Genomic DNA, 57,671 nt, shown 5'->3' on the forward strand with positions numbered 1-57,671 from the left:
GCCGTCTCCTCCGGAGACATGACGTGCCGTCACTACGTGACGGAACGTCGCACCATCGCTCCGCGACGGTTTGTAACGCCGCTCCGCGGCGTTACAGGCTGGCTAGGGGCCGGCCATGGCCGCCCTCGTCGGTCCGTTACATAAGGGGCTCTATTGACTCCTTGTACGCTTCTGACCTGCTAATTTAGCCTCTTAGGCGTGACTTGGAATTGAAACACCGCCCTCCGGCGCCCCCTCCTGCATCTGATGTGTACCCATTATGTACCGCTCTCGGGGTCGGTACATAATTTATGTAACGACTACTCTCCGTGTTGGAAGTGGTGGTCTATACCTATGCCGGAATGTCTCGCCCCTTGAAGTCGAGAGAAAGGCATATTTCTGGTTCATTCATTCGCGTCGCATCCTTTTCTGGTTAAGGGTTGGATATTCCTTCTGATTCCCTCCGGATAGTATTCTCCTAGTGGTCGGCGTGAGAATTACATGACCCTTCGTTACTCATGTCAGCCACGGTGGGCACCACCCATCAGCGTCACTCAGATGACGAGGGATAACGGGCACTTCCCTGCAGACCATCACACGCACAGCCGTAACAGCGCCCCCTCCGCCGCTGGGCGCGCGTGAGCAGCTGCTCGGCGCCGTCGTACGACGGTTCAGGCCTGGGCGGCGTCGATGTCGCCGGAGTTGACCAGCACTCCCTCAACGCCCCTAGCGCGGCGGGGTGTTCGTCTGCGGGCCGGGCTACGGCGGCGTCCAGGAGGGCGCGGGCGCTGCGCGCCAGAGGTCGGCCGCCGCGGCCAGTCGTTCGGCGGCGTCGGGCGGAACGGGGCCGTCGGTGCGCGGGGGGCGGGGTGCGGGTGGCGATGGCGGCCAGCAGCAGGCCGGCCGCGTCCGCTCCCCCGCTGCCAGTGGCCAACTCGGCCCACAAGACGGCCGGATCGCCCAGGAAGGCGGGTCCGCCAGGAAGGCGGCCGCCGTGTGGGCGGCGGCGCCGGGCGCCGGGCCGGGGGAGGCGTCGCGCAGCGCGGCGAGGAGCAACACCGCGGTGCTCCGGTCGTCGGAGGCCGCGGCGTCGGTGGCGGGGGCCGTCTCGTCGAGGCGTACGACACCGCCGTCGGGCCCGGACCGTGCACGAGCAGCGAGCAGCAGGACGTCCCGCGTACGAGAGCGCGGCCGGGCGTACGGCGATCCTCGGGCGGGCCGTCCGGGCGCAGCTGAACGGCCCTCGGGTGAGGTGAGACAGCGTGCGAGGGTGACGCTGCGCGATGCTCTTGGAAGAGCAGATTCTGAACGATGTACGGGATTTCCCGGTGGCACCGGACGGCCCCGAACACCGCGCTGAACACCACCAACCGCCCGGATCGTCGTCACCAGCAACGTCGGCCACAACGACGCTCCCCGCGGCACAGCGGCCGGTCGAGCAGTTGCGCGACGGCCTCGCCGCAGGCCCGGGGCGCGCGGGAGTCACCGCCGTCGCCCTGGACGCACGTCAGGCCGGCACCGAGAGCGGCGCCGGCCTGGCGTGGCGGCGGGCGCGGGCCAACGCGCCTGCCTGGAGTCCTGAAGCGGTGCGGGCTTGCGACCAGTAGCCGTCAGGAGGACACCGGCAGCCTCGCCGCCGGTGTCGTGCTGGGACCACCGTCTTGCTGATACGGCCTAGGCCGCAAGCCGGCCGGAACAAACGGTGGGCCGCCAGAGGGGCGGCAGGCACGCAACCCGTCGTCACCGGGCCGGTTTTGGCGGGCCGGCCGGGCGGCGGATTTTCACGGCGGGACGGGGAACACCGACAGGGCCAGCAAGCCGCACACCAGACAAAAGCCGCACCGGGGCGGGGCGGCGGGATACCGGATCGTGGAAGGCTGTGTGCCGCGCAGCCCGACTAACGGCAGGGCCAACTGCCTTAAGGGCTGCCTCACTTTGCGACCAGTAGCCCCGGCATGCCGTCGGCGGCGCCCGTCAGGATGGAGTCCTGCGCACCATGAGCCTTCCCCCTCTCCCCCACCCGGCCGGGCCCGCCCCGGCCTGCACCTGCGCACCCGCCGCGGAGGCGCCGACGGGCGGCGGCGAACCGGACGGCGCCGCCGGGCGGTTCGGGCCCACCCACGCGCTGATCCTGCTGATCGCCGTCCTCGGGCTCGGCAGCGGCCTGTTCCTCGCCGGCACCGAGCTGGAGACCGTCTTCGCCCTCCTGGGCGGCTGCGGGGCGATCGGCGCGGCCACCCTCACCGCCGCTGGCGGCGGCCGCCGCCTGATGAGCCTCTTCGTCGAGGCCGCCGTGCGCTCCGGCGCGGGCAAGTAGGCGCCGACATGCCCCGTTCCCCCGCCGTCGGCCCCGACCGCCACTACGCCCGCCTCGCCGAGCACCTCACCGCCCTGCGAGACGCCGCCCGGCTGACCCAGCGCGCCCTGGCCGACGCCGCCAACATCTCCCGCGGCGCCGTCCAGCGCGCCGAGTCCGGCACCGCCCCGCCCACCCCGGCCGTCCTCGACGCCTACCTCCGCACCTGCGGCGCTGGCCCGGCCGCCCAGGACAAGGCCCGCCGCCTGCACGCCCTCGGCCGCGCCGCCCAGCGCGGCAAGCTCCGCGCACTCCAGGCGCCGACCCCCGCCTTCATCCGCGACGAGCGCGACCTCGGCCTCGTCCTGGCCGCGGCGTACGAACGGGCCGGCGCTCCGCCCCTGCGCGACTTCGACCGGCCGGGCCGCGCCCCGGTGCCGCCCACCACCGCCTGGCGGATCGTCAACCGCAAGGCTCTGCCCACCAGCCGCGAGCAGCTGATCACGTTCCTCACCGTGTGCGGCATCCGTCCGGCCGCACAGTGCCCGTACCTCGACGCCTACAGCCACGTCACCGCCCAGCGCGGCACCCGCCCCGCACCCCCGCGCACGCAGCTCACACAGCGCGTGATCCGCCGCCCCCACCCGCTCCCCCTCGCCCACGGCGGACCGGACACCGGCGCCCACTACGACGTCGACCGACTCGCCGCAGGCATCAGACCCGCCATCGAAGCCCTCGCCGCACACCTCGCCCGCTACGACGTCACCCGGCTGGCCGCCGGCATCAAGCCGGTCGTGGAAGTCCTCGCCGCAGACCGCGGCCGCTACGACGTCGACCGGCTGGCCGCCGGCATCAGGCCGGCCATCGAAGCCCTCGCCGCGGACCCCGGCATCCGCAACGCCCCCACCGTCATGGCCACGGGCGTCCAGGTGTTCGCGGACACCCTCGCCGTCATGTACCGCTCGGCCAGCCGGGAAGCACACCGCAACGGCACCACCCCACCCGACTGGCTCACCGCCAGCCGCCTCCTCACCCACGGCACCGGCCCCACCCGGCCCGACACCGACGACCACGGCATCGACCTCATCGCACACACCCCCGACGGCGGCACGGTCTTCTACGAGACCAAGACCCACCGGCAACGGCCCGGCCCTCCCCCGGCGCTGGCACGCGCCCGCGTCCCGGCACCGCCACCGCCCACGACCGGCACCCACGCCGCCTGACCGCCACAGCAGCGCTCGGCGGTCAAACTTCCGGCCCCTCCCAGTCCGCCGGGCGCTCGCTGTGGTAGGTGCACGTCGGTCCGGCGTCGTCGAAGGCCACGGTCACACAACCGGCCTCGGCGCGGATGTGTGCGGGCTGTTCCTCATAAGCGCTTCGAATGTCCCCCTCGGTCAGCGGGGACTCGGTGCGGACGTCCGCCCGGCTGACGCCGAACACGGTGATGCGGACATACGGGTACTCGATGACAACCTCCAGAAAATCTCCAGCACGGGGCCGGCCGTTGGCCGGGGAGGCTGGTGGTCCGTGAGATTGGCATAACCCTTCGTTACTCATGTCAGCAACGGTGGGCACCACCCGTCAGCGTCAACCACCAGGTCACCACGCCTGCGCCACCAACACTCAGATGACGAAGGACAATGGGCACTTCCCTGCAGACCATCAGGTTGACGCTGATCGCGACGATCGCGCGGTCCGGGCGGTGGGTCTCTCGCCGTGTGGCGCGTGCTCAGGCGACACTGGGCTGCTCGCCGTCGAGGCCTTCCAAGTGGGCGTCCCGGGCTTCCTCCCACGGCACGCCCGACTCTGCGGCTGGGTAGCCGTTGTCCGCGATCTCCTCCAGCACGGAGGCGAGGACGTCGACCTTCGCGCGCCGGTCGGCCGCGTACGCCCGGACGGACGCGGCGGCATGCTCATCGAGGGGCTGGCAGTCGGGCGTGGGGGCCGACTGCTCGCTCATCCGGGGCTTCCTGGCATGTGCTTCCACGGTATCGCCAGACTTGGCCCCGGAGTGTGCCCGGTAGCGTATGTACTCAGTGCGCAAGCGAGTTCCTACGTGCGGCTTGCGCTGCCGCGACGGCCGCATCGAAGTCCACGTCATAGAAATACTCGCCGTCGCGGAACGTGCCGTCGAGCGCCCCAACGGCATTGAGAGCCTTCTCCTCCCAGTCACGCACCATGGCCTTGACCGGCCGCGAGATCCATCCGCGTACCAGGAAGCATCTGTAGGCGTTGGCCCTGCGCTCGTGGCTCTTCAGATACTTCAACACGGAGTTGTCCGGACTGCTGGGCTTCCGCGTGATCATGCCCAGTTTCAGATCAGGACCGGGGCCCACAAAGCCGAGCAGGTAGAGACGCCCTCCGGGAGCGTCCAATGGCGCGCCTGCGCGTTCCAGCTCTGCCCACGCCAGCCTCGTCGCCGCTCTCAAATCTTCGAAGTCGACGTCTGGGTGCGGAGCCCACTCGTGAGCTGCGTACGCTGCGGTGACGCGCTGGCGAGCCGCCGGCCCCTCTAACTCGTTGACCATGACTCCGGATTATCGAGCCTGGCACTGACAATGAGCCATGACTTCCTTGGCGCCTTGAGATCGCCGCGGCGCGCAGTGTGGCGCGGATACTCGCCATGATCGGCTTCCTGTACGTGATGCACGGGCTGCTGATGCCCGACAACCCCGTCCTCGCCCGCCTGCGGGCGAGGGTCGACGAGTCCGGGTTCGCCCCTGGTCGTCTTCTCCCAGCTCGTCCCTCAGGTGGTCAACCCGTCCGGTATCTCCCACGCACTCGTGATGTGTCTGGCCCCCCGAGATCGCCGCGCTCGCCGCCTGGCTGGAGGCGCCGCTTGCCGAACAGGCCGACACCGGACTGGGGCTGCTGCGGCTGCCCGGTGTCTAGGAGGCATCCGGCCGGTGACGGCGGCATAGCCGGGCAGCGGACCGGGACAGTCATGGGGCGGCGTGACAGAGTTCTGGAGGGGCAACCGCACGCCGCCTCAACGCCTGTGCGGTCCGCCCGGCGATCCCGGCGTGGAAGGGCGCTGCGAGCGTGGGTGGTGGCGCACGCAGATGGTGATGTTGGGGGGGCGGGGGAAGCGGGTTTGACGCCCTCGCATCGGTTGGTCGACGGCGGGGGTGCTGTCAGCCTGAAGCGGTGATTCTCCAATCGCACCGTCGAAGACGGCCGCGCCCGGCTGGTGAACTCGGCATGCCTGCCTCCTGCTTGTCCACGGCCGGGCCCTGTTCACCGACGGTGCGGCCTGCCCGCCTCGATCCCGGTGCGGGCAGGTTCCGGGCGGCAGGGAGAATGCCGTTGTGCCGCTGACCGGAGAGAAGTACACCCAGCTGAACCAGCCCGAGGCCACCACAGACGGTGAGGATTGTGGGCGGTGGATCGCCTGCGACGAGTCCGGCTGGGACGGGGAGCAACTCGTCGGCCGCCAGCGCCGGTTCATGGTCTACGCCTCCGTCGCCGTCGATGACGTCGAAGCAGCCGCGCTCATACAGCAGCTGCGGGACCAGGCTGGAATCCGGCAGGCCAAGGAACTGAAATTCGACCTGTTCAAGAACCGCACCAATCGGTGGTCGCTGCTGCAGCAGCTATGGGAGCCCGGCGGTGCGCTCCACGACAGGTGCTCGGTGTACGTGGCCGACAAGGAGTACGCGGCAGCAGCGAAAGTGGTCGACCTGCTGCTGGAAGAGAAGGAGCACGACGAAGGAGGGAACCTGTACGCCGACGGAAAGGCCCGTGCTCTGGCGCGCACGCTCGCGCTCGAAGGACCGCGGGCTCTGCGTGGCGCCCTGTTCCAGGAGCTGATGTCCGCGTTCGTGACGCTGGCCTCCCGGCGCGGCACGAGCCGGCAGGACGAGGCGCTCGGCGTGTTCGTGGCCGTCCTCGACCAGGCGTGGGCGGCCTCGACGAGGAAAGCGGTCACCGCTCTGTTGGCCAGGCTGCGCGGGACTCGCGACTACGCCGCCACCTTCCACGAGGACCCGGCCGACCCGGTGTTTCCGCAGCTGGAGATGCTCATCCCCGCAGTTGCCCAGACGGCCCGCCGGTGGGAGCGTCGTGTCGGCCGTGTCAGTGTCCTCACCGATGAACAGCAGATGCTCACCGACGACGCCCTGCGGACCGTGCGAGAGTACGCCTGCGCTCCTGTCGGCATGACCCTGCTGACACGGGAACGCGGTGCCGATGTCGCCGGCGTTGTCCGCGGCGACTCTGTCGACCACCCTTCCATCCAGCTCGCCGACCTCCTGGCCGGTGCGGCAGCAGCCGTCACCGAACGTCACGAAGGCAACCCCTCCGACGTGGGCGAGGGCCTGTGGCCCGTCATCACGTCCTTCGTCGAGCAGAGTTCCCTGCTCCCCTATGACGATCCCGCCGCTCAGCTCCGATCGGTCAAGGAGCGGCCTGTGCGCCGCTGAACCGGCATCCGGCCGCGCGGCATCTGGGCCGTCGGCCTGGGGCACAGTGCGGGCCGAGCCCCAGCCGGGCCGGTGGCTCGGGGACGGAGTGGGGTATCCGCTCTGCATGCGGCCTGGCCTGGATGGGAGGCGGCCGGTCGGGCCGACTGCGGGGGCGCCGGGCGGCTGGCCAACCGCTCGTGCCGGGAATGGCTCTCTTCCGGCGGAGGAGTCGGCAACCGCACCCACAGGGCCCGGGAGTCTTTGGGCCGCTGGACGCTTCTTGAGCCGGTCAGGCAGGCTGCAGGCGGTCGTGTCAGGCGCCGATGCCGATGTAGGAGACGTAGGTGTAGGCGCCCCAGTCGGAGTCGAGTTCGGCGATGATGTCGTCCCAGAGGTCTTCCATGGTGTCCAGGTCGCTGGCGACGAGGGCGTCGACGGCGTCGTCCCAGATGTAGCGGACCTGCCGGTGCTGGATCCTCAGATTGTCGCGGCGGCGTGGCTCGTCGACGGCTGCTTGGTTGACGGGGTGGATCTCGATGCGGGTTCCGCGGCCGCCTCGGTTGAGGTGCTGCTTGAGGGCGCCGGGGTTGGCGAGCACGTTGTGGGCGCGGAGGTTCCAGTAGGCGGTGTCGATCGCTTCGAGGTTGGCGGGGCGCGGGCGTTGGGTGCCGCGGGTCCAGGCGCGGATCGTTGTGGGGGTGGCGTGGATGCCGGCGTCGGCCAGGGCTTGGGGGCCGCCTTTGGTGGTGGTGAGGTAGCGCATGCGGGCTTTCAGGCCGCGGCGGGTGCCGACTGGGGATTTGATTCCGCCGTCGATGATCATGCGTTCGAGGGCGTCTTCGAGGGCGCGGGCGAGGGCGATTTTGCCGTGGACGTTTCCGGGGTCGCGGTCCGCGCCGTAGTTGCCGAAGTTTTTCCATCCGTCGGTCGACATCTATCGGGCGCTCTTCCTCGGCAGGGGGTACTGGTCTTTTTGTTTCATCTGGGTGGTGAGGCGGCCTTCGGTGAATACCGTGCGCCAGTCGCCGGCGACGTGGAGTTCGTCGGTGCCGCGGACGCGGACGACGGTCAGGCCGTTGCTGTGGGCCCGGTGGGATTTATACCAGAGGTTGGCGAATGCCTGGGAGCGGATGATGTGCATCCAGTCGGGTCGGCGGATGTCGCGGTTGACGCTTGACTCTCCGATGGTGGACGTGAATTTCGAGTACATGGCTTTGATGTATTCGACGGTCACCGTGTCGTCGGTTTCGAGGGCTTTGGTGCGGGCCTCGGTCAGGACGCGGCGGAATTTTTCCAAGAGGCCTTCGCTGGCGCCGGAGGTCCAGCATTCGGTGATGTGCGGGGCCTCGCACAGGCCGAGGTGGGCGCAGCGGATGAGGAGGCGGATGGTGGCGTCGTCGAGGAGGACGGGGCCGTCTTCGCGGCGGTTGCCGATCGGGTCGGGCAGGTCGGGGTGGTGCCAGGCGGGGCGGGCGGGGAGGCGGTAGATGCCGGAGCGTTTGGGGTCGAAGCCGCCGTGGGGGTCGTGGATCAGGGCGCCGATGGGCAGGTGGGTCTTGAAGGCGGACAGGAAGCTGGCGTTGGTGTCGAGGACGTTGACGGTGATCGGGGGGTGGGTTCCGTTTTGGAGGGCGTCCGTGAGGTGGGTGTTGGTCCAGTTGTGGCGGCCTTCCCAGATTTCGTCGGCGCCGTCCTTGGTTTTCTTGCGGAGGAATTCGAGGGTTTCCGGGTAGACGGTGTGCTCGTAGTTTCCGCCGACGCGGGTTGCTTCGAACAGGGCCATTGCGTTCGGTACCGCCTTTTTCACCAGGGCTTCGGTTGCGGCGGTGATGTCGCCGTCGTGGTCGTGGAGGGCTTCGTCGACGGCGCGGGTGATCATGCCGGTGAAGTAGCTGTAGTCCCGGTTTGCGTAGCCGCCTTGGGGCGGGGGTGGGGCGGTGGTGCGGTGGGGCGATGGCCTGGGCGCGGCGACGGTGTGGGCTGTTGGGGCGGGCCAGGTGGGCGTGGGGTCCGGGGGCGGGCTGGTGGGGGCTTGGGCAGGCGTCTGGGGGGTCTGTGCGGGAGTGTGCGGGGTCGCGGCCGGGGGTGGTGTCTGTGATGCCGGGGTGTGGATGGTGGGGCTGGCGTAGGGGTGGGTGGGGTCGGTGATGCGGGCGTGGGCGAGGTCGGCGTGGAGGGTGAGGGTGGCCTGCGGGCCGAGGTCGCGCTCGGTGACGGTGGCGTGGATCTGGTCGGCGTCGCGGGCCAGGGTGATGGTGATGTCGAGGCTGAGCGCGGCGATCAGGCGGGGGTCGTCGGTGTCGACGGCGGCGAGGACGGGGAGCTCGTGCGTGCGGGCCAGGTGAGCGAGGGCCTGGGCGGCGTCGGCGATCTGGGCCGGGCCGGACAGCGGCAGCCGGGGGTCCTCGGTGGTCTGCAGGCGGTCGACCACGACGAGGGCCAGGCCCGGCAGATCCGGGACGCTCTCGGCGATCGCATCGGTGGTCAGATCGGTGCCGTCGTCGATGTAGAGCGGGGCTTGGGCCAGGTGGTGGTGGAGGGCCGCGGTGTCGTCCTGCTCGGTGGGGGTGAGACGGCCGGCTCGCAGGCGGCGGTAGTCGACGGGCAGGTGCGCGGCGACGATGCGTGCGGCGATGTCGGCGCGGGTGAGTCCGGAGGCGGCATACAGGACGGGCTGGTGCTGGTCGAGGGCGCTGGTGCGCGCGGCGGCAGTGGCGATCAGGCTGGATCCGGCGCCCGGGGCGGCGGCGACGAGATAGAAGCGGCCGGGCTGGAGACCGCCGAGGACGTCGTCCAAGGTGCGGATGCCGGTCGACAGGCCCATCAGGGGTGCGGGGGTGGTGGTGTCACCGGTGAGAGCGGTGGTCGGGAGGACGGCGTCCAGGGCTTGCGCGAGTGCGGCCAGGCGTCGCGGGGTGCGCGGCGCAGGGGTAGCCAGTGGGACGCGCGTCGGCCAGGCGGGCTCGTGACCGGTGCCGGGCATCGCGGGAGCGGGGGCCGGCGGGCCCGGCTCGGACGGGGCCGAGGGGGGTACGGGGAAGGCGGCCGGCGGTGTGACCAGGGGCTGGAGTGCGGGAGCGGTAACGGCCGGCGAGCCGGTGGGGGCGGTCGGTTGGGCTGAGGTGGTGCCGGGTGAGGCGGGGGGCGTATCGGCAGGTGCAGGCGTGTCGTGGGCTGCCGGCGCCGGTTCCGGCTGCGGTTCCGAGGACGTGGTGGGGGCAACAGCCGCTTCGGCAGGGGAAGTTGCCGGCGCAGGGACGAAGTCTTCGGCGGCTTCGGCTGCCGGTGCGGTCGGAAGGGGATTCTGGACTGCCTGCAGGCCCTCAGGGGGTGGGGTGGAGTCCGCGGCTGATGTTGCAGCCGGGGCCGCTGTGTCAGGCGCGGGATCGGCATGAGCTGCGGGCGGGGCGGGGGTGCCGTCCGCGGCCGCGGCGATCAGGACGGCAACGGGGGTCCTGTGGCGGCACAGCACCTGGGGGTGCCCCTCGGCGCCGTACCGGATCAGATCCCCGAGCTGTTTGCGCGCGTCCGCGAAGCTGTGGGTGGGGGCTTGGAGGAGGTCCCAGCCCAGTTCGGTCGCATGGGCGGGGGTGGTGAGCAGAGCATGGTGCGGGCCGCGCGTCAGAGGCGTGGGGTGCCCTTGGATGGCGGCGTCGATCAGCTGCTTGAGTGTGCGGCGGGCCTCGTGCAGCGTCGCCGGGCCGGTGCGCGCCCGGGCGTGCGGTGTGCCCGCGTCAGGGGCGGTGGAGGTTGTTCCCGGCTTGGTCAACAGGGCCTCAACTGGCTCGGGTTGGCTGTCCTCGCCGTGTCGGTGTCCGGCGTCTTCGGAGGCTTCCTTGGCCGCTGCAAATGGGGCGGGAGACGTGGGGAAACTCAGGGGCCAGTTGCCCGCCCAACGCAGAGCCGGGGCGGACGGCTCCCTCGAGGCTGCGGGCGGGGCAGTGTGGGCGGGGTTGTCCGGCGCGGCAGCGCCGGAAGACGCCTCACCGTCGGTGCGGGATGAACGCGAGGAGGACACCCGGGGACTCCAAGAGCAGAAGCGGCAGGGGGCAGGTCGGGCAGTCGGCCGCCAAGCGGGTGCGGAGCGACCGCGCCGCCAAAAATGTAACGCTGCCACTCAGCCTAGCTGACGGTACATAATATTCGCCAGGGCTATGTAACGCCAGTCCCCGAATTATGTAACGTTACGTCGGGGGCTCGGGGGGCACAGAGCCTGGTCCTGCCTTCGGAGGGTGCCGGTGTACGACGGGCAGCAGGCCCTCGGCCCGGGAGTCGTCAGGCTCGAGCGGCGGCCTGCTCCATGGGGGACAGTTTTGCCACGGCCTTCAGCTGAGTACGGAGGGCAGTCTGCCCGGCGGTCTGCGTTTCCCCTTTCGGTCTCCGACCTCGGGCTCTTCGTCAGGGGCACAAACCGGAGACTCGGTCGCCCCCGAGCCGACTCGCTCGGGGCTGGGCCTTGGGCGGCCGCGCATGACCACTCCCCCCATAAGCCATCACAGCGGCGGGGCCACATGGTTGCTGCTCTAGCGGAAGGACAAAAGTCCGGGATCCGGCGACAGGTTCTGCCCCCTGGCCCCCGCGATGACGCTCAACTCCCGCTGACCGAAATGGCGTACGGAGTTCAGCTATTACGCTAAGCTCACCGTTCATCGCGCCCCGTACGGGCACGGTTCGGGATCGCCAGGTCCGGCCAAGGCCGGAATCGCACCCTGATGCCTCCGTGCGCGGCCGGCCCAGGCGCAGGCCCGGCTACGGCCGGGATCCGATCTGGCCGGGAGCACAGGAAAACCCTGTGCGCCCTTCCACGTCACGGACCGGGTAGCACGTGCTGCTCCGGTCCTGCCGACCGAAGGCAGAAACTCCGATGGACAGCACGGCCAACATGGTCCTGCCCACGATCCCCGAGCGGGCCCCTACGGACGCCACCGAGCACCTGCAGAAGAACATCCGCGGCTGTCCCGCCGTCTCCCAGGCGGACTGGACTCCAGACAACGACGGCAGCGCGATCTTCGCCCGAGCATGCGTGGAACCGGGCGCCGTACGCCCGCTGTTCCCCGCGGACTTCGCCGGCACCGGGGAGGAACTGGGCTTCCTCAACGGGGGCGTACTGGCCGGTGTCCGGCAGGTCCTCGCCCCCAGTACCCGGCTCTACACTCTCGATCTCCTGCTCGTCTCCAACATCCGGGACCTGGAGCAGAGCGACTACAGCGGCGCCGAGGAGATCCTCGGCGCACGGCCCTTCCCTGCTGCGACCGCACCGGACAAGACCGCAGTCCTGGAGCTCCTGGCCTCCGGCCCGCAGGCGCTGGACTGGACTGCGGCACGGCAGCGGTGGGCGCTCGAGCAGGTACGGCTCAGCATGTCGGGCCGCTCCATCGCGACGGTCACCACCGAAGGCCAGCGCCGACCAGCAGACGTAGCCCTGGCCCGCGTCGTGGACAGTTCCGGAAAGATCTTGGCAAGGGGCCTGCTGGTGATCGACGGCCACGGCCGGGTCGCCGCCAAGCTGGACGCCCTGTGCCGGTTCTGCCAGGAAACCGGTCTCCCCTATGACGTCCTGGCATTCACGACCCTGCCCGCCCAGGAGCAGATCCTCATTCTGGACCACCTCGGCGCGGCGGTACGCGCCGCGCGGGCTGCGCTGGACGAGACGGATACGTCGTCCGGCACTGTCGACTTCACCGTCCGGCACAAGGGCCGGGACCGGGAGGTCAGCATCCCGGCCAGGCTCGCTCTGGAGGCGGTGAACAGCTGGACCACCACGGCCTCCGTGGTGGTCGCCGGTTACCAGGAGCAGGAGCGCGCAGACTTCTCCGCGTCCATCACCCGGCGCTACGAGTCGATCCACAACGACGCCACCTCGCTGCCGGGCGGGACCGGGGCGGCGCGGCTCGCGGAGCAGGCCGTGGACCAACTCGCCGACGCCGGAGTCCTGGATGCCGTCCCCGGTTACGGCCGGACGATCGCGCGGTACCTCAAGCTTCCCTCCGGCCGCCCCGCCGGACTAGAGCTGGAGTACCTGGCCCTGCTCGCGGTGTGGGCGTTCAGCCGGAGGACAGCCGCCGCCCAGCGTGTCTACGAGGACCTTGGCCTGAACGGCGGCGCCGGCAGCCCGCAGGTGCACAACAGGGGTGAGGTCGTCGCACACCTTGTGCGGCGTTGCCTGCCCCGCGCGAAGGCCGAGTACCACGCGGCCGCGGCACAGTCCTTGCTGGTCGGTTCGAACAGCCTGCCCACGGAGCCCGTGCAGCGATCGTTCCACGAAGTGATCGACGACATCACCGCCAATCCGACGCCTCGGCTGCGGACGGCGGCTCTGGCCGAGGCGCGCGTTCGCACGCTGATCGCGGCAACCGCCAGCGGGATTCTGCAGGCCGCCTACGGCTCCCAGGCCAGCACCCGGCCGCGCGGCCAGGCCAGTGCCTTCGTCAACCGCATGCTCACCGACGGCGCCACTCCGCGAGCCGCATGGGGCCGACGCCAGGCCGAAGCCATCGTCGCCACCTACTGGCAGTTCCAGGGTGCTGTCATCCCGCCCCAGGTCGTCCAGGACAGCCCGCCGCCGAACGGCACCCGCTACGAGCCGGTCACCAAGAACGGCGAACCGGTGCCCGCCACCGACAAGTGGCTGCGTCATGCCTGGCACAACCGGCGCCCTGGGAAGATCATCACGAATGATCAGCACGAGACGAACGTCTCGGAGCAACTGGCCCTCGCTGATACGGCGCTGACCGCCTACGCGCTCCACCTCGGCCCGACCGGCACCGTGACCCAGCAGTGGCTCGATGGCACCCGCAACCAGCTCTTCGACCTCACCGGCACCGTGAGCCGCCTGCGCGCCACCTGATCTCTGGCCACACCTCACCTCCGGCCCGGGCGTCTGCTGGCCGCACCGCCTTCCTGCGGCACAGCGGCGGGTAGACACCCGGGCCGGACATCGGGCCACCGATGAGCACCATCGAGGAGCCACGGCCCGGCCAGACAACCCCGGGACGACACGAACGGCCCGGACCCGGCTGCGGCAGCTCGTGGACGGCGGCGCCGCCATCGCCTGCGCTCTCTCGCCCATACAGCGGGCCACGGCATCGTCCGCGGTGCCGTCGGCGCCCTGGACGCCAGCGCGACCGGCGGATTCTCCGGTGGATCCAGCAGCGCTGACCCGGCGCAGCTGATCGCGGATCCCACCGCCATGGGTGGCCCCGGTCCCCCAGACCGGGGCCACCCATTTCCATCACGGCGCCTCGAAGAACGGCAATCCGACGGCAGCGAGCTTCGTCTGAAGATTGATGTCTCTCGTGGCCACATAGACCGCAGAACCTGGGTGCCGGGACTGCAGCAACAATGTCGAGGCCACGAAGCGGTCGTCCGGCACGTCCAGGTCGAGCCAGTTCGGCAGGGTGTCGCCCTGGGGCTCGATGTGCTCGAAGATGGCGTGCACGTCACCGGCCACCCGTACGCCGCGCAGCACGTTGCCGTTGGTCCGCAGCCCCTTCAGGCGGCGGTCCGCCTTCTTCGCGGCGTCCCGGAGGTCCGGGGTGCGGCCGGCGAGCTTCTTGTCGTCCAGTTCCCGCAGGACCACCGGGAACAGGTGGACCATGTACCGCTTGCCGAGCGCGGACGTGTAGAGCGCCACGTCGGGGTCATCGATCAGCATGTTCGTGTCGACTGTGACGCGCACCGGCCATTCGTCCTCGGGCAAGAGCTCGCCCAGCTTCCGGAGCGTGGCCGCCGCTTCCTTGATCTTGTCGGCAGCCCCTTCGATGGTGGCAGGAATGGTGGTGTCCCGGGGGCGCTCAAGCCAGCGCTGCAGCAGGGCAAGGCTCTTGTCGAGGCGTTTGGTGACCTCCGGTGTCGGGTGCGGGAACAGGAGCCGGAACAGCGGTTCCCATTCACGAACTCGCCCCAGCAGCTCCATCCTTCGGGCTTCGAGTTCGGGACTGCTGGGTACCCAGCCCCACTTCGGCGCTCCGAAGTGAGCAATGCCGTTGGAGTGGCGGTTCGGATCAACGTTGCGAATCTGTGAGTCCGCGAGGACCTGCAGGAAGTCCGCTTCCATCAGGTCCAGGTCCGACCGGAGGCGATCCAGGTACGTCGGCGGGGCAGGTGTGGAGGCCATCTGCCGATGATGCCGCACGCCTCTGACAGGCCCCTCCCGTCGGCGCGTCGAGACGGCGACGGGCTGGTGCAGAGGCAGCGACGCCAGCGCGCAAGACCGGCTCCCCACAAGGCCCGTACGCCTGCGGTGACGTGGGCGAACTCCACGGCGGACATTCGGCTCGCAACAGTTGTCACGCCCGTGTACGCGGCAGTTGTCGCAGGTCGGCGCGCCGCGATACTCGGTGCGGACGATGGCCTCGAGCGCGTAGGCTCCGGCGGCATGGCCGCCGACAGCATGGTTCAGCTCGTCTCCTACCTCACCGCACAGCAGCCGTACGAGATCGTGGGCACTCCGGAGAGCGAGTGGGTCGACTTCAAGAGCGTCCCTCCCAACGGGCCGTACGACCTGAGCACCGACAAGGGCAAGTTCGAACTCGCCAAGGATGTAGCAGCGTTCGCGAACGCCGGCGGCGGTCTGATCGTGTGCGGCTTCAAGGCGAAGAAGCGGCCGAACGAGCTCTACGAGGTCGTGGAGAAGGTGACGCCCTTCGACAAGAAGGTGGTGAACACCGACTCCTACAAGGACGTCCTCACGGAGTACGTGCGCCCGCTGCTCAAGGTCAAGTTCTTCTGGTACGACCACCCCGAGGGCGACCCGGAAGCGGCCGGGCACTACTTCGTGCTCGAGGTGCCGGCGCTGCCCGAGTCGGAGCGGTGGGCACTCGTCACGCGCGGGATCAACGACGACGGCCAGTTCATCAGGAACAGCTGGACGATCCCGATCCGCAACGGCGACACCACCGCCTTCCTCCCGCCGGATGAGGTGTACCGGCTCGTGAACGACGGCCTGCGCGTGCGACATAGCCGACCTGGCTCCGCCGTGCCCGCTCCGGCCGCGGACCGCGTCAAGAGCCGGGAGGACCTGCGTGCCGCACTGGGTATGGAGGAGACGCCGGTGCTCTTCTTCCAGAGCGTCCCCGATCATCCGCGCGGGCTTGTCCCGGGCATGTATGCCGACGGTGGTCTGCGGGACGTCCTGGACAACCAGGACACGCTCCGGGACGCCAATGCCTTCAACTGGGCTTCTGTGTATAGGCGTCCGGAGCCTCGCGAGGGCGGTCTCCTGCTGGCCGACGCTCCCCGTCGCGGGCTGCTGGTCGAGTCGGACGGGGCGGTCACTGGGGCCGCGTCGGCGACCTCGGAAATGCTGGGTTGGGCCATGGAGCGCTACTACGACGGCGGAGCACGCAGGATCAGCGTGTTCGTGCTGACCGAGATCACGCTGGAGTACTTCCGCTTGGTCGACCGGCATGTGCTGCCGCTGGTCGACGGCTCATGGACACATCGGATCGTCGCCTCGGACTTCACTCAGCCGCCCGGACGCGTACTCGCCGCCGGTGATGACCCGGCCTTCCCGTTCCGGGGTGCTCCGCAGCCGGCCACGAGCGACGACTGGAACCACACCTGGCAGGCCCTGGGCGATCCGGAACGCGATGCCTACGAAGCACTACGCCACATCTACGCGCTCTTCGGCCTCGATGTCACCGGCAACCCGTTCGTCGACGCAGACCGCGTGAGCACGGCCAAGCTGCTGGCGAAGAGGTAGAGGGCCTCCGGCCCGGTCGCCCTCACCAGGTGGCGCACCATGACACCGGTGCCCGTTGAACCACGCGGTCCCAAGCCGGGGGCCCGGGGATGTGGTGGTTGATCCCCGGGAGTTTCGGTGTTGCCGGCGGGTCTACTGGGTCAACGCGGCGAGGGCCTGCTCCGCCATCTGGACGCCCATCGTGGCCGCGATGGTGGTACCGGCCTCCAGAAGCTTGTCCTTGAGCTGGGTGGCGAACCGACGCAGGCGGCCCGGCTCAGGGTTCTCGGAGGTCGCCTCAGTGTGGAGGTCCTGAGCGACGCGCTCCAGCTCGGCTCGGTCCGCGTCGGACATGCCCAGGGTGGTGCTGACCTGGCCGATGTACCCGGCAAGCTGGGCGAACAGCGTCGGGTCGACGCCGTCGGTGTTGTTCTGGGTGAAGTGCTGCTGCTCGCCGATGATGACGCCCTTGGCGTTCGGCATGTAGTTGTTGTACGTGGTGCCGGGGCGGGGCTGGTTGGTGTGGTCCTGCACGCTTCCTCCTGCCAGGGCGCAGCTGACGCCCTGGGGTGTGATGGCGACCGTGGCCGGGTCGGTGTCGATGAGTTCGATCAGCTTGTGCTCTACCAGGTGGGCGAGAGCCTCGTGCAGATCGTCGCTGGAAATGGCGGACCCGGCGAAATAGGCAGCAGGCGAGGTGAGAAAGAGGGCCGGGTCGGCGGGCTGCTGGTTGCCGGCGGTGTCGAACAGCCACCGTAGGAAGGCGTCCATGGTGCAGCGGAGACGAGCGGCGCGGTCTGTCCGCAGCTTCTTCAACCGGTGGATCGCGGCGCGTCCGGCGTCGGTGAGATGCACGTGAGGCATGCCCCCATAGGCGCGCAGCACTTTGACCAGGTCGTCTTTCTCCAACTCGAAGGCAAGCACCAACGGGTCCTCGCCATCCAGTTGGTGTTCCTCCACGAACCGAGTCACGTTGACGTAGCTTCCGGAACTGAGCTGGGCCTGCTCCTCCAGCCAGAGCAGGAGCCGGGACAGGACCGGAGCGCCTTCGGCGGTGTCACGGCCGGGCAACGCGCCTCCTTCTGCATACGCCTCCATCTGGATCGGCACGCGGATCGGGTTTCGCCGGGCCGCGCGTTCATAACCCTTGGCGATCTCCTTGAGGTGCTTCTCGATCGCGCGCTGATTGATGGAGTTGCGGGCCACGTTGCCCTCCTGTCGCAGATGACTCTGTGCCAAGGCTACGGAGGGGAACTGACAACGAGAGCGCGTGGATGGGCACGACGGGTCGGTGGTGCCAAGGCCCGGTTGCGTGCCCAGCGCCTGATGTGAGCGGGGCGCCGGCACACCGGCGCGGCCTCCGTCCCGGGTCCCCGCCGGTGTGCGCGGTCGTCCACGTCGGCCGACTCGGAGGCATCGCGGTGAGTTGCGTTCTGCCATCGAGAGTCTGTCTCGTGCTCGTAGCCGGGTCCAGGCCCGGCCCGGGTCTGGACCCGGGCAGCCCGTTTCGCCTGGCCGCGGCGTGCATGCTCCGACGGCTGGGGCGGCGAACGCAGCCACGTCTGGTAGTCGTCGGGCCCCGGGAAGTCGGCCAGTTCGTCGTAGGGGCAAGCGACGAAGAACTCGTGCCAGACGCCGCTGGCGAGCGCCTGCTCAACGAGGTGTATGCATGCATCGTCGGAGAGCATCGACTGGGAGAGCACGGAGCCTCAGCAACGCGCGGTGCGCGAGGATGGGCAATGGCTGACGGCCCCGCTGCCCCTGATGCGCGCCCGGTACAGATCCCTGTGCGGATCCACGCAGTGGGGCCGGGCTGGCGACATCTGCTGGGGCGTGAACAGATCCGCTCGGCCTTTCCCGGCTACCGTCTCCTCGATCTCAAAGAGAAGCTCGGCGGCCTGCGCGTCTACGTGGAAGGGCCGCCGGGCAGCGGCGACATCCTGGGGAGTCTGATCGCCCCGGCCGACGAGGAGGCGGAGCGCACCTGTGAGTTCTGCGGCGCGCTCGGCCGTATCCGCACCCGCGACGACTGGCAGGGAGGATGGCGCAAGAGCGTGTGCGACACCTGCCACAGTGACTGGTCGGCGCGTCGCATCATGATCGTTTGTGGTGTGGTGCGCGGCCGCGGGTGAGGCCACCGGCCCGGCGGCGTCCCGGAGAGGTGGTTTGACCGGGCACAGCAAGAGCCTGTTGGCCTGTCCTTCCGCCTCTCACGAACCACCGATCGAAGCATCGCCGCGCTTCGGCATCTGCAGTGCACAAACGGGAGCGGACGGCTCGTACGTGCTCTTTACACCGAACCGGGTTGCTCTCACCATCAATGGCCTAGGGGTGCGGCCGGCACATGCCCGCCCATCGACCTGGAGGGGGCCGGGATGGGTGTGTTATGGAAGCTGGAACCGGCGACAGCCGCCAAACACCGCCTGTATCAGCGCTACTTGGATGCCTGGTGGCCCATTCTGCTGCAGACGTCCCAGCGCACTGGTTATGCCCGCCCCCGCGTCACGCTCCTTGACGCGTTTGCCGGTCCCGGCCGCTACCAGGACGGCGAGCCGGGCTCGCCCGTCTTCATCCTCGAACGTCTGCTGAACCACAGCGCGGTCGACCGCATGCACCTCAGTCCGCGGCGCGTGCACCTGATCTTCATCGAGAAGGACCCTGCCCGGCACAAGCATCTGATGGGCGAACTCCACGCTCGCTTCGGGCCGTTGCGTGACCTGCCGGTCCACCTCGAGGTCCAGCGCGGCGACGCCGGCGCCGACAGCGTGCCCCTGCTGACCCGGCTGGGTGCCTGGGGCCACCCCATCCTCGGTATCTTTGACAGCTGGGGCAGTGTCAATGTTCCGCTGGACGTGATGAGGCGCATCGCCCGCAATCCCTCCAGCGAGGTCGTCACCACCTTCGGCCCCAACTGGTTCAGCCGTCGCGAGAACCTCAGAAGCTGTTGTCGTAGCGAACTTGCTGGGTACAAGTTCAAGCACGGCGACTCGGTCGCGTGATCTTTGGTGGCGGCGTGCGTGAATGGCGAGGCCTCCTGCGCAGCTCGCTGGCGTCCAGACGCCACGCAACATCTGGAGCGCGCCACGCAAGTGTCTTGTGGGTGTGAGCCCGCACAGCGGCCCGGGTATCAGGAGCCCTGAGGTAGCGTCTTCGTCCAGTCGTCGATGGTCAGAACGTCAGCCTCGCGGGGGAAGACACGGTCCACGAGGAACTGGTGGACTTCGGGGTCGAGGTCATCGCAGGCGTCGGACAGGACGATTTGGCGGTACTGGCGTTCAGTCGCTTCGCGAAGGGTGCCGAAGACCACACCGCTGGTGCCGAGGCCGGCCAGAACAAGGGTGTCGACACCACGGGCCCGCAGCACGTTGTCCAGATCTGTGCCGGAGAACGCGCCGAAGAAGCGCTTCGCCACCACCGGCTCGTCGGGCAGCGGCGCCACCGCCGGATGGATGGCGGTCATTGGATTGGACTCGGTCAGTACGTCCGTGCCGAGCAGTGGGGCGAAGGGTTTGTTGTCCGGGCTGATCTCCGGATGCCCGTCCCGGAACCGCACCACCACGTGGATCAGCGGGATTCGCGCCGTCCGCGCTGCCGCGATCACGCTGCCGATCCTGGCGAGATATCCGTCCGCCCGTCCCTCGAGTCGCGGGACAACGCTTCGCTGAACGTCCATGACCAGCAGCGCTTGCGATGCCATCGCTCCACTCCCTGCAATCACTGGACCGCCCCTGTCAGGGTGTGGTCGTCCCGACCTGGCACCCTACCGATGGAGCCACGCAACTATCGTACCGATCTTGTTGGGCGCCAGTTCGAGTGCGGTGACTCGGTCGCGTGATTTTTGGTTCCGGCGCGCATGAAGGCGGGGCCTCCTGTCCAGCTCGGGATTGTCGAAGTCCGAACGACCTGACCAGGAGGCCCTTGTGTCGCAGTCTTGCGGTTCCGTGCCGGTGGAGTCCAACTCGGCCGCCCGGTCGTGTGACTGCCTCGCTCACCGGTTCGGGAACGCGGGTGACCATCCGGACCGCGAACCGCGGTATCCCTCGGACATGTCGGACGCGGAGTGGGCGGTGGTGCGGGACGCGATGCCGGTCCCGGCGTGGCTGGAGGGCCGGGGTGGGCAGCCCGAGGGGTACTGCCACCGGCAGATGTTGGACGCCGTGCGCTACCTGGTGGCGGGCGGCATCACGTGGCGGGCGATGCCGGGTGACTTCCCCGCCTGGGATCGCGTCTACGCCTTCGCGCGCCGGTGGGGCGCGACCGGGCTGCTGGCCGAGCTGCACGACCGCTTGCGCGGTCTGGTGCGTGAGGACGCCGGCCGCGATCCGGAGCCGACCGCCGCCGTCATCGACTCGCAGTCGGTACGGGCCGCGGCCACCGTGCCCGCGTCCTCAAGGGGATACGACGCGGGGAAGAAGGTGCCCGGGCGCAAGCGCCACATCGTGGTGGACTGCCTCGGCCTGCTGCTGGCGGTCATGGTGACCACCGCAAGCGTCCAGGACCGCCACGTGGCCGCACCCCTGCTGAAGCGCGTGCGGGACCGCTACAGGAAGGTCGTGCTGGTGTGGGCCGACGGGGGCTACGCGGGCCGCCTGGTCACCTGGGCGAAGGAGAAGCTCCGTCTCACCGTGCAGATCGTCAAGCGCAGCGACGACGTCGCGGGGTTCGTGGTGCTACCGAGGCGCTGGTGCGTGGAGCGGACGTTCGCGTGGTTGTTCCGCTCGCGCCGGCTGGTGCGCGACTACGAGAAGCTGTCCGCCGTCCACGAGCAGATGGTGCTGTGGTCGATGACGATGCTCATGAGCCGCAGGCTGGCCCGTCGGCGAGCGTGAACCGGCCCGGCGCCGGCTCGGCGGCCCAGCCGCGGTCCGCGAGCCGCTTCATCTTCGACCGTACCCCCTCCACGCACGCCGGAACCGGCTCCAGCCCGAGCGCGACGGCGATCTCCTGGCACGTCATCACCCCGTCCCCACCCGACCGGCGTTCCACGAGCGCGGAAAGGATGCGCTGGTAGTCCATCGCGAGGACATCCGCCGTGAGCGCGGGCCGCCACACCGGGACGATCGAACCCGCCCGGGCAGGACCCGCCGCGGGCACCTTTGAGGAGGGCACCTCGGCCACTGGCTCCGGCTCCGGCACGGAAGACTCCTCGACCGGGACGGGGGCAACCACGCCGGTCTCCGGGCGCCGGGGTGCCGTCAAGACCTCGCTCACACGCTGCCGAGCGATCAGCCACTCCTGCCAGTCCGTCTCCGCCTCCGCGAGCGCGGCCAGCACCCGGTCCGCTTCCTCCCGCAGCCCCTCCACGCGCTCCCGCGCGGCCAGCTCCCGCTCCTCCAGCAGACCCACGACCGACGCCATCCGGCACCTCCACCGACGAGACAACCCGACAGCCCGAGCCTGCCTCGCCGACCTCGACGTCATGCCTGACCTGGGGAAACACGACCATCAAGTTCGGTACAACAACGGCTTCTCAACCCGGATGTTCTCGACACGGTCTTCGGCGGCCGGGCGTTCTGGGCGCCCGCGGATGCTGAACTGCGCCCCGACGAGCGGTGGCGCGTGTGGCTGTCGACCTACCGGGACGCACTGCGCCGGTCGGGCTTCCCCTACCAGCTGCAGTTCGAGCTCGTCCCCCGTACCGGACAGCCTCTTTACCTCGTCTTCGGCACCGGCAGCACGGCCGGCCTGAAGGCGATGAAGGACGCCATGTGGAAGGTCGACGACCGGGACGGCGAAAGTTTCCGCGACCCGCGCACACGCGGTGCCATCCCTGACGGCCAGATCGACCTGTTCCAGGCGGCTGGGCTCGCCGACACCGAGCTTCTGGAACTGGTCGCGCAACGCCTGTCTATGGGGCCGGCGACGGTGGAGACGGTGGGCGAGTGGCTGCTGGCCGAGACCTCGCGCTGGATGCCGAAACACGCCCTGCAGGCCATACGGGAGATGCGGCAAAACGGTCAGGTGACCCTGCTCTCCAGTGGGAAACTCACGACGAAGAGCCAGGTCAGCCTTCCCGCCTGAAACGGCATCCGTCCAGGGGCACTCTGGTCTGCGGATCAGACGTGGACCCGTTCCTCGGGGTATTCACGGACCCTCAGAGCGGCAGGGAACTGGCTGATCTCCTTGTGTTCCTTGCCCCAACGGGACCCGAGCTGCTTCACGAACGCAGCGCAGCCGGATTGTCGGGACCTGGCCACCACGTCCGCCGCCCAGGCCAGGTCCATGGGGCGGGCCCCCGGCCCGGATTCGCCCCCCACGATCACCCAGTCGATGCCTGACAGATCCAGGCCGCTCAGCGGGCCGAGCAAAGGCTCGCACGACAAGAACCTCACCGCGGCCGGCACCTGGCGCAGATCCTCGATGCGGGGCAGTTCCTTCGCGCTCTCCACCGAGACCCCCATCCACAGATTCGCCGGCCACTCCAGCCGCCCGGCGATCTGCCGCAGCCGTCGGGCGCGTTTGGTGAGGACCTGGTAGGTGTGCTGTGGCGTCTCAGTGATCACCTCGAAGACCTGCCGCACATAGTCGAGTGGCACCCGGGCATGGAACAGGTCGCTCATCGAGTTGACGAACACCGTCCGCGGGCTCTTCCACCCGTACGGCACCCGCAGGGCGTCCGGATGCAGCGTCAGCCCGAAGCCCGGCCCGGACGTACGCGGATCACCGTCGGCCTGGTATTTGGCCGAGCCCATCGCCTTCAGTCGCTTCGCCAGCGTCAGCGCATAGCAGTGATCGCATCCGGCGGAGATGCGGTCGCAGCCCGTCGTCGGGTTCCACGTCGCCTCGGTCCACTCGATCGCGCTGCGGTCACTCACTGGCCGGCCCTCCATCCCTCGAACCGCGCCTCACGTCGGCGGCCCGGTCAGAGCCGCTGCATCCCCAACGACGTGTCGCATCACCGGACACCGGCATCCAACCACCTAGTCGGCGCACTGTAGCCACTAACTCAATAACAGAACGTTTGTCTTATTTTTTGGGGATGGTGGGCCAGTGCAAACCAGCCACCCTGCCAACAGTCGGCAAGCGGTTCCGGCTTGTTGACGGCGTTTCCTGACGGCCAGAACCTGATGCACAGTGCCCGCATCCCAGCTGATGCGCACGCTGCCGGCGCGTGCTGCTCATCCGCGTCGGCGGCCGGGCTGTGCCCGGGCGTCGATGGTGTGCTCGGTCAGGTGGGCGAGGACGGCATGGTTGGCCTCCCAGCCGTCGGCAACCTTGGAGGCGGCTCCGGGGTGTACGGGGTCGTTGGAGGGGTGGGCGTCGAGGAGTTCGGCGATGCCGGCGCGGGCCACGACGATGCAGGCGTGGCGGTGTCGTGAGGTGAGGACGCACAGGCGGCCGGCTTCCAGGTGGAAGGCGGAGGCGTCGCCGCGGCCGGAGAGGGGGTGCAGGACGATGGTGACGCGGAATTCGCAGCCTTGGAGCCGGTTGGCGGTGTCGACGGTGACGCCGTGCAGTTGGGGGTAGTGGCGGGCCAGGAGCGCGCGGATGTCGTGGGCCTGGCTGCGGTGGGCGGTGCCGATGGCGATGTCACCGGGCTGCAGGGCGTGGCCTTCGGGGTTTGCCTCGCAGGTGGTGATGGCGCGTCGGGTCAGCAGCCGGTCGGCGATGCCGAGGGTGGTGTGGAAGGCTTCGGCGTCGTGCTGGCCGGTGATGCGGGCCGGTAGTTCGAACAGTGCCCATCCGGTTCGGGCGGCGTGTTCGATGACCTCGTCGGTGGGGGTGCGGATGTCGAGAGGGGAGAACGTGAGGGTGCGGTCGGCTTCACTGCTTCCGGCGTGGAAGGTCGTGGAGGGGTAGAAGGCGTTGCTGATCGGGGGGACGGCTGAGGGCGGCAGGCGCCAGGACACGGGCAGGGAGTGGACGGGCAGGTCGCGGTTGTTGGCGAGCAGGACGGCGACCGCGCTGTTCATGGGGTCGTGGGACAGGCCGTGGAAGCGGTCGGTTGCGACCTCGGAAAAGGGGTCGAGTTGGCCGGGGTCTCCGACGAAGAGGGCCCGTTCGAAGATGCCGGCGGTCCACAAAAGCGTGTCGGAGCGCATCTGGTAGGCCTCGTCGATGATCGCCCATGGCCATCGGCGGTCGGTGACCGTGGCCCATTTCATGGCGGTTCCCACGATGACGTCGGCCGTCTTTTCGAGGGCTTCGATGCGGGTGCCGATGCGGATGCCGGGATGTGCCTGCAGGTCGTGCGGGACTGTGTAATCCGTTGCGGTGAGCCGGGCGGTTCTCAGGTGCGGGTGGTGCCGGGCGAATCGCCGCACGAGGTGGTCGACCTGGCTGTTGGTCTGGGCGATGACGGGGCAGGGGGTGCTGGATTGCGCGAGGGTGTCGGCGGCTCGGGCGACCAGGGTGGATTTGCCGGCGCCGGGCGGGGAGTCCACGACGAGTCCGCGGTGGGTGAGCGTGGGCAGTTGCTCCAGGACGGCGCGGGCGGCCTGGTCCATCTGCTGCTGCGGCGACGGCCGGTGAGGCGGTGTCACTGTTCTTCCTCGCCCTCGCCCTCGCCCTCGCCCTCGTTGCTGTGGTCCGGCTGGTCGGCGGGAGGCCCGCCGTGGGTCCAGGGTGTCTGCTCTCGTGCGGGGAATTCGGGCATCCGGTAGGGGGCGGGTGCGATGGTGAAGACGAGGAAGGCGCCGGCGTCGGGAAGGACGGCGTGGTTGGGGCGGTCCATGGTGCCCATGCCGGCGGTGATCTCAAGTTCGACGAGAGTGTCGCCGTCGGCCGGGGTGACCTCGCAGATCTTGTAGCGGGCGCTGCGGTAGGTGTGGCAGGCCAGGAGCTGACCGGGTTCCATCGGCACGGGGTCCGGGGTGGACACGGTGAGCCGGGGCCGCCATTGGGTACGTCCACTGGGGCCGCGCAGGGTGTGTTCCGCGTCGATGGTGGTGACGGTGCCGCCGAAGGCTTTGCCGGTGGTGCGCAGTTCTGCCCGTACGAAGGGGTCGTCGGCGGTGCGTTCGGCGGCGAAGGCGACGGCTGCGTGTTCCATGCGGGCCAGGCGGACGGCGGCGGCAATGGCATTGTCGCGGGCCGGACGGGGGCGTCCGTCCTGGGTCAGGTAGGTGCATTCGTCGGTGAATACGGTGCGTTCGTGGTCCCAGCGGCGTGCAGTGCTCTTGGCTTCGGGGAGGGCCTGCAGGAGCGTATAGGCCTGCCACATCAAATCCCAGGTGGGCTGCAGGTAGGTGGCCAGCAGACGGTCGAGTTCTTGCAGGGTGCGGGTCTGCTCGTGGTCCAGGGCCCGGCGCCGGGCGCGGGCATAGGCGTCGAACAGGGGCGCCAGGTGGTCGTTGTCGAAGGGGGCGTCGGTGGCTGGTCCCGCCGGGCGGTGGGTGGCCGGGTCTTCTGCCTCCAGTGCGGCGTCGCGTCCCGAGGCTGCGTGGCGGGGCGGGTCGATCCAGGCCAGCAGGGTGGCCAGGTCCTCGTCCTCGAAGGGGCTTTGGCCGCTGATCCAGTGCATGCCGAGGAAACTGGTCATGGGGATGAGGGCGGCTGAGCCGGGGAGGTCGGCGCGGTCGGTGAGATAGGTGAGCCAGTGTCCCAGGCACTGGACGGCCCGGGAGCCGGGAGCCTGGTCGTCGACGCTGCGGAACCTCAGGTCGTCTCCGAGGTCTTTCAGGTGCTGCACGGTCTGGGGGTTGGGGACGAGGATCTGGGGGGCGTCGGTGTAGCGCCAGCGTGCCGGCTTGTTGTTGGTGGCGGGCAGGTGTTCGCGGTGCCGCTGGCAGGCGTTGATGTAGGCGGTGACCGTGTCTGCCAGGGCGGCGAGCATGGGGGCGGTGCTGCCCGAGGGCGGCGCGACCAGGAGCTGGGGGCGGTGCGGGTCGGTGCCCAGCATGACGGCCAGCGGTCGTGCGGCGGGGCCGGTTTGCTTCAGCGCCAGCAGCATCAGCGGCTGGTCGCTGAGGTGGAGGTGGCGCAGTTGGCTGGCGCGTTGGGCGTTGCCGGCGTGGGCGGCGCGCATCCGAAGGAGGGAGGTGAGCTGGATCATGCGGTGTCCGTGTGGAGGTCTGCGTGGATGCGCTGTGCGTGGCGCAGGGCCTGGGTGATGTCTTGCTGGTCCCGTGAGGGGTGCATGCGTCCGTCAGTGAGGTCCAGGGCTTTGGCGATGGTGTCGATTCCCGCGAGGTCGTCGCGGACTGCGGTGCCCAGGGCAGCGGTCCTGCCCTGGTTGAGGGCCTCGGTGCGGCAGTGAAAGGCCAGGTCGCAGTGGTGGCGGCAGCCAGGGGTGTAGTGCGGCCGCACGGTGACGAGTGCGGCAACGAGTTCACCGCGGGGCCGGGTCGGTCTCTGGTCGGGGCCGGGCGCCAGGTCGAAGGTGGTGCCCGGGGGAAGGTTGTCCAGCAGTTCGGGCAGGCGCCTCAGCCTGCCGAGGTGGCGGCTCAGGTTCTTGATCTGCTTGTGCGCGCTGAAGGGCGTGGCGGTGGGGTGGCGGGTGAAGTTGCGCGGGTTGACCAGGATCACGGTGTCGGAGACACGGTCTGGCGGGAGGCCGTCGCCGGCGAGGAGTTCCCGCAGAGCCAGGACGTAGGCGGCGGCCTGGGTCAGTGCTGCGGTGGCCTTGACGGGGTCGGGCTGTCCGTGGATGACGGGGAAGGATTTGATCTCGACGACGTGGAAGACCCCGTCGAGCTGGAAGGCGATGACGTCGGGCTCGAGGTAGACCTGGTGGCCGGCGACGGTCAGACGCAGTACGGGGTGGTCGAGCAGGGTGCGGGGCTTCGACCTGCGGTGTGCTGCGCTGAGGATGAGGGAGCGGGTGCGGGCGTGGCGTAGTTGCGGGGAAGACTTGTCGTCATCGCTGCCGACGCTGTTGACGTCCTCGTAGGACACCTCGGGCAGGGTCAGGCCCAGGGCTTTGCGGAGCAGCGGCACCAGGGGGGCTCCGGCCTGGGCGGTGACCTTGCGTTCGAAGGCGATGCCGTAGTCGAGGGCGAGCTGGGATTTTCTCAGCGGCCGCGGGAGGTCCAGATGGGCGGCGAGGGCGTCTTTGTCGATGCCGGCCGCGTCCAGCAGGGAGCGGCGGTCGCAGCTCGGGTTGGCGGTCAGCGCCGCCAGGGTGCGTGCGTTGTGCGGGATGGGCGGGGCGGTTCCGCGCAATGCGCCCAGTCGTGCGTCGAGCGAGCTCACTGTTTTCCTTGGCGGGACAGGGCACAGCCGTGTTGGTTGCAGGGGTGGGTTTACGAAGTACGGCGCAGGCGGGCGGTGTTGCGCAGGATATTGCCGAAGATCTGCTCCGCGTCGCCGAGTTGCTGGCGTGCCCGCTGGGCCGCTTCGGCGCGGGTGTCGGCGTCGTCGTCGGCGTGGATCGCCAGTTCCGCTGCGGCGGCCCGGCGCAGCGCGTCCAGGTCGAGCGGGCCCCGGGGGGTGTCGCCGTGGATGTTGCGGCTGTAGTGCAGCAGGAGCTGTTGGACGGGCTGCGGCATCCCGGCCTCGCCGGCGAGGTGTTCGGCGGCGTCCGCGAGCCGCAGGGCCGATGTGAGGAAGTGGACGCGCTGGGTGAGCGGTCCCACCAGGCGCTGCTCCAGTGGCCAGGTGCTCAGGGCGAGCAGCGCGCGGGCCGGTGAGAGCAGGTCGGAGGTCAGCGCGGGGCAGATGTAGTAGGCGCGGCCGTAGGGGGCGGAGCGGAAGGAGCGTTCCTCGTCGCGGCGCAGGGTGGTCATGCGTGCCGTGTTCAGCGGGCTGGAGAAGAACGCCTGGTGGACCTGGCTGAGCAGTTTGGGCGAGGCGGGGACGGTGAGGAGGGCCAGCGCCTGGTGGACCTGGTCGCGTACGGGCACGCCCTGGTTCGGGTCGACGACTGCCAGCGCGGGCTCGGGCCGGGTCTCTGGCTGGACCTCCGGCTGGGCCACCTCCGGGACATCGCTGAGCCCGCACAGCACATTCCAGGCGTGCCGGGTGCGTGTCAGCTCCTCACCCAGGACGTTCACTTGGGCGTTGTCCTGTTGTGTGAGCGCCTGCCGGAGCGCCTCTTGCAGCTGTTGCATGCGCTTCTCGAGTGCGACCAGATGCTCGTCCATGCCCGCATGCTAGCAGTCACTCGGGGCTTCCAGTTTTACTCCAGGTATTTGCGAAGAGCGGCATGTGAGGTGCCCGGTCGCGCAGGGGTGCGTCCCGGTGGGGTTCGGTGACCGTCGGCGCGGACTCCGGCCGGACCGCGTCCGGGGCGCCACTGAGCCCGCACAGAACATCCCAGGCATGTTGAGCGCGTGTCAATTCCGCACCCAGAAGGCGTACTTGGCAAGTATCGTGTTGCGTGAGCGCCTGCCGGACCGCCTCCTGCAGTTGCTGCATGCGCTCCTCGAGAGCGATCAGATGCTCGTCCATGCCGGGATGCTAGCAGTCACTCGGGACGCCCAGTTTTGCTCCAGTTATTTTGGTGTACAGTCCCGGGCTCATAAGGCACCACCGGTGCCCTCCTACGCCTCGCTTCCAGAAGGGCGCATGAAGGCATGAGCAGACTGCTCCACACCTCCGACTGGCATCTGGGCCACATCCTGCACGGGCATCCACGCGACGAGGACTTCGACGCCGTCCTTGCCGAGATCGTGGCCATCGCCCAGGAGAGCCAGCCGGACCTGATCGTCCACAGCGGCGATCTGTTCCACTCCTCCCGTCCCACCGTCCGGGACATGTTCCGCGCCATGCGCGCCCTGCGCGAACTCGCCGCCATCGCCCCCACCGTGGTCGTGGCCGGCAACCACGACTCCCCCCACTACCTGGAGTTCCTCCACTTCATGACCGGTCCCTCCTGCGGCCGGGGCCTGTTCTTTGTCGACCGGCTCCGCCCGGTACACGACGGGGGCGTGATGACCTTCGAGGCCTGCGGCGGTGAGCAGCGCATCCGGCTGGCTGTCCTGCCCTTCGTGCACCCGAACCGGTTCTGGCGGCGCGATTCCACCTCCGGCACGTCGTATGCCGACTACGCCGAGGCGATGCGCGGCCTGCAGGGGGAACTGACGGAGGCCTTGCACGAGGGGTACGACCCCGACCGGGACATTCTGCTGTTCACGGCCCACGTGTTCGTCAAAGGCGCCAGGACCTCCCCGAGCGAACGGGCCGTGGACGAGGCCTTCGAGACCCCTCCCGAAGATCTTCCGGTGGTGTCGTACGCCGCTCTCGGACACATCCACCGCCCGCAGGCCATCGAGGGCCTGAAGTTCGCCGCCCGCTACGCGGGCAGCCCGCTGGCCATGGACTTCGGTGAAGCCGACGAGACCAAGAGCGTCGTGATCGTCGACGCCGACCCGGGGCGGCCGGTGCGGGTGCTGCCGCGCCGGCTCTCCAGCGGCCGGCGGCTGACCCACTTCACCGGAACCCTCGAGGAACTGAAGGCCGCGGCCGACCAGTACGACGGGACCTTCCTCAAACCGGTGATCACCGGCGAGGAGCCCGACGGGCTCCTCAGCCAGAAGATCGCCGAGATCGTCCCGAACGCGATCCTCATCAACCCGGCCCCGGCCCGGGAAGATGCCGCCGGCGCCGTCCTGGACGGTGACCTGGGCGATGAGCCGGAACTCCCCGACGCGTTCCGGGCCTACCTGGCCCGTGAGGGAGTGGACGCAGATGCCGCGGAGTCGACCGTCACCGCCTTCCTCCACCTGCTCAACGAACTCGACGACGAGACGCTGACCCCGGTCCCGGCCGAGGAACAGCTGCGCGCCGCGCTGGAAAATCCCTGGAAGGAGGCGTCGTGAAGCCCTTGCGGCTCACCCTCACGGGCGTGCGCAGCTACGCCGGCACCTGCAGCATCGACTTCACCGGCAAGCGCCTGCTCGCCATCCTGGGCAACACCGGCGTGGGCAAGTCCACCATCCTCGAGGCGATCATCTTCGCCCTGTACGGGACGTGTTCGTGGTCCAAGGACCCCAAGGCCGCCTACGAGCTGATCGGCAAGGGATGCCCCAGCATGGACGTGGCGTTCGAGTTCTCGGCGAACGGCCGCGAGTGGAGTGTGCGCCGCACCCTGCATGCGGAAGGCAAGAAGGGGCCGCAGGCCGTGCTCGAGCCCCTGGCCGACGACAGCGCCGACTTGCGGGTCGACGGCAAGTCCGCGGCGACGCAGGCGGTGACCCGGATCATCGGGCTGGACTGGGACGGCTTTGTCAGCACGGTCCTGCTGCGCCAGGGGAAGTTCGACGCCCTCCTCAAGGCCCCCAGGGCCATGCGTGCCGACATCCTGCGGCACATCTTCGGCATCAACGAGCTCGAGCGTGTACGCAAACGGGCCGGCGTGCGACTGGAGCGCCTGAATACGCAGATCACCGAGGGAACCAGGGCCCGCGCGCTTCTCCTGCCGGATCCTCATGCTGCCGCTTCCCAGGCGCTGCTGGATCTGGAACGCACCCGGGGTATCGCGGCCCGCCGGCGCGAGCGACTGGATGCGCTGCGCGCGGCCCAGAGCCGGGCCGTCGAGCACAAGCACCGCAAGACGGGCTTGGACAAAGCGGCGCGGCTGCTGCGTGAGCGCGCTGTTGCGGATTCGAGCATCACGATGGCCGCGCTGGCGCGGAAGAAGAGGGAACTCGATGCCGAGGCAGCAGAGCAGGAGACCACCGGACGCGACTTGGCCGCGAAGCTGGAGGCGGCGCAGGGCACGCTGGATACGGCCGCACAGGCCGGTGACACGCTCCGCTCCCTGTCCAGCGCGTTCGCTGTCCTGTCCCGCCTGCCGGAGCGTGCAGCCGGCCTGGACGCCGTCGAACAGCGGCTGAAGCAGGAGCAGCTTCAGCACGACGAGCACGAACAGGAGCACACGCAGGCACGACAGGAACTGGAAGAGCACGAGCAGCGCAACGCGGCCCTCGTCGAGGCCGCCGGCCGGGCCGAGCGCATGGTGAGCGAGGCGCGCACGCACACCGACCAGGTCCAGGAGGCCGTCCGGGCAGCGCTGCAGGAGGCCAACGCCGCGGCCGGGCATCTGCAGACACAGCGCACGACGCTCGAGACGGTGGAGGAACAGCGCGGCCACAGCGCCGGCCTGGAGAGCGAGCTGAAGAAGCTGCGCGGCGCTCTGGAAGCGGCCCAGGACGACCTCGCAGCGCTGCAGCGCAGGGAGGCGGCCCACGCGGCGGGTGCCGGTCTGGCGCCCGGGGACGCCTGCACGGTGTGCACCCAGCCCGTCCCCAGCGACTTCGCTCCCCCGCCGCTGTTGGACGGCAAGGCACTTACTCAGGCCAAACGCAAGGTCACCACACGCTCGAACGCCGTCGAAGCGGCGGTGGAGGCCAAGGCTGAAGCGGCCGCCCAGCTGAAGGGAACCGAGCGGAAGGTCGAAAAGCACCGCCGCGGACACCTGGCCGCCCGCGAGCGCATGGACGCGGCGCTGCTCCAGGTGCAGGAGCTGGTGGATGCGGTACACCCGGCCGGTGCTCCCGCCACGGCCACCGCCCTGGACGCGCTGGGCCGGCAGACGACGGCTCAGGCGCATGCCCTCGCCGAGGGCGAACCAGTAGGCCGGGCGCAGATCACCCGTGCGGTCAAAGCACTTACCCAGCCGCTGCGCGACGCAGAGGGTGAGGCCCTCGCGGCCCACACAAGCGCCCAGGCGCAGTTGGGGGCGGCGCAGGCCGAGAACGAGGCGGCCCGGGCCGAGCTCAAGCGTCAGCGCGGCCGCCTGCAGCGTGAACGCAAACGGCTGGACAAGACCCGGCTGCAGTACGAGACCGAGCTGGCGAGTGTGCTGACGGAGGTCAGCGAACTGCCGCCCTCCATCCGCCCCGCCCAGCCCTCCCCATCACAACTGCCCTCCCTGCAGGACATCGCCTCCGCTAAGGAGGCGGCCGGCCAGCGCCTCGAACGGCTCGAGCAAAGGACACTGGAGCGTGACGACGCCCAGAAGGCCCTCACGCTGCACAGCGAAAACCTGCAGGCCCTGGACGCACGCCGCCGGCGCACCGTCGAGACCCCCACACGCAAGCTCATCAAACAGCTGGAGCGCTGGGCGGACACGGCCACCGATGCCACAGGTCTTCTCGAGGCCGAGGCGTCCCCCGACCTGCCTCCCGTTCCGGACGCAGGCGACCTGGCCGCCGTCGACACCTACTGCATGGCCCTCGCCTCGCTGCATCAGCGTCTGACCGGCACTCTCGGGCAGGCCGCTCAGCACGCCGACGACGAGGTCCGCGCATTCGAGAAGGAGCTGATCCGCCAAGCCGGCGCCACCGCCGACGAGACGGACCCGGACCCCGGCTTCCCGGTGCCCGAGAAGAGCGACCTGCTCGCCCCCGCCGTCCTCGACCCGCTCAGCCGCAAGACCATCCAAGCCGAAGGCGCGCACGAGACGGCCAAGGCCGATCTGCGCACCGCACAGTCCCAAATCCCCTACGCCGACGCGCTGGGCACCGCCCTCGAAGCCGCCAGCCGGCAGGCCGCGGTGTGGAAGAGCGTGAGCGACCAGCTCACCGACGGGAAGTTCCTCACCTATCTCACCGATCAGCGCACCCATGCGCTGCTCAGGCACGGCAGCAGGATCCTCCGGCAGATCTCCATGGGTGACTACGCATTCACCGATGACTTCCAGATCCTTGAACGCGCCACCAATCACGCGCGCGACCCGGAGACCCTCTCCGGCGGAGAGACCTTCCAGAGCTCCCTCGCGCTGGCGCTGGCGCTCGTCGAACTCCACAACACCAGCCACAACAAGCTGGAAAGCCTGTTCCTGGACGAAGGTTTCGGCTCTCTGGACAACATCCGCCTGGGCGACACCCTCGCCGTCCTGAGCGACAGCGTGGCCCAGGACAAGAGGGTCATCGTCATCAGCCACCTGTTCCCGGTGGCCGAGGTCGTCGACAACGTCCTACTCATCAACAAAACCGGCCAGGGCTCCACGGCCGCCTGGCTCACACCGCAACAACGCACCGCAGCCATCCACGACGGGATCCAGCGCCTGCTGGAAAACACCTGAGCAGTACCAAACCGGCCACCACAGTCGCCGAGGAGCCCATCTCCCAGTCCCCGAACAGCCTCTTCGGGCGCCGGTGGCTCCGCGTTGCGGTGACCGGCAGGCCCGGTACTTCCTTCCCGGCGCATCACAGGGCGCCCCTGCATGCCTGCGGCCGGCGCTGACAAGAACTGGCTTAGCGCCGACCGCAGCCGTCCACCCGACGGCGCCGCAGCAGGGCGGCCGGGCCGGGTCCTCCCCGGTATCCCGGCGCACGAGTGCTCCTCGGGCAGCCGGGCTGTGAGGAACACGCCCCCCTTCCTGGCGAAGGTGCTGATGCTCGCACCCGGCGCTGGCTGACGGCTGGGCCGTGCCCGCCTCCCCTGGCATGACGCCGCCTCACAGCCCTGGCGACGGCCCAGGGGCTGCCCGCACCGTCCTGCCCGGACACCGCCAACGCCCTGCGGAAGCACGGCACTTGTGGCCTTCCGCGCTTCGTATCCATTTAAGGAGCAGACCGCATGAATGACTCTTCTGCCGGCACGCAGGGTGCCGGCAAAGCGGTGTTCACCGCCCGCTCGGGGCGGCTGGCCGCGCTGCCGCGGTTGCTGTCGCTGGACCAGAGCGGCGAGCTGACCAGCGCACACGTGAAGCTGGTCGCCACGGCCGTGGGCCGCTCGGAGCGGGCGGTGTGGCGGTGGGTCGCCACCGCGCGCGCCACCGGCCACGTCGACGCGGCATCCCGGACACGGTTCAGCGTCACCCCCGAGATCCGGCGGCTGCTGGTGCTGTGGGGAGGCAACGCCTCCGCCGTCCACCGCGAGCTCAAGCAGCGGGCCCTGGACGATCCCCGCATGCCTGCGGCCCCGTCACTGTCGACGATCCACCGGGCGCTGCGCCGGGACCTGACGCCCGGGGAGCGGGCCGGGCTCGCCAAGGGGGAGGCCGCCCGGCGGGCCTTCGACGTGTTCGCACAGCGTCCTCCCGCGCACCGCAACGCCGCCTGGGAGGGCGACCACAAGTGTGTGCCCGTGCGGGTGCTGCTCGAGGACCAGCTCGTGCAGCCCTGGGTGACCTGGTTCATCGACTGCCACACCAAAGTCATCACGGGGGTGGCTGTGACGCCCCATGCACCCAGCGCGGATGCGGTGCTGGCGGCCCTGCGGATGGCCCTGGACCGTACCGAGCCCTTCGGGCCGGCCGGCGGCCTGCCGGGCCTGATCCGGGTGGACCGCGGCAAGGAGTTCCTGTGTGCCACCGTGGCCTCGGCCCTGGGCGCCTTCGCCGTGCCCGTCGTCGATCTTCCCGCCTACAGCCCGCATCTGAAGGGCACCATCGAAGCGCTCAACGGCGCGGTCGAGGACATGCTGTTCGTCTCCATGCCGCGCTACGTGCACCGGCAGACGCTCACCGGCGGGCGTACCGCGGATCCGGACGAGCCCGCGCTCTCCTTCGAGGCGTTCGTAGAACTGCTGCTGAAGTGGGTGCACTGGTGGAACACCGAGCACCAGCCCAGGGCGCTGGGCGGCCGTACCCCGATGCAGGCGTGGTCGTGCGATCCCACTCCCCTGCATGACGTTCCCGCCGAACAGCTGGCCCATTTCGGGCTCGAGGACGACGGCCGCACCCGCACCATCACCACGCAGGGCGTGCGGTGGCGCAACCGCCACTACATCGCCCCCTGGATGGTCGGCCAGGCCGGTGTCCGTGTCGCGGTGCGCCACCTGCCCCACCACGACCTGACCATCGAGGTCTTCGGCCTGGACGGCGTACACCTGGGCAGCGCCGTTCTGGCCGAGGCGGCCAGCGAGGAGCAGGTCCGTAAGGTCCGCAGCGCGCGCACCGCGAAGGCGCGGCGGCTTCGCGCGGACATGAAGGCCGCGGCACGGCTGCGCCGCGAGCGCTTCGAGGCCGTCACCACCGCCGCCCCGCCCGAGCGTCTGGGTGCGCTGACCGAGGCGGAGGCCGAGGCAGAACTTGCCGACTCGGCTGCCACGGACCTGCGGCGGGCCGATCCCGGCTACATCCCGCACCAGCCCGTCCCGGACGGCTGGGCCCGCCCGATCCCACCGGCCGCGGACGAGCCGGAGGACGACACCCCTGAGGAGAACGCGTGAGCGGTGACATGGACTACGGCAGGCTGCCCGCAGAGGACGAGGACCACTTCCACCGCCTCGATGCGCACCTGGTGGCCACCGACGCGCTCATGACGACCCTGGACGACGTCCAGGCGACGATCGATGCCAAGGCCATGATGGTCGCCTACGGAGCGGCCGGATACGGCAAGACGATGTCGGTGAACTCGGCGCTGCGCAAGATCGCCCCCGACAACACCTACCGCCTGGAGCTGCGCTCGGGGCCGACCCCCCGCGACATCCGCCACGGACTGTTTCACGCCCTGGGGCTGCCCGGGGAACCGCCGACCCGGCCGATCGAATTCGACACGCTCCTGAAGGAGACGCTGTCGCAGACGTTCCGGGTGCTGGTGTGCGACGAGGCCCAGTGGATGGGCCGCAGTTCGTTCGAGTACTGGCGCCACCTGTGGGACGACCGCAACACCGACATCGCGGTGATCTTCGCCGGCGGCGATGGCTGCTACAAGGTCCTCAAGCGTGAACCGATGCTGGCGTCACGGATCTTCATCTGGCAGAAGTTCACGCGCATGCCCGAGGCCGAAGTCGTCGGCACACTGCCGGCGTTCCACCCCCTGTGGACCGGGGTGGACCCGCAGATGATCCGCAACATCGACCGGGCCGCGGCCCACGGCAACTTCCGCAACTGGGCCACCATCACCAAGCACATGCTCAACGGCATGAAAAAGAAGGGGCTGACCGAGGTCAAGCAGGACCTCGTCAACTGGGTGTACAGCAAGCTCGGCGGCATGTAGCAACGCCCACGCAGGCGCGGCGGCCCGGCAAGCCCGGGCCGCCGCCGGCAACCGTGCGCCGTACGGACCGGCCTGGCGCCTGGCCGGTCCGGGGCGGTGTGGCGGCGCGCGGCCGGGAGAGGGTTGTGGCAGTGGCGTACAGCGACGTGACGATCGTGGTGGACGAGCGGGACGACCTGTTCTACACGCGGGCGGCGCTGCAGGCCCACCGTCCCGGGGAAGGCCGCATCACCGTGCAGCCGACGCCGGCCAGCGCAAGTCCGGCCGCGCTGGCGCACGACATGCTGTATGCGCTGGGCAAGCGGCTGGCCCCCGGGCCCGACTCCCCCGATGTGTGGCTGGACTCGGTGAACGCGGCCTGGCTCGCCGCGGCTGCCTGGGGCGTCGCAATGGGGGTGCGGCACGTTGTGGTCCCCCGGGCCCATCTGCTGACCATTCGGCGCATCGACCAACTGCTCGCCTGGCGCGAGTCGACGGGGGCTCAGCTGACGCTGCTGTGGCAGAAGGCCCCGCGCGGACTGCCGCCGGCGCTGGCCCGCGTGGAGCGCCGCATCAGCGGCCGGACCCAGTTCAAGGCGCTCCTCGCCGAGCCGGGACCGATACCCGCGCGCCCCTCCTTCCCTCCCGCTCCCCCGGCGATCACGGGAGCGGCGGCGACGGCTACGGGGCAGTCACCCACCCCGCAGCCGCGCGGGACCAGGGCCGCGTCGACGAGGCCCGGGCGGCGGGCTCACCCTTGCGCCGGTGCGTTGGCCACGGCGCAGCTGGACCAGGCCACCCCTGCCCTCGAGATCGCGTCCGAGGAGGCCACCGCTCTGGCCGCTCTCGCGCACCCGCTCATCGCCGGAGCTCTAAGCGTACTGGCCTTCACACGGGCCGGTCTGGGCAGCCTGCGCTTCACCCGCGACCTCGACATCTCCGGCGACGTCTGCGTCATCAAGCTCCACGGGGTCGGCCATCGGCACTGCCCTTTGCATGCCGTGCCTGCCTGGGCACGCCCGCTGCTGGCCGGGGCCCGCGCCCACCACCGTCTGATGGCCTGCTCGCCCAGGGAGAGCCTGTTCTCCCCTGTCATGCTGGCCGAAGCCCGGCATCTGCGCGCGCACGCCGGACGTCTGCCTCAGCTCGACTTGTCCCTGCTCGCTGGCATCCTCGTCCCTTGAGCCGTGCGCAGCGAGGCACTCGCCCTGCGCCAAAGACGCGGCAGGGTGTTGATGCCATGTTCGCAGCAGGCCACCGGCTGGAGCAGGAAGGCTGGAGCCGGGCACGCCCGGCCCGAACCGACCTGCTGGCCGCTGCCCGCTTCTGGGAGGTCAGGAGCTGCCGGACACGTGCACGGCTTTTAGCAGACCGGGGAGTGCGGGGAGGACTTCGTCGTAGAGCGTCTCCTGTTCGCAGCCGTGCCCGTCGGTCCGGGCGATCTCTTCGGCCAGGTCGCGCAGGGCCTCGATGCCGTCGCACGCCAGCTGGGCGGCGAGCTTGCGGTTCTCCTTCAGTTTCGTGGGCTCCTGGCGGTACTTGGTGCCGCCCCGGTAGAGGTCGACGGTCATCGCGACGGGTGTGACGGGCCGCCCGATGCGGTCGGCGAGGTTGCCGATGATGCGGATGCCGTGGGCGTCGAGGTCGCCCCATGCCGCGAGGGGCAGGCCGTCGAGGCCGCGGAGGAATTCGGCCAGGCCGTCGGTCGCATAGCCCTTGCCCCAGATGCACAGCCAGGTGTCGGCGATCTCCGGGATCTTGCAGACCTGTTCGAAGGTGTCCTCGTTCTCGACCAGGAAGACGCCTCGGGCGTCGCAGGAGATCATGCCGAGGGCGCGGACACCGCGGGCGGGAAGCGCGAGCCAGGGGCGGCAGGCTGCCGCGTCGGCGATAACGGTACCGACGCGCCACTGCAGGGGGCCGCGGATGCGTAGTTCGGTGTCGGCCTTGTCGACGGCCTGATCGAAGGGGATGCCGATCAGGTTGGAGAAGGCCTGCTGCCGGGCGGGGGTCCAGGCGCTCTTGGTGTCGCGCAGGCTGCGTCCGGCGAGCTCCTTCGCGGTGATCTTGCGTGGTGCGCCTTGAGCGGGCCACCAGACGCCGGCGGCCCGGATGGCGATCTCGTATACGCGCCAGTCCTCGGCCCTGGTGGCGGTGCCTTCGGGGATCTTCAGGACCCGGCCGGGCGGCGTCGTGGCCAGCAGAGCGTGCTCATGGGCGAGCTCAGGGACGCCGGACATGATGTCGAGGAGCTCGCGGTGCAGGTCCTCAGGATGCTGGCGGCCCTGGAGTTCGGCGAGTTTGTCCTCGGCGAGTTCGGCCCATGACCGGGTCAGGGTCCATGAGCGCGGACTGTAGCCGGTGGCGTTGACGACGTCGCAGCGCAGGATGACGGCGCCACAGCGGATGAGGTCGGCCACGATCTGCCAGGCGTTGTCGCCGAGGTCGGCCTGGATGGTGGGCCAGCGTTTGGCGGTCTTGGTCTGCAGGACTTTGATCAGTTGTCGGGTAGTCAGGGTGGGTGGCGGGTCGTAGGGGCTGACGGGGTGGTCGGCGACAAGGTCGACCTGCCGGGGGCTGACGCGTCGTCGGCGGTCTCGGGGGACGCGCACGTGGATGGTGTCGTCGCTGTCCTTGGTGATCCGCGGCAGGGTGACGGCGGTGATGCCTGGCGGCAGGTTGCGCAGGGGAACGGTCTCGCGGCCGTGTGCCTCGCCGATGAGGAGAGGAGGTCGGGGAGTGAGGTCAGGCATGGGAGCGTCCTGCGGTGATCCAGTCTTCGGTGAGTTGGGTGCGGGCGCCGTTGCTGTCGAAGGCCCATGCGCTGGTGGGCTGGTTGATGATGTCGGCTGCTGATGCGTGGACGAACCACAGCAGTTCCCCACAGACGTCGGCGGCGTCGGCGAGGACGCTGTCCTGGCAGGTGCCGAGGATGGTCAGGTGCTGGTCGCGTGCGACGTCGCGCAGGGCAGCGAGCATGTCCTTGCGGTTGACTTCCCCGAGGCTGTTGCCGAGTTCGTCCAGGATCAGGACTCTGCCCTGGGTGTGAGAGTCGGCCAGGAGCGCCGCGAGGACGAGCAGGATGGCGTGCACCTTGACCTGGGCGCTGTTGGCGTTTTCTCGGTAGGAGACGTATCCGCCGCTGCGGGAGCGTTTCCATCGTGGGATGACCTGCCACTGCCAGTCCCCGGCGCCCTGGGGACGGATGCTGATGTGCTCGAGTTTGGCTCCGTGGCCGTCGCTGCGCAGGTCGAGGTCGTGGAATGCGGCGCTGATCTGAGCGAAGAGGCCGTCGAGGTGCTTTTCGATCATGTCCTGGAGGGTTTCCAGGTTGCGGGCGCTGGTGGTGACGCCGTCGGTGAGTTCTGCGATGGCCTGCTGCCGGGCGTGCTGGTCGTGGGTGATGCGCGCTGCGGCGACCTCGTCTTGGTCCCGATGGCCGGCGAGGCGGTTGCCCAGCGGGGCTGCTACGTCGGCGAAGGTGAGGGAGGGGAGGCCGGCGGGATCGGTGTCGGCGAAGGACTGCATCATTTCCTGGCCCGTGCGGAGGTCTTGGCTGACGTCCGCGCCTGAGGTGCCGTCAACGCCGTAGTGCTCGTAGGCCCGGCGCAGTTGGTCTTCCGATTGTCGGCGCAGGGCTGCCGGCCGGGAGGAACGGGTCTGGTCCGATGTCTGGTCCAGGAGGCGGGTGGCGTCTTCGAGGGTTGCGCCCCACTGCTGCTGCCACTGGGCGGCGGCGACCTGCTCGCGCTGGCGTTCGAGGGCGGCCAGGTTGCGCTGGCGTTCCTTGAGCGCCTTGCTGGCCGCTTCCAGGGTGAGCTTTGCGCTGGTGAGGAGCTGCTTGTGGGAGGCGTGCCGGGCCACGGCCTCCTGCCAGACCTGCTGGAACTCCTGCTCGTCGCGAGCGGCGTTGGCGGAGCGGCTGGCAAGGTCGTCGATCTTGGCCTGGAGGTCGTTCTCCTGGGTGCCAAGGTGTGCGAGTTCTTCAGCCGCCTGGGCGGCTGCGTGCAGGGTCTGGGCCAGGGTGAGGGCAGCGGTGGCCGCGGTCATGGCTTCGGTGGCCTCGGTGCAGGCTTGTTCTGCGGCTGCGAGGTTGGCGCGGGCCTGTCGGAGTTGGGCTTTGCGTCCGGCCAGGGCGGTGGGGAAGCCGCCCGTCACGGTCAGCGCCAGTGCCTGGTCACGGACGGCCAAGCCGTCGGACGAGGGAATCAGGCGCTGTTGGAGGGTGGCGAGGAAGCGGGTCACGTTCAGGGTGCTGTGAATGCCCTCGGGCAGGGCTTTCTGCCCGGTGTCGGAGGAGATGATCTGGGCGCCGGGCAGAGCGGCATGCAGCAGGCGCCGGGCTGTGTCTTCGTGCTCGGGTTCGACGACGATCGCGTCCTGCCAGGGGGCAAGGCGCGGTTCCCACCCCGGGCGTACGCCCTCGTCTACGTTGAGCTGGTCGAGCAGGCCGTGCGCACGGATGCGGTGTTCGCCCAGCAGATCGATGGCGCGGCCGGCTTGACCGCTGCGGCCCTGCTCGACGTCGTGCAGGTGGGTGCGGGCATGGGTGACGGCGATCTCGGCCTCGTCGCATTGCAGCTCTGCCTTGGCGTGCTCGCGTTGGCGTTGGTCCAGGCGGGCGGCAGTGGCGGTGCAGTCGCTGCCGTCCCAGCCCTGCGCCGCAGGCAGCAGGGTGGCCCGCCGGTTCCGCAGCATCGCCTGTTGCGTAGTCAACTCCGTCATTTTCCTGGACAGTTCGCCGACAAGTTGTCGTGCGTCGGACCATGCCTGGTGGGCTGCGCCTTTTTGGGTGGCGAGTTCTTCGGCGGACCCGAGCAAGTTCAGACGGTCCTCGGCATCCTGCACGAGGACCGCGGCTTTCTCGGCGGCCTGCTGCTCTTCCTCCATGAGCGCGGCAACGCGCTGGTCACTGTGGTGGGCGTCGCGGTAGGAGGCCGCGAGGTAGCGGTGCCATGCCTCGTGGCCGCGCTGGAGGGCGAGGCAGGCGGTCTCGCGGGCGCGCACACCGCTCATCACCTGTTCTTCGGCGAGCAGTGCCTGGGTGTGCTCGGCCTGGGCCTTCTCGAGGCTGATCCGATGCTGCAGGGCCTGGCCGCGCAGGTCGTCTTCCTCCTCCAGCAGGGGGGTCATGCCTGACAGGGCGATCAGGGACCGGCCGATGTCTTGGGGCTCCATCTCGGTCAGCTGCTGGCTGAGCAGTGAGGGCACGGGCGGGCGCAGGGCGGTGTCGAGGTAGGTGAGGCAGCGCGGGGCGGTGCCGTAGAGCTTCTCGGCCATGGCGCGGGCGGACAGGAGCTGGCGGGTGCCCAGTTCGCGCCACAGGGCGTCGGCCTGGATGCTGCGCTCGTGATCGGTGGGGGCGTCGGCGACGTGCAGGCCTTCGGTCCAGTTGGCCTGCAGGTAGGGGGTGGTGGTCGCGATGCGGACCCATACGGTCAGGGGGTTCGCGGCCGGTTCGTCGGGGTGGGCGAAGACGCCGACGATGTAGCCGTGGGTGACCGGGGAAGCCTGGTGAGCCTGGTCGACGCCTGCTGCGTCGGGGCGGAACAGGATGCCGCTGGCGTGCCGACCCCCGTTGGTCTCCAGGCGCCACTGCGGATCGGCCAGCAGCAGGGAGACCGCGATGAGGAAGCTGGTCTTGCCGGAGCCGTTCGAGTCGTCTTTGGGGCCGAGACCGGAGACGGCGATGAAGGTCTCCGGGATGATCGGGACGGCGTGTGCCGTGAGCCGGGCGATGTCGAAGGCCTGGACAGCGATGAGCTGGCGGTCGCCGACGATGCCCCGGGACGGGTCGGAGGTGGGCGGGGTGGTCATGATCTGTCGTGCTCCTCGTGATCAAGAGCAGTGGCCGTCGGCGCGGTGGGGTGGGCGCGGCGCCGGCGGATCGATTCGGAGAGAGCGCTGTCGGGATCGGCTAGCAGGATCAGCTGTTCGAACAGTTCGGCGCCCACAGCCGCCGTCAGCCGCAGAAACTGGTGGCCCAGGACGTAGCCCGTTCTGGTCCGCCGGACCAGGTCGGCGTCGGTGAGGCGCTGCAGCGCGCTGGTGAGAACGACGTCGGACACCTGGCAGCCCTTGAGCTGGTCCCTGGGCACGGGGGTGCCCTGGGTCCACAGCTGCTCGGGCAGGGCGGTGCCGGACGCTCGGGGAATGGCGACGCTGAACAGAAGGATCAAGGTGAGGACGGCGCGGTCGTCTCGCGGCAGGACTCCGATTCCTTCGTGCGCCAGACGTTGTCTGATCTCGTCGGTGTAACCGGAGAGGTAGCCGCCGCCGACCGCGAGCAGGGTGCGTCCGGATGCGGCCAGAACCTGTTCCACCACGATGCGCAGCGGGATCTCGGCGAGGGCACGGAAGTGGACGGACGGTACGGGGATCACGGCGGTCTCCACGGCGCAGACCGCCGCTCGGACGTCGGCCCGCCGGTTGTGGGACAGGGCTTGCAGTGCCGGTACGTCCACGGGCTCACCCCTTCCTCGGAGCGGGCAGGATGTCGTAGCCGTTACGCAGTTCGGCCACATCGCGCTCGGACCACAGCGCGACCATGGGTCCGAGGCGGATCATGCCGTCGCCGACGTCTGCCGCGAGGTGTCCGCATGCGCGCAGGAACCGCAGGGCCGTCAGGAAGTGCCCGGTCTGCCCCAGCACGGCCGCCCCGTCGCGGGGCGCGAGGGTGTCCTGGAGAGGAGTCAGGGCGGCGAGGACGTCCTGCTGTGCGGCGGGTTGTCCCGGGTATAGCGGCTGGCTGGGGTCAGGCCAGCAGTGGCGGATGCAGCAGGCCAGCGTGAGCAGGCGGACGGTCGAGGCGGTTCGGTGGACGTCGTTGTCGCCCAGCGCGCCACTTGCCGGTTCCACATCGGGAGCCCAGCCGGTCATCAGCTCCTGGGTCCCGTCGGGGGTGACGACATCGACCAGCCGGCGCTCCACATCGTCGGCGGCGCAGCGCAGCTGGGTGAGTTCTGCGCGGTCCGCCGGGACAGGGACCGTGCGCAGGGCTCGGGCCCGTGCCAGCAGGTAGGGGTCACTCATGGGGGCTCTGCGGTGCGGCTTCGGTGTCGTCGTTCATGTCTTGTGGGCTGTCGGGAATGCGGTACACGGTCACCGGCGAGGCGTAGGTGACCGGCCCTGCGGCGTCCACGATGACCTCGCGGGAGATGTCGAGCATGAGCGGGATGGCGGGGTCGGCTGCGGCGCGCAGCATGTCGACCAGGTGCTTGACCGCTGCCTGCCAGGGCAGGGCACGCAGGCGGGCGGTGACGTCGGCTTCGTCCTTTCCGGCCATGAGCAGGGTCACGGTGGCCTCTCGCCGCTGCCGTGCGAGCGCGGCCTTGGCGCGTGCGGTCTCGACCGGATCCGGGCCGGGCGGCTGCGTCGGGGGGCGCGGCAGGCGCTGCCGCGGCGGCGGGGGCTGGTGGTCGGCTGCGGCGGTGAGGATCTGGCCCGTGGTGATCTGGACGTGGGGCGGATCGAAGACGGTCGTGGCGAACACCTGCGCGAGCGTTTCCGTGGAGGAGCGAAGGGCCGCAGTCAGGTACTGCTCGGGTAGGAGCATGCTGAAGTCGCGCCGGGTGGTGGCTTGTTGCATGAGCCGGTCGTGGAACTCGTGGACGGCTCCTGTGTAGCGCAGGGCTTCCCGGATCAGGCGGGTGCCGCCGGAACGCAGTGCGGGGTACTGCTCGGCGACGGCATGGACGAGGTGTTTCGCTTCCTCGAGCGATGTGGTGTGGGCGTGGTGGTGACGTTGGCCGAGCAGTTCTTCGATGGGCCTGGTGCGCACCAGCCGCAGCAGGTGGTTGGTGTAGTTCGCAAGGCTCCGCCGGGCCTGGGCGATCTTGGCGGCCAGTTGTTCCTCGGTCAGGGAGCCGTTCAGAAGGCCTTCGCGGGCCCGGTCCAGCAGCATGGTGATCTCCTGGACACCGCCGGCCTCCCCCAGGCGCTCGTACACCAGCAGTGCGGCACCGCTGGTCGGGTTGAACACATACCGCTGGTCGTATGACTTGCCGTGCAGCGACTCCAGCAGACGAAGTTTGATGAAGATCCGGAATCTCGAATCGAACTCGTCGGCGGAGGCCACCGCGGCGCAGGCCTGGGCTATCTCCACGCGGCTCAGGCCGTGTTCGGAGCCGAAGTCGCCGAACACGTCCCGGACGGCCTCGGCGATGCGCAGTGCCACCGGATCGCGTGTCACTGCGCTCGGTGCAGCAGCGACCGGTGCCACGAATGGCGGTATGTGCTCTAGACCCTCCGCGTCGTCCTCCTGCTGCACGGAGAACAAGTCAGGCTGATCCGGCAAGTCCCCCTCCACCCCCGCATCACGTGCGTCCCTGGACCAGTATGACCGCTACCGGGCTCAAAGGGCCTGGAAACCACAAAACTTGTCTTTGTCCTTCCCCAGCCCCAGCCGCAGCAGTGAGCGTGTGTCAGGCGCATCGGGATCGCCGAGGTGTCTATCGTCCGTCGCGCTGGAGCGGGGTGTCGCGTCGAGCCTGGCCGTCCCGGAAGGGGTGCGGGCCGGCCAGCAGGCCGATCTGGCGGGCACCCGGCTTCATGTCCTGGCAGCGGCAGGAGGCTGTGGCAGCGCCGGTGGACGGGGGCGGTCGTGGCCGACCGGGGGGCCGTCGGGATGGTCGTGGATCCAGGACAGTCCGCCCAGGTCGAGGCGTTGGCGGGTGCGGGTGACCGCTACATAGGCCAGGCGGGCTTCGGCGTCGGCGATGGGATCGGGTGTCGGCGGGGGGCCTGTCTGCTCGTCGGGCGTGTTGTCCTTGGGACGGGCGAAGTCGTCCGCGATGAGCACGCGGGACCATTCACGTCCTTTCGCCTTGTGGGCGGTGGAGACGGTGACCTGGGCGTGCGGCTCGGGGGCAAGGTGGGCGACGGCCGTGAGGATGGCATCAGTGCCGTGGGTGTCGACGAGGTTGACCAGGGGCTGCAGGTCGCGTCCGGCCGGGTCGTGGGCGGCGTAGTCCTGCAGATCGCCCCAGGAGGGAAAGAGGATGAGTTCGGGGTGGTGGGTGCGGCGGCCCTCCTTCAGGTCGCGGGCGGCGAGGGCCAGGGCCTGCAGGCTGTCTCCTCCCCCGGCCAGGGCAACCCGGTAGCCGGCCGCCATGAGGGTCATGACCTGGGCCATGGCACCGACGTTGGTGCGGCACAGCACGGCGTCCGGCTGGGCGACGGGGCCGAGTTCGGTGGGCACGGCGGGGGTGCCGGTGAGGCGGATGGGGGCGTCGGCAAGGTGCAGCCAGCGGTTGGCCTCGGCGGCGAGGGCGGGGCCGAAGCGGAAGGACTGGGACAGGGTCAGGTGGGTGCCGTCGAAGCCGGTCATGACGTCTTTGGCGCCGCGCCACTGGTAGATGGCCTGGGCAGAGTCGCCGACCATGACCAGCTGGGCGTGCTCGCGCTGGGTGAGGAAGATCTGTTCGACGACGGGATTGGTGTCCTGGGCCTCGTCCAGCAGCAGGAAATCGGCCTGGATGCGGGGCCGGGCAAGAGCCCAGATCTTGAGGTAGTGGTCGTGGTCGAAGCGAACGGCGCCGTCGTCCGGGTGCTGCAGGTCGGCCCAGGCTTTGCGGGCGAACGGCACGATGTGGGCGGTGAGTTGGGCGTGCAGGTCGGAATCGTCCAGCCCGCGCAGGCGGGGGACGTGGTGGCGGGTGATGGCCTCGTCCGCAGTGTGGCAGAAGCGGGCGACGGTGCGCAGGGCGGCGTTGGACAGGGCGCGTTGGGAGATTTCGCGGTCGCCGATGCGGAGGGCCTTGGTCAGGCCGAGGGCCTGTCCGGTCTGCCAGGCGGGGCGGCGGGGTGCGTTCAAGCGGCGGGTGTATTGGTGGCCGACGGCGGCGTAGGCGAGGGCGTGGGCGGTCTTGCACTGCACGGTGTTGGGGAAGCGGGTGCGGGCGTCCTGGGCGATGGCCCGGTTGTAGGCGAGGTAGCGGCCGCGGCGGGTCGTGGCGCGGGCGAGGAAGGCGAGGGTGGTGGTCTTTCCGGTGCCAGCACCGGCCTGCAGGGCGAGGTGGTGGCCGGCGTGGAAGGCGTCGGCGGCTGCCGTCTGTTCGTCGGTGGGGTTCACGGGGTGGGCCTCTCGGGGAGCCGGGTGAGTGCGTGCCCGACGGCGGACAGCAGGTAGGCGGGGGTGGTGCGGGCCAGCAGCCGGCGTACAGCCCGGTCGAAGCGGTCGATTTCCTGATCGGCGAGTTCGGCCAGGGCCCGGTGTACGGCCAGTTCCACCAGGCGTTCAGGGCTCTGGTGCTCACGATGGGCTTGAGCGGTGAGGGCGGCGTTCACGGTGGACGGGAAGGCGACGTTGAGGAGCACCTTGTGGTCTGCGTCGGGGTAGGGCGTGGTGATCACGTCGATGGGCAGTTGCTCCCCGAGCCGGTTGCGTAGTCGGCGTGCGGCCCGGTGGGGGGTCTTGGCGGGCACGAGGGCCATCAGGCGGGTGGCGTCGTGGTTGGCGGCGAGCGGCAGCAGGCGGGCGGCGCGGTGCAGGACGGGCGGGGGCAGGGGGCGGGTCAGTGTGATTTCCAGAGCGTGATAGGGGACGAGTCATCCCCTTCGGGGCGGGGGTGAGGCAGCCGGGTGTGGATGTGTGCCGCGTGCATGAGGGGGTCGAAGGGTTGCCAGCAGGCCAGGGCAAGGTCGGCGGCGCCGGGGACGGCAGCGTGCGCCGGACAGCGCTGGGTGCGCCAGCGCAGCTGTTCGCCGTAGGAGAGGTGGCTAAGGTCGTAGGTGGCCATCAGGGCATCGGGCAAGGCAAGTTGGCCGTGCCGGGCAGTGGTGGGCAGCAGTTTCCACATCCCGGCAAGGCCGACGGAGGCGAGAACGGGGTTGGGGCAGCGGTGACGGTGGCGGGTCTGGGCCACGCAGCGCAGGTCCTCGAGCCGCTGCTGGGCGAGGTAGCGGCACAGCAGCAGCTGGACGACGGGGCGGTCGGGTCCCCCGGTCGGGGGGACGGGCTGCGGGGTCGCGGGGGGGGGCGGGGGTGAGGACCCCAGTGTCGATGAGGCGGCGGGTGCGAACGGCGAGTTGGCGGCGGATCGCCTCGATGCGGGGGCCGGCCTGGCAGGTGGGGGTGCGGTGGGGGCAGAGCACGGCATGTGGGATGCGGCACCAGGCGCTGTTGTCGCCGTGCGGGTAGGCGATGCCGCCGCTGAGGTGCCAGCGGCAGGATTCCGGGACGTCGGCGGTGGCCAGTTCGGCAGGGTGCAGGGCGATGGGCCGCTGGTCGTGGCACTGGTAGAGGTCGATGCGGTAGCCACAGCGGCGGCAGCGGCCGGTTTGGCAGGCGCGCAGCAAGCGGCTGGGGCTGGTGGTGGCCACCCGGAGCGGGCGGGGGCGGTGGGGGGCGCGAGGGCTGCCGTCCCAGTGGCGGCCGTCGGGGGCGGGCGTGGGGCACATGGCCCGGACCGTGCCAGGCGACACGCAGGCATGAGCAACGTGTCGGGGATATGTCCCACGGCCGGCCCAACGAGCCCGCACGCATGAGCGTTACTGCGGATGGCTGTTCTATGCCTGCTTGCCCGATCGGGTGATTCCCGGCGTGGTGCGTGGCGGGACGGAGCGGGGTTCAGGAAGTGGCCGTGCCGGGCGGGGTGTGGTCGTCGCACAGGGCGCCCAGGAAGCGCTCGATGGGCACGTCGAAGGTGTGGGCGAGGGTGTGCCAGGTGGTGACACTGCCGGTGGTGCGGCCGTGTTCGAGGTCGATGAGGGTGCGCCGGGCCAGACCGCTGCGGTCGGCGAGTTCGTCGAAGGTCCAACCGCGTTCGGCCCGCAGGCGCGCGAGCACGACGCGCAGCGCAGTGAGGTCGGGGTCGGGCGGCAAGATCGTCACCTGACCATCCGACGGTGCAGACCCCTGCCCCGTCAGTGCGGGTTTCTGCACTTTCGCCAGGGCGGAGGGAGGGCGAAATCCGCGGTGCGGGAATCTGCACTACAGTGCGTCCGTCTCGGGGGCCGTCATGGTGAACCCCGCCACGAGAAGGACAGACGGACGGGAGGACGACCGGCCCATGAGGTTCGGTGGCGCACATGCCGCAGTGCGGCGTATCTGGACAGTGGAGCTGCGTCCGCAGGCGGGCGGCCCCGCACTCGTCTGCCCCTCGTGTACCGCCCAGACCTTCCCTCTGCAGGCGTCCTCCGCACGGTCGGCCGCCCTGTCCCATCTGGCCTGCCACGCCCGTGTGGACGCGTTGCCGCCGCACCTGCGCAGCTGCCAGTGCCGGCTGCGGGGCTGCGTCTGGCATCCGCGTCATCGCGGCTGTGCCGGGCGGGTGCTGCTGGCCCTGACCCGCGACCGCAGCGGCCGCACCTGGCGGCTGGCCGACGCATGCGCGGCCTGCGCGGCGGCAACCAGCCACACCGCTGTTGTGCCGGACACTCTGCTCAGCCCTCACCGACCGGCCGCCTCAGCCCCCGTCCGGCCGCGGGTGCACGGAGACGAGCCGCAACGGGTACGGGAGATGCTCACCCACCTCGCCTCCGCGCTCGGCTGCGTCACCTCCCCCGCCGCCCGGCTGCTGGCCCTGCAATGCGCCCTGCGCGCCGACACACACGGCTGCGCCCGGCTGCCAGCCGGCCTGCTGCGCGGCATGCGCCTGAACCGGCACACCGAGGCGTGGCAGGAGCTGGTGCAGGACGGCTGGCTCGACCTGCCCGATCCCCGGGCAGCGCCTTTGCAGGTGCGGCTGCTCGACGACGCGGCGCTGAACCAGGGCCCGGGCCGCAGCGCCCGTCGGCGCGCCGCCCACTGGGCCCTGCAGCCCACCTCACTCATCGTTCCGGCGATGGCAAAACCCGCAGAACGGCTGACTGGGCTGGTCCTGGCCGCCCACACCACCGCGGCCGATGCCACAGCCAACATGGCCGTTGTTGCCCATCTGTGCGGGCACTCCCCCCAGCAGACCGGAGTACTGCTCGACCGGCTGGTCGCCGGCCGTACCCTGGCGGCCTGGCACCATCAGCGGGACACCGACGAGGTGCACTGGCAGCCGGCTGCCCTTCCCCGGTCCGCCTCCGGCTCCACGTACTCATCTGCGCACTGACCGCCTGCTGCCAGCGCCAGTGGCTGGCTGTAGGCCCGCGGCAACCGGTGGCCGTGGACTCAATGCCGCAAAGCCGCGAACACCGCCGCGCGAGCACCGCCCACGCCGCGGTGTACAGGCTCTGAAAGGCACGATGAGGACCGGCAGCGTTGCCGCCGGAGCACCCCCAGCAGGGGCGGCAGTCACTGCCACGGCCCCTGCGCTGGCGGGGTCTGGAACATGCCCTGCTGGTAGGGCTGCAGGTCGTGACCGATCCCGTACTCCCACGGAATGTCCTGGACCTCTCCCAGCACTGAATTGGTCACGTGGGCGAACAGACGGGAGACGAGAACGCCCAGAGGAGACTCTGCTCGGTCGGGTGTGCCCTCGATGAGCATGAGCGGCTGTTGCAGGTCCTGCGGACCGAAGAAGGTGGCGACATTGGCTTCGCTGCTGCCCTGGGGAACCCAGCCCCACAGGTAGCAGGCTTCACCCAGGATGCACAGGCAGTGCACCATCTCCAGGCGGTTCAGGCGCCGGTTGATGGCCAGGAAGCGTTCGACGAGGTCACTCAGCGGTGTGTCGGGGTCGCGTCGGGTGGCGACGATCGCGGAGAACAGGGGATTGCCGATGCGGTTACCGCTGCCTCCGAAACTCCGGTTTTCCACCATGCGACCCACCGGCATGAGCGGACGATCGAGCCGGTGGCAGGTGACGAGTTTGCCCAGCGCCTCGTCCAGGGAGCGCTGGGTGAGAGTCTGCTTCACTTCGATGACGGCGTAGGCGCCTTCGATCGGCATGACGTGCTGCCGGTCGTCCGCTGTGGCGCGCTGCTTGACAGTCGGGAACCAGGTGTCATTGAAGACGACAACGTCACAGTCTCCTGCTGTGTTGCCTCCGCGGTCGGACAAGGTGCCGCAGGTCACCTGGTAGCGCCGGGGCAGGATCCTGCCGAGTTCTTCCCGGAAGATCGCTTCGATGGCCGGTCCCGACGAATAATTGGCAGCCCTCATACGGATCTCGGCATCAGCGCGGACCTGGAGCATGGTCTCGACCCATCGGCAGCGCTCGGCGAAGGCACGCCGCATCACATCACTGGTCTGCTTGGGCTGCCAGGATTCCACCAGGGAATCCAGGTCGTAGTCTTCCACTGCTCGCCCCCCGCTTACTCAAAGAGGCAGCAGCGTAACCGCCTCAGGACGAGTTGGCGGCCCTGCTGGTGTTGTCGTCGGCTGCCACCCCCGCCCGGTGAGCCGGTGACACGTCAGCCGGGAAACAGCCGTGGCTGCGTACGCGCCGTACAGCGGTTGTACCGCGCCACTTCAGCGCTGCGGCACCGGGCGCAGTTGTGCCCGGCCGCAGATGTCATCCCTGCCGGTGGAACTGGACATGCATCGCTGCGGAGTTCGCCCGCCCACTCGGCCCGTTGGACTGCTGGCGGTGGCGGTTCGGGCTCACAGGGCGCTGGTTTCGACGATGAGGTCGGCGAGCGGCTGCTTCTCGAGGTAGCGCAGGGCAGTGTGCGGATCGGTGATGCCGTTGCGGACGAGTTCGTCGCGGACGGCCGGAGCGACGGCCGCCAGTCCGCTCTGGGCGACAAGGTCACCGGCAGCGTGGAGGTTCAACCAGTTGATGCCGTCGGGCAGTTCAAGAGTGCCCTCCTGGCCCAGCGAATGACGGATGGTGGGCCAGGCCAGAGGGGATCCGCAGGTGACGAGGGTGGTCAGGCCGTCAGGGCCGGGGCCGGTGTCCTCGCGGGTGAGCATGTCGAAGGCGATGACGCTGCCCAGGGAGTGTGCAATGACCAGGCGGGGCCCGGGGCGGTGCAGTTCGGATCGGACCTCGGCGCGGATGCGCTCACCGATGTCGTGGTGCAGGTAGCGGTAGACCTGGCGGACGAAGCCCAGCAGGCGCCGCCCCATGTCACGGCCAATCTTGTGGTCGACGGCGACCACGGCCTGGGCGATGGGGCGGGGGATGTAGGGGATGCCCAGGCCGAGGGTTTCGGTCTCGAGCTGTTCGGGATCGAGATCGGGTGCGGCGTACAGGGCGAGGGTGTCGAGGACGAATGCCTCTTCCTGGTCGGTGAAGGGGTCGGCGTCGTCGACGAGCGGGGTGGCGTCCTGTGCGCCCAGGCGTTTACTCGGGGTGCGGAAGAGGTTGCCGTAGTAGGCCACCGTCAGCGGTGGGATGGGGCAGGCGGGGCCGTGGTGGGTGCGCAGGCCCTTGGCCAGGGCGCCGGCCCAGTCGGCCGAGAGTTTCACGGCGTTGGTGTTGCCCTGCCAGATGCCATGGATGCCGACGATGTGCACGCTGATCTTTCCCCCCGGAATGTGCCCCCGCAGGATGCGGGGCTGTGGTGACTGCCGGGATCGTATCCGGCCCCCGGTGGCGGTGGCGCTGCATCGGCTGAGCCCCTGTCCTGCTGGTGGTTAGATTGCTGGGCAAGATGGGTTGTGAGGGGGCGTGGTTGAACGGGATGGCGCCGTGGCCTCGGCGGCTGGTGGTCGTTGCGGTCGACGAGTACTTCACCGAGGATGAAGCCTTCACCACAGGCATCCAGAAGCAGGTGGAGACGATCACCGGCTGGCTGGCCGATCCCGCGATGGACGCGGAGCGGCGGTTCGAGGTCGCGCGGCCCAAGGAGCTGACGCAGCCGGAGGATTTGCGGCTGTTTTTGACCGAGCAGGAACTCGCGCAGGCGCAGTGGGACCAGGCGCTGGTCGTCTACATCACCGGGCACGGCCTGCGCGGCCACTCCCGGCGCCATTACCTGACCTTCGGCCACACTGCCCCCGACCGGCTGCTGGGCACCGCGTTTCCCACCAGCGAGCTGATCACGCAGGTCATGGACAGCGAGGCGGAGCACGTGCTGGTGCTCGTCGACTCCTGCTTCGCCGGCAGCCTCAAGAGCGAACTGGGCGTGCTGCTTGAGGAGTTGTGCGCGCAGCGGCGTGACCTGAAGACTCTCGCTGTGATCACCAGCGGTGATTTCGAGCAGGAGCCGCACCGGGGCGAGTTCACGTGGCTGCTGAAGCTGGCGCTGGACAAGGTCAGGGATGAGTCGGCCGGCTTCACCGCGTCCCATCTGTCGTTCGAGGAATGGGAGAAGCTCCTCAACACGGTCGGGGATGAGAACCCCGGCCTGCTGCGGGCGCTGTGGGTGTGGCCGGACTCGCGCCGCGACGAGCGGAGTCTGTGCCTGCCCAACCCGCACTATCAGCCGAAGGACCAGGTCGTGGAGGCCTCCCGGCAGCCGGTGTCGCTGTCGGCGTCCGCCCTGGAGCAGTACTGGCTGGCCCGCGCCTCGGGCCGTACCGATGACGATGATCCGGGCTGGTATTTCAGCGGGCGCCAGACGCTGATGCAGGCACTGGTGGAGTTCGTCCATGCCGGGGCGGGGGTGCTGGTGGTGACCGGGGCGGCCGGCTCGGGCAAGTCGGCGCTGCTGGCTCGGCTGGTCACGCTGAGCGATCCGCTGTTCGTTACCCGGTTCGCGGACATTGTGGAGGCGGTTCCCACACCGCTGCGGCCGCGGCCGCGTGCGGTGGACGCGGCCGTGCTGGCGCGGGGAAAGTCGTCGCTGGCGTTGGTCGAGGATCTGCTGGCCGCCCTCGGCACCGAGAGAGTCGGGGGCGAGCCACACTTGCAGGCACTGCTGGACCGGGTGGCCGCAGTCTGCGCGGAGGTGCGGGAGCCGGTAACACTCGTGGTCGACGGTCTGGATGAGGCGCAGGAACCGACCGCCTGCCTGTCCGATGTGATCGCCCCGCTGGCCCGGCTGCGGAGTGCGGACGGGGAACCGGCGGTGCGGTTGGTACTGGGAATGCGTAGTTCGGCCCAGGATATCGAGGGCGGCAAGCTGCAGGATGCGGCGGCCGACCAGCTGCTGGGTTTCCTGTACACCGTGCTGCAGGCGGGGATGGGCGAGAGCAGCGTGCCGCTGGACCTGCTGCGCACGGACGGGGGCCAGACCGTCGCCGACATCACCGCCTATGTGGAGATGGTTCTGCAAGCGACCGAGAGCAGCCCGTATGCCGGTCATGATGCGGCGGCGGCCGAGGTGGCGGCGGTGATCGCGCAGGCGGTGACACCGTCGTTCCTCGACGCCCGGCTGGCCGCCACCCAGCTGAGGTCCGCGATCGGCCGGCAGGACGTGCACGATCCCCTCTGGCACGACCGGTTGCAGGCCGGAACGACAGCGCTGCTCAGCAACGACCTGCGGCAGGTAGCCAGGGACCAGCACATCAGCCTGCGGCTGCTGCTGGCGGTGCTGCGGGCCACCGCCTTCGCCCAAGGCGCAGGCCTACCGTGGGCGGAAGTGTGGCCGACGGTGGCTGCCGCGGTTCTCGGCCCGGCGGCACCGCCCGCCGACGAGATCGACGCGGTGATCCGCACAGTGCGCCACAGCCGCCTGGTCGGTTACCTAGCCGCCGGTGAAGAGGACGGCCGGGTCACCTACCGGCCCGCCCACCAGCGGGTGGCCGAGGTGCTGTTGACCGAGCCCGGATCGCTGGCCGTGGATCCCCTTGCGGGCATTCCTGAGGCATGGGCTGCCGAAATGGAAGACATGCAGCCCGTGCAGCAGGTCCACCGTGCCATCGCCGAGGCTTGTGCCCGCCTGGCCGAGCAGGGCGGCCGCCTGGCGCCCCATCCCTATGTGCGCCGCCACACGGTGGCCCACGCCGAACTGGGCCACGCCCTGGACGATTCGATCATGCCGGTGGAACTGGCGGTCTGGGAGAGCTCGGGCTCGCTGCGCGGACGGCTGGGCCTGCCTCTGCCGGTGGGCCACACCCAGCGCAGGGTTCTCACGGCGGCTGGGCTCATCGAGCCCTACCTGGATGCATCCGTCGATGTCCCGTCGCGCCTGAGCAGCATCGCCTTCCATCTGGCGGCGAACGATGCACCGGACTGGGACAACAGCCCGGTGCCGTCGCCTCCTTCTTGCGCCCGCGTCGTCGGCGGGGCCTTGGAGACGCAGTGGGGGCGCTGGCAGGGGCGTGCCAACGTGGTGGCCTCCCCCTCCGGCCGGGTGCATGCCCTGTGCGCGTTCAGGACGCTGGACGGTCGGCAGCTGCTCGCCGCCAGCACCCGCGGCGGCATCGGCGTCTGGGACAGCGCGACGGGCCAGCAGCTCACTCACATCGATACGGGTGTGGCACACGCCCTGACCATCGCGAGGGGCACCAGCGGACGTTCCTTCCTGGTGGCGGCCCATCCTCGCAGCGCAGCGGTGTTCGACCCGCTCTCGGGCCGCCAGTTGGCGGGCCTGGAGCGGGACAGCGTGCGCATGGTGACCGTGGCACGCGATGGTGATGCTCGGTGGACGATGGTGGTGGCCAGCAGGCGGAACGAACTGCTCCTGTGGCAGCCCTCGGAAGACACGGTCCGCCCGGTACGCCTGCCCGACGGTGCCCGCCTCCCGGAGCGGCTGACCTGGGTCCGTGACCCGCAAGGCCGCGGCTACCACCTCCTCAAGCTGTATCGCGCCGGGTGGGTGCTCTTCGATCCCCTGACGCAGGACGTGCTCCCCTTGGATGTACCGTTCTCCACGGACCTGTCCATCGCGGCCGTACGGGGTCCATCCGGAGGCGACCTGCTGGCAGTAGTACTCGGCCAGAACCAGCCGGTGGCTCTGTTCGATCCCTTCCGGGACGGCATCTTCCCCACCCACTTCTGGAGCGACAAGGCGGGCCGCCCGACCGACGCAACCCAGCGCATGGTGAGCGTGACCGATGCAGACGGTGCCCGCCTGGCGGGCGTCGTCACGGACGAGTCCATCGAAGTGTGGGATGTGTCTCGGTCCGAGGCACGACGGGTGGGAACGTATCCGGCACAGCCACGGGCAATGTTCGCCGCTGTCTCAGCCCCGAACGGAAACTGGAAGCTTGCGGTGAGCGGCGACGAGGGCATCCTGCTGCATCGGGCCGGACGGAGCACGTTTCGCATCCACCGAACTGCGGTGAACGAGCCGCCGCGTGCTTTGGCCACAGCACGCATGATGACCGCGCTGCCACCGGCCGACGGCGCGCAGCGGCTCGCCGTCCCCACTGCGTACATCGTGGATATCCTCGACACTGCGACCGGCCAACGCTTGGAGTACTACGAGCACCCCAAGCCCGTGACGTTCCTGGAGGCAGTACCCGGCCCGGAAGACGAGACCGCCGTGGTGGTGGGCGACGAAAAGACCATCCATCTGTGGCACGTCGGGCGTGATGCCGCCAAGCCGATCGCAAGCGGCTCGTTCAAGGAGAACCGCTGCTGCGCCGTGCGGCTTCCGGACGACCGGATCGCTGTCGTGGTGGCTGGCAACACAGGAGCGGTCGTCGTCGATGCCACCACCGGCGAGGTGGCAGGACTACCCGACGGCGGGCGGCGCATCACCGCGCTGCTGGCGCTGCCCTCCCCCACCGGCCGCTGCCTGGTGATGGGGGCCGCGCGCTCCCGGCTGCTGGTGTGGGACGTGGCCAGTGGCGAACTCGTCGAGGACGGCACGCTGCCCCACCGCCCCGCAGTCACTTCGCTGTCTCTCATCCCTCTGCCCGATGGCCGTGTCGCGGTGGCCGTCGCCACGCCCCACGAGATCGTGATCTGGGACCCTCGAGACCGGAGTCCGATCAGCCGGATGGACACCCCGTACACCGCCGCCATGACCCCGCTCCCCCACGTCCGGGGAACCTGTCTGCTGGCAGCAGGCAACGGCACCGGCATGCGGCTGTGGGAGCCCTTCACCGGGCGTCTCGTGCATTCCCTGCTCACCGCGGCACCGGTCACCAACATCGTCCACACCCCCGGCCGCACGCAGTACGTGCACATCGGCGGTCCAACGGGGCTTGCCACTCTGAACTGGCCGCTCCAGGCAGAGCCGTCGTAGGGACACCACCGCCCGACAACCCACTGCCGGAGCACAGCTTCACACCTGCAGGGAGCCTCTGACCAGCACCAACTCGCACCTGTCTATAGCAGTCGGCATGAGAATGACTTGGGCTATCGTCACGCATGTCAGCAACAGGTCGGCACTACCCGTCAGTTCCAACCAGCAGGTCACTGAGGCTGTGTCACTGACACTCAGGCAACGATGCCCAACTGACACCCTTTCGCAGACCATCAAACAGCTTCATGCGGCCGAACGGGAGACGGCGGCTGATCGCCTCGCTCGCAACTCCCCCACTGCATCGCCCCTTCGACGCCTGGCCGAGCTTTGCATGCTGCGCCAGAAGTACACCGAAGCTGAGGCCTACGCAGAACTCGCCGCGAGTCGTGGCAGCCCCAGAGGGTATTCGTATCTGGCTCGCTCCCGAGGGTCGCGAGGTGAGCTAAAAGAGGCAGTTCGCCTCGCTGTCCTAGCCGACGACCACGGCGAGGTGGAAGCCCTGAGTAAATTGTCTCAGTTCCTCGAACAAACCGGGCGCTCACGTGATGCAGAGTACGTCGCGGTTGAAGCCACTCGCAGAGGGGATGTAGACGCGCTGGCTCGGCTTGGGTACATGAAAGAGCGGCACGGACTTCATGACGAAGCGGAACGGTTGGTGAGAATCGCCGCAACCGCCGGTAGTCGCCACGGGCTGAACGTGTTGGCCCAGATGCGCCTCGATTCCGGACTACGCGCTGACGCCGAACGTCTCGCTCTTCTGGCAGCCAATCGAGGAATCGGCGCTGGTCAACAATTACCTCCGATCTGGCAAGAGCTCTGGCCATCCGGCCTGGAACCGGATGGAACCCCGACCACCGACGAAGCAGGCTCCTTCGAGGAGCAGTAAGCGCTGACTCGTATGCCGGGAAAAGTTCAGCTCCGCTTGCCCAACTACGGCCAGTGGCTGCTGCTGCGTCGTGATGGCCCGGGGCGTCGTGGCGGGCCCGGAGAGAGCCTCCGAGTTCGTTTGCAGGTTGGCAGGTGGCAGGGCTTCGATGGTGGCCCACTCGCGGGCTTCGGCCTGGGTGAAATGGAGAAGCTGGGTCTCGTGGGCAGTACCGCCGACAGCGACCTGAGCGCGGCCAGCGTGGGATGCGCCCCCAGGGCGTGCGCTGCACTCGTTCGCGTGGTCCGCAGCCGGTGACAGTTCCCTGGCCGCCGTTGCGCACGACGGTAGGAAGGAATGACGGACTTAAGCGACCCCGACGCCCGGTGCTGGCCGAACCGCCCCCATCTATCACAGGATTACTGACTTCGGCGTTTCGGGGTCTGGATTTGCGTCGGGACCGGTGACGCGGTCCGTCCGGGCTGGTACGCCGGAGGCATGCGGTATCCGGACGGGGGCGGGCTGACCGCCGAGCAGCGCAGGCGCCGGGAAGAGGTACGGATGCGGGCCGCCCGCCTCTTCGAGGAGGGCGTGGAAGCCCCGTGCATCGCCCGGGAATTACGGGTGAGTGAGAAGTCGGTCTACCGGTGGCGCTGCACCTGGAGGACGGGCGGGCGCGAGGCGCTGCGTTCCAGAGGCCCTTCCGGCCACGACTGCCGGCTCGGCCCCCACCTGCAGGCCAAGCTCGCGAGGTGGCTCGACGAGGGGCCGGCCGCGCACGGCTGGGCGGACGACC

Annotated in this window: 45 protein-coding genes and 1 pseudogene (1 of these 46 running past the window's edge); 19 read left to right on the forward strand and 27 right to left on the reverse strand. The window is 69.6% G+C overall.

Going from position 1 to position 57,671, the window contains the following annotated elements:
• Positions 1 to 1,262 precede the first annotated feature (1,262 nt).
• The 3 genes from PV419_RS40845 (at position 1,263) to PV419_RS40855 (ending at position 3,498) form a co-directional block, all read left to right on the forward strand.
• Complete coding sequence (locus tag PV419_RS40845; protein WP_319697759.1) at positions 1,263 to 1,586, forward strand: hypothetical protein; 324 nt, start codon at positions 1,263 to 1,265, stop codon at positions 1,584 to 1,586.
• Positions 1,587 to 1,975: 389 nt separating this feature from the next.
• Positions 1,976 to 2,296, forward strand: a complete 321-nt coding sequence (locus PV419_RS40850; protein WP_031185855.1) for a hypothetical protein — start codon at positions 1,976 to 1,978, stop codon at positions 2,294 to 2,296.
• Positions 2,297 to 2,304: 8 nt separating this feature from the next.
• On the forward strand, positions 2,305 to 3,498 hold the full coding sequence (locus PV419_RS40855) for a helix-turn-helix domain-containing protein (RefSeq protein WP_319697763.1): 1,194 nt from the start codon (positions 2,305 to 2,307) through the stop codon (positions 3,496 to 3,498).
• Positions 3,499 to 3,520: 22 nt separating this feature from the next.
• Here the strand turns inward: PV419_RS40855 and PV419_RS40860 are convergent, their stop codons facing one another.
• The 3 genes from PV419_RS40860 to PV419_RS40870 all read right to left on the reverse strand — a co-directional run bounded on the left by PV419_RS40860 (position 3,521) and on the right by PV419_RS40870 (position 4,803).
• Positions 3,521 to 3,832, reverse strand: coding sequence for a hypothetical protein (locus PV419_RS40860; RefSeq protein WP_158817261.1), 312 nt, complete (start codon positions 3,830 to 3,832; stop codon positions 3,521 to 3,523).
• 172 nt (positions 3,833 to 4,004) lie between these two features.
• Positions 4,005 to 4,235, reverse strand: coding sequence for a hypothetical protein (locus PV419_RS40865; RefSeq protein WP_319697766.1), 231 nt, complete (start codon positions 4,233 to 4,235; stop codon positions 4,005 to 4,007).
• Between the two features lie 73 nt (positions 4,236 to 4,308).
• Positions 4,309 to 4,803 carry a hypothetical protein gene (locus tag PV419_RS40870; protein WP_031185858.1) on the reverse strand — a complete coding sequence of 165 codons (495 nt, stop codon included), beginning with the start codon at positions 4,801 to 4,803 and terminating at the stop codon, positions 4,309 to 4,311.
• Between the two features lie 780 nt (positions 4,804 to 5,583).
• Between PV419_RS40870 and PV419_RS40875 the strand changes: the two genes are divergently transcribed.
• Entirely contained in the window at positions 5,584 to 6,696 is a 1,113-nt protein-coding gene (locus PV419_RS40875) for a DUF3800 domain-containing protein (RefSeq protein ID WP_319697768.1), read from the forward strand.
• 295 nt (positions 6,697 to 6,991) lie between these two features.
• Here PV419_RS40875 and PV419_RS40880 read toward each other — a convergent pair whose 3' ends face one another.
• Together PV419_RS40880 and PV419_RS40885 are read right to left on the reverse strand one after the other, a co-directional pair.
• Complete coding sequence (locus tag PV419_RS40880; protein ID WP_031185860.1) at positions 6,992 to 7,612, reverse strand: hypothetical protein; 621 nt, start codon at positions 7,610 to 7,612, stop codon at positions 6,992 to 6,994.
• Positions 7,613 to 10,447: a DnaB-like helicase C-terminal domain-containing protein gene (locus PV419_RS40885; RefSeq protein ID WP_319697771.1), complete on the reverse strand. Its 2,835-nt coding sequence runs from the start codon at positions 10,445 to 10,447 to the stop codon at positions 7,613 to 7,615. It lies immediately after the preceding gene.
• A gap of 1,095 nt (positions 10,448 to 11,542) precedes the next feature.
• Here PV419_RS40885 and PV419_RS40890 point away from each other — a divergent pair.
• Positions 11,543 to 13,525: a hypothetical protein gene (locus PV419_RS40890; protein ID WP_319697773.1), complete on the forward strand. Its 1,983-nt coding sequence runs from the start codon at positions 11,543 to 11,545 to the stop codon at positions 13,523 to 13,525.
• A gap of 384 nt (positions 13,526 to 13,909) precedes the next feature.
• On the opposite strand, the gene PV419_RS40895 is transcribed toward PV419_RS40890, so the two are convergent.
• Positions 13,910 to 14,794 (reverse strand): PIN domain-containing protein, encoded by an 885-nt coding sequence (locus tag PV419_RS40895; RefSeq protein ID WP_319697774.1) that lies wholly within the window; start codon positions 14,792 to 14,794, stop codon positions 13,910 to 13,912.
• Positions 14,795 to 15,055: 261 nt separating this feature from the next.
• Between PV419_RS40895 and PV419_RS40900 the strand changes: the two genes are divergently transcribed.
• A complete protein-coding gene (locus PV419_RS40900; protein WP_319697776.1) occupies positions 15,056 to 16,381 on the forward strand; it encodes an ATP-binding protein in 1,326 nt (441 codons plus the stop codon).
• A 132-nt stretch (positions 16,382 to 16,513) separates the two neighbouring features.
• Here the strand turns inward: PV419_RS40900 and PV419_RS40905 are convergent, their stop codons facing one another.
• Positions 16,514 to 17,566 (reverse strand): hypothetical protein, encoded by a 1,053-nt coding sequence (locus PV419_RS40905; RefSeq protein WP_319697778.1) that lies wholly within the window; start codon positions 17,564 to 17,566, stop codon positions 16,514 to 16,516.
• Positions 17,567 to 18,099: 533 nt separating this feature from the next.
• On the opposite strand from PV419_RS40905, the gene PV419_RS40910 reads away from it, so the two are divergent.
• Positions 18,100 to 18,492 carry a hypothetical protein gene (locus tag PV419_RS40910; RefSeq protein ID WP_158817263.1) on the forward strand — a complete coding sequence of 131 codons (393 nt, stop codon included), beginning with the start codon at positions 18,100 to 18,102 and terminating at the stop codon, positions 18,490 to 18,492.
• Between the two features lie 243 nt (positions 18,493 to 18,735).
• Positions 18,736 to 19,359 (forward strand): three-Cys-motif partner protein TcmP, encoded by a 624-nt coding sequence (tcmP, locus tag PV419_RS40915; RefSeq protein ID WP_319697781.1) that lies wholly within the window; start codon positions 18,736 to 18,738, stop codon positions 19,357 to 19,359.
• 128 nt (positions 19,360 to 19,487) lie between these two features.
• On the opposite strand, the gene PV419_RS40920 is transcribed toward tcmP, so the two are convergent.
• Positions 19,488 to 20,057, reverse strand: coding sequence for a cysteine hydrolase (locus PV419_RS40920; protein ID WP_319697783.1), 570 nt, complete (start codon positions 20,055 to 20,057; stop codon positions 19,488 to 19,490).
• Positions 20,058 to 20,406: 349 nt separating this feature from the next.
• On the opposite strand from PV419_RS40920, the gene PV419_RS40925 reads away from it, so the two are divergent.
• Positions 20,407 to 21,189, forward strand: coding sequence for an IS5 family transposase (locus PV419_RS40925; RefSeq protein ID WP_319697784.1), 783 nt, complete (start codon positions 20,407 to 20,409; stop codon positions 21,187 to 21,189).
• Here the strand turns inward: PV419_RS40925 and PV419_RS40930 are convergent.
• Positions 21,155 to 21,718 carry a hypothetical protein gene (locus PV419_RS40930; protein ID WP_319697786.1) on the reverse strand — a complete coding sequence of 188 codons (564 nt, stop codon included), beginning with the start codon at positions 21,716 to 21,718 and terminating at the stop codon, positions 21,155 to 21,157. The two genes, PV419_RS40925 and PV419_RS40930, sit on opposite strands and share 35 nt — an antisense overlap.
• A gap of 201 nt (positions 21,719 to 21,919) precedes the next feature.
• Between PV419_RS40930 and PV419_RS40935 the strand changes: the two genes are divergently transcribed.
• On the forward strand, positions 21,920 to 22,381 hold the full coding sequence (locus tag PV419_RS40935) for a hypothetical protein (RefSeq protein ID WP_319697787.1): 462 nt from the start codon (positions 21,920 to 21,922) through the stop codon (positions 22,379 to 22,381).
• A gap of 35 nt (positions 22,382 to 22,416) precedes the next feature.
• On the opposite strand, the gene PV419_RS40940 is transcribed toward PV419_RS40935, so the two are convergent.
• The 6 genes from PV419_RS40940 to PV419_RS40965 all read right to left on the reverse strand — a co-directional run bounded on the left by PV419_RS40940 (position 22,417) and on the right by PV419_RS40965 (position 28,690).
• Positions 22,417 to 23,175 (reverse strand): DUF5131 family protein, encoded by a 759-nt coding sequence (locus PV419_RS40940; RefSeq protein WP_031185868.1) that lies wholly within the window; start codon positions 23,173 to 23,175, stop codon positions 22,417 to 22,419.
• A 303-nt stretch (positions 23,176 to 23,478) separates the two neighbouring features.
• Complete coding sequence (locus PV419_RS40945; RefSeq protein WP_319697788.1) at positions 23,479 to 24,843, reverse strand: AAA domain-containing protein; 1,365 nt, start codon at positions 24,841 to 24,843, stop codon at positions 23,479 to 23,481.
• Positions 24,840 to 26,354 (reverse strand): hypothetical protein, encoded by a 1,515-nt coding sequence (locus tag PV419_RS40950; RefSeq protein WP_319697789.1) that lies wholly within the window; start codon positions 26,352 to 26,354, stop codon positions 24,840 to 24,842. The genes PV419_RS40945 and PV419_RS40950 overlap by 4 nt, the downstream gene beginning before the upstream one ends.
• The gene (locus tag PV419_RS40955; protein WP_319697790.1) at positions 26,351 to 27,493 is read right to left on the reverse strand and encodes a hypothetical protein; all 1,143 of its coding nucleotides are present in this window, start codon (positions 27,491 to 27,493) and stop codon (positions 26,351 to 26,353) included. The genes PV419_RS40950 and PV419_RS40955 overlap by 4 nt, the downstream gene beginning before the upstream one ends.
• Positions 27,494 to 27,543: 50 nt before the next feature.
• Complete coding sequence (locus PV419_RS40960) at positions 27,544 to 28,383, reverse strand: hypothetical protein (protein WP_319697791.1); 840 nt, start codon at positions 28,381 to 28,383, stop codon at positions 27,544 to 27,546.
• Positions 28,384 to 28,399: 16 nt separating this feature from the next.
• Entirely contained in the window at positions 28,400 to 28,690 is a 291-nt protein-coding gene (locus PV419_RS40965) for a hypothetical protein (protein WP_134043001.1), read from the reverse strand.
• Positions 28,691 to 28,815: 125 nt separating this feature from the next.
• On the opposite strand from PV419_RS40965, the gene PV419_RS40970 reads away from it, so the two are divergent.
• From PV419_RS40970 to PV419_RS40990, 5 genes are all read left to right on the forward strand, one after another.
• The gene (locus tag PV419_RS40970; protein WP_319697795.1) at positions 28,816 to 30,060 is read left to right on the forward strand and encodes an exonuclease SbcCD subunit D; all 1,245 of its coding nucleotides are present in this window, start codon (positions 28,816 to 28,818) and stop codon (positions 30,058 to 30,060) included.
• Positions 30,057 to 33,269, forward strand: coding sequence for an SMC family ATPase (locus PV419_RS40975; protein WP_319697797.1), 3,213 nt, complete (start codon positions 30,057 to 30,059; stop codon positions 33,267 to 33,269). The genes PV419_RS40970 and PV419_RS40975 overlap by 4 nt, the downstream gene beginning before the upstream one ends.
• A 497-nt stretch (positions 33,270 to 33,766) precedes the next feature.
• Positions 33,767 to 35,362 carry a Mu transposase C-terminal domain-containing protein gene (locus PV419_RS40980; RefSeq protein WP_319697799.1) on the forward strand — a complete coding sequence of 532 codons (1,596 nt, stop codon included), beginning with the start codon at positions 33,767 to 33,769 and terminating at the stop codon, positions 35,360 to 35,362.
• Complete coding sequence (locus PV419_RS40985) at positions 35,359 to 36,132, forward strand: ATP-binding protein (protein ID WP_078968246.1); 774 nt, start codon at positions 35,359 to 35,361, stop codon at positions 36,130 to 36,132. Before PV419_RS40980 ends, PV419_RS40985 begins: the two co-directional genes overlap by 4 nt.
• A 125-nt stretch (positions 36,133 to 36,257) precedes the next feature.
• Positions 36,258 to 37,295: a hypothetical protein gene (locus tag PV419_RS40990; RefSeq protein ID WP_319697804.1), complete on the forward strand. Its 1,038-nt coding sequence runs from the start codon at positions 36,258 to 36,260 to the stop codon at positions 37,293 to 37,295.
• 150 nt (positions 37,296 to 37,445) lie between these two features.
• On the opposite strand, the gene PV419_RS40995 is transcribed toward PV419_RS40990, so the two are convergent.
• The 10 genes and pseudogenes from PV419_RS40995 to PV419_RS41040 all read right to left on the reverse strand — a co-directional run bounded on the left by PV419_RS40995 (position 37,446) and on the right by PV419_RS41040 (position 47,944).
• Positions 37,446 to 38,864, reverse strand: coding sequence for a Wadjet anti-phage system protein JetD domain-containing protein (locus PV419_RS40995; RefSeq protein WP_319697806.1), 1,419 nt, complete (start codon positions 38,862 to 38,864; stop codon positions 37,446 to 37,448).
• Positions 38,857 to 41,928: a hypothetical protein gene (locus tag PV419_RS41000; RefSeq protein ID WP_319697808.1), complete on the reverse strand. Its 3,072-nt coding sequence runs from the start codon at positions 41,926 to 41,928 to the stop codon at positions 38,857 to 38,859. The genes PV419_RS40995 and PV419_RS41000 overlap by 8 nt, the downstream gene beginning before the upstream one ends.
• Positions 41,925 to 42,575 (reverse strand): hypothetical protein, encoded by a 651-nt coding sequence (locus tag PV419_RS41005; protein WP_319697809.1) that lies wholly within the window; start codon positions 42,573 to 42,575, stop codon positions 41,925 to 41,927. Before PV419_RS41005 ends, PV419_RS41000 begins: the two co-directional genes overlap by 4 nt.
• A gap of 4 nt (positions 42,576 to 42,579) precedes the next feature.
• Positions 42,580 to 43,143, reverse strand: coding sequence for a hypothetical protein (locus tag PV419_RS41010; RefSeq protein ID WP_319697811.1), 564 nt, complete (start codon positions 43,141 to 43,143; stop codon positions 42,580 to 42,582).
• Complete coding sequence (locus PV419_RS41015) at positions 43,136 to 44,302, reverse strand: hypothetical protein (protein WP_319697812.1); 1,167 nt, start codon at positions 44,300 to 44,302, stop codon at positions 43,136 to 43,138. The genes PV419_RS41010 and PV419_RS41015 overlap by 8 nt, the downstream gene beginning before the upstream one ends.
• A gap of 357 nt (positions 44,303 to 44,659) precedes the next feature.
• Positions 44,660 to 46,183: a UvrD-helicase domain-containing protein gene (locus PV419_RS41020; protein ID WP_319697814.1), complete on the reverse strand. Its 1,524-nt coding sequence runs from the start codon at positions 46,181 to 46,183 to the stop codon at positions 44,660 to 44,662.
• Positions 46,180 to 46,536 (reverse strand): hypothetical protein, encoded by a 357-nt coding sequence (locus PV419_RS41025; protein WP_319697816.1) that lies wholly within the window; start codon positions 46,534 to 46,536, stop codon positions 46,180 to 46,182. The genes PV419_RS41020 and PV419_RS41025 overlap by 4 nt, the downstream gene beginning before the upstream one ends.
• An 89-nt stretch (positions 46,537 to 46,625) precedes the next feature.
• Positions 46,626 to 46,976, reverse strand: a complete 351-nt coding sequence (locus tag PV419_RS41030) for a hypothetical protein (RefSeq protein ID WP_319697924.1) — start codon at positions 46,974 to 46,976, stop codon at positions 46,626 to 46,628.
• A 193-nt stretch (positions 46,977 to 47,169) separates the two neighbouring features.
• Positions 47,170 to 47,511: pseudogene (locus PV419_RS41035) on the reverse strand (DUF6083 domain-containing protein); the annotation flags it as partial.
• A 169-nt stretch (positions 47,512 to 47,680) separates the two neighbouring features.
• Positions 47,681 to 47,944: a helix-turn-helix transcriptional regulator gene (locus PV419_RS41040; protein WP_037775690.1), complete on the reverse strand. Its 264-nt coding sequence runs from the start codon at positions 47,942 to 47,944 to the stop codon at positions 47,681 to 47,683.
• 178 nt (positions 47,945 to 48,122) lie between these two features.
• Here PV419_RS41040 and PV419_RS41045 point away from each other — a divergent pair, with 178 nt between their 5' ends.
• The gene (locus PV419_RS41045; protein WP_319697820.1) at positions 48,123 to 49,154 is read left to right on the forward strand and encodes a hypothetical protein; all 1,032 of its coding nucleotides are present in this window, start codon (positions 48,123 to 48,125) and stop codon (positions 49,152 to 49,154) included.
• A gap of 182 nt (positions 49,155 to 49,336) precedes the next feature.
• On the opposite strand, the gene PV419_RS41050 is transcribed toward PV419_RS41045, so the two are convergent.
• Positions 49,337 to 50,284: a DUF6602 domain-containing protein gene (locus PV419_RS41050; RefSeq protein WP_319697822.1), complete on the reverse strand. Its 948-nt coding sequence runs from the start codon at positions 50,282 to 50,284 to the stop codon at positions 49,337 to 49,339.
• 303 nt (positions 50,285 to 50,587) lie between these two features.
• On the reverse strand, positions 50,588 to 51,445 hold the full coding sequence (locus PV419_RS41055) for a hypothetical protein (RefSeq protein WP_319697824.1): 858 nt from the start codon (positions 51,443 to 51,445) through the stop codon (positions 50,588 to 50,590).
• Between the two features lie 167 nt (positions 51,446 to 51,612).
• On the opposite strand from PV419_RS41055, the gene PV419_RS41060 reads away from it, so the two are divergent.
• The 3 genes from PV419_RS41060 to PV419_RS41070 all read left to right on the forward strand — a co-directional run.
• Positions 51,613 to 56,010, forward strand: a complete 4,398-nt coding sequence (locus PV419_RS41060; protein ID WP_319697826.1) for an AAA family ATPase — start codon at positions 51,613 to 51,615, stop codon at positions 56,008 to 56,010.
• A gap of 97 nt (positions 56,011 to 56,107) precedes the next feature.
• Positions 56,108 to 56,896 carry a hypothetical protein gene (locus PV419_RS41065; protein ID WP_319697828.1) on the forward strand — a complete coding sequence of 263 codons (789 nt, stop codon included), beginning with the start codon at positions 56,108 to 56,110 and terminating at the stop codon, positions 56,894 to 56,896.
• Positions 56,897 to 57,373: 477 nt separating this feature from the next.
• Positions 57,374 to 57,671, forward strand: partial view of a winged helix-turn-helix domain-containing protein gene (locus tag PV419_RS41070; protein WP_319697830.1) — the 5' portion only. The gene runs 242 nt beyond the window's last position; the window shows 298 of its 540 coding nt (coding positions 1-298); the start codon lies at positions 57,374 to 57,376; its stop codon lies off the right edge, out of view.

Source organism: Streptomyces sp. ME19-01-6 (assembly GCF_033793745.1).
Lineage (GTDB): Bacteria > Actinomycetota > Actinomycetes > Streptomycetales > Streptomycetaceae > Streptomyces.

Excerpts from the sequence above, each read along its gene's own strand:
- PV419_RS40950 (WP_319697789.1), bottom strand. The coding sequence starts at position 26,354 with ATGATCCAGCTCACCTCCCTCCTTCGGATGCGCGCCGCCCACGCCGGC.
- PV419_RS40900 (WP_319697776.1), top strand. The coding sequence starts at position 15,056 with ATGGCCGCCGACAGCATGGTTCAGCTCGTCTCCTACCTCACCGCACAG.
- PV419_RS40870 (WP_031185858.1), bottom strand. The coding sequence starts at position 4,803 with ATGGTCAACGAGTTAGAGGGGCCGGCGGCTCGCCAGCGCGTCACCGCA.
- PV419_RS40895 (WP_319697774.1), bottom strand. The coding sequence starts at position 14,794 with ATGGCCTCCACACCTGCCCCGCCGACGTACCTGGATCGCCTCCGGTCG.
- PV419_RS40850 (WP_031185855.1), top strand. The coding sequence starts at position 1,976 with ATGAGCCTTCCCCCTCTCCCCCACCCGGCCGGGCCCGCCCCGGCCTGC.
- PV419_RS40920 (WP_319697783.1), bottom strand. The coding sequence starts at position 20,057 with ATGGCATCGCAAGCGCTGCTGGTCATGGACGTTCAGCGAAGCGTTGTC.
- PV419_RS40960 (WP_319697791.1), bottom strand. The coding sequence starts at position 28,383 with ATGGACGAGCATCTGGTCGCACTCGAGAAGCGCATGCAACAGCTGCAA.
- PV419_RS40845 (WP_319697759.1), top strand. The coding sequence starts at position 1,263 with ATGCTCTTGGAAGAGCAGATTCTGAACGATGTACGGGATTTCCCGGTG.
- PV419_RS40865 (WP_319697766.1), bottom strand. The coding sequence starts at position 4,235 with ATGAGCGAGCAGTCGGCCCCCACGCCCGACTGCCAGCCCCTCGATGAG.
- PV419_RS41065 (WP_319697828.1), top strand. The coding sequence starts at position 56,108 with ATGAGAATGACTTGGGCTATCGTCACGCATGTCAGCAACAGGTCGGCA.
- PV419_RS40880 (WP_031185860.1), bottom strand. The coding sequence starts at position 7,612 with ATGTCGACCGACGGATGGAAAAACTTCGGCAACTACGGCGCGGACCGC.
- PV419_RS41060 (WP_319697826.1), top strand. The coding sequence starts at position 51,613 with ATGGCGCCGTGGCCTCGGCGGCTGGTGGTCGTTGCGGTCGACGAGTAC.
- PV419_RS40980 (WP_319697799.1), top strand. The coding sequence starts at position 33,767 with ATGAATGACTCTTCTGCCGGCACGCAGGGTGCCGGCAAAGCGGTGTTC.
- PV419_RS41045 (WP_319697820.1), top strand. The coding sequence starts at position 48,123 with ATGAGGTTCGGTGGCGCACATGCCGCAGTGCGGCGTATCTGGACAGTG.
- PV419_RS40970 (WP_319697795.1), top strand. The coding sequence starts at position 28,816 with ATGAGCAGACTGCTCCACACCTCCGACTGGCATCTGGGCCACATCCTG.
- PV419_RS40855 (WP_319697763.1), top strand. The coding sequence starts at position 2,305 with ATGCCCCGTTCCCCCGCCGTCGGCCCCGACCGCCACTACGCCCGCCTC.
- PV419_RS41000 (WP_319697808.1), bottom strand. The coding sequence starts at position 41,928 with ATGACCACCCCGCCCACCTCCGACCCGTCCCGGGGCATCGTCGGCGAC.
- PV419_RS40930 (WP_319697786.1), bottom strand. The coding sequence starts at position 21,718 with ATGGCGTCGGTCGTGGGTCTGCTGGAGGAGCGGGAGCTGGCCGCGCGG.
- PV419_RS41010 (WP_319697811.1), bottom strand. The coding sequence starts at position 43,143 with ATGAGTGACCCCTACCTGCTGGCACGGGCCCGAGCCCTGCGCACGGTC.
- PV419_RS40890 (WP_319697773.1), top strand. The coding sequence starts at position 11,543 with ATGGACAGCACGGCCAACATGGTCCTGCCCACGATCCCCGAGCGGGCC.
- PV419_RS40925 (WP_319697784.1), top strand. The coding sequence starts at position 20,407 with ATGTCGGACGCGGAGTGGGCGGTGGTGCGGGACGCGATGCCGGTCCCG.
- PV419_RS40995 (WP_319697806.1), bottom strand. The coding sequence starts at position 38,864 with ATGCCTGACCTCACTCCCCGACCTCCTCTCCTCATCGGCGAGGCACAC.
- PV419_RS40910 (WP_158817263.1), top strand. The coding sequence starts at position 18,100 with ATGGCTGACGGCCCCGCTGCCCCTGATGCGCGCCCGGTACAGATCCCT.
- PV419_RS40965 (WP_134043001.1), bottom strand. The coding sequence starts at position 28,690 with ATGGACGAGCATCTGATCGCTCTCGAGGAGCGCATGCAGCAACTGCAG.
- tcmP (WP_319697781.1), top strand. The coding sequence starts at position 18,736 with ATGGGTGTGTTATGGAAGCTGGAACCGGCGACAGCCGCCAAACACCGC.
- PV419_RS40860 (WP_158817261.1), bottom strand. The coding sequence starts at position 3,832 with ATGAGTAACGAAGGGTTATGCCAATCTCACGGACCACCAGCCTCCCCG.